Below are 57,671 nucleotides of genomic sequence, written 5' to 3'. Positions count from 1 at the left end.
AAGTGGAGAAATCAATATTTGGGATTTTCGAGACCCTGATCGTTATCCCAAGGATAACCACAAAAAAAGCCAATTGATCGGAGAAGATTTGGCATCCGCAGTCATTGGATCACTGCCTAGCGTGGAGTGGGAGCTTCATCCAAAGTTAACAGTAGTATATGCCGATGTGCCAATAGGCGTGCGTAAACCTTCGGAAGATGAGCTTACGAGAGCAAAGCAACTTGTCTCTGAAACCGACTATGAAGATATTGAATTTGGTGAGCCGCGATTTTTTGAGCAAGTTTATGCCCGCGAACAGGTACTACTGGCTGAGTTTCCGGATGAGAGGTCATTTCCTGTCCAAAGTTTCCAGATAGGATCCGGTGTTATCGGTGCACTTGGAGGAGAGTTTTTTGCTGAAACTGGGCTGAAGTTAAAAGCCGCTTGGCCAAACAAGAAATACTTTACCATTTGCTTGGCGAATGAATACGTGGGCTATGTGCCTCCGGCACATGAGCTCAAAAAGGGCGGTTACGAATGCTGGCGTTGCCGAACCAGTCATCTCGAAGTAGATGCGGAAGCTACAATTATACAGCAACTTACAAAACAATTAAGAAGTTATGGGCAATTGGTATAAGATCAATAACGAAAATGAGGTCGATTCACCTGCGCTTTTGGTCTATCCGGATCGCGTTCAATGTAACATCGAATTAGCTATGTCCATGATTGGAGAGGTCAGTCGATTGCGGCCACACGTCAAAACCCATAAAACCAAGGAAATCTTGCAATTGCAATTGAATGCAGGCATCACGAAGTTTAAGTGCGCAACGATTGCTGAGGCCAAGATGCTAGGCGAGTGCGGGGCTCTAGATGTATTGTTGGCCTATCCGTTGTACGGGCCGAAAACAGGTCGTTTTCTTGCGTTAATCAAGAGCTATCGCGGCACCAAGTTCTCCACTATTATTGACAATGAAGGAGCCGCGAACACATTGTCGGAGATCGCCTTAGCCGCGGGTGAAATCATTAATACGTATATCGATCTGAATGTTGGAATGGGCCGCACCGGTATCAGTTTGGGCGAGGCGGCCTTGTCGCTTTACCGTCATAGCTGCCAATTAGCAGGATTGGTCGTCCAGGGTTTCCATGCATATGATGGTCATGTTAGGGAAGTTAATCTTGAAAAGCGCAAAGCCATTTGCGATCGGAACTTCGAACCTGTTGCTGCTATGATTCGTGAGCTAGATGAAGAGAATTATCCTAAGCCCCAAATCATTATCGGCGGTTCCCCTTCGTTTCCCATCTACGCGCAATACTCCGAAGTAGAGTGCAGCCCCGGTACATTTGTGCTATGGGATAAAGGGTATAGCGATACACTGCCAGAACAACGGTTTTTAGCTGCCGCAGTGCTGCTTTGTCGCATTGTATCCATGCCTGGTCCGGATCTACTTTGTATCGATTTGGGCTACAAAGCCATTGCCTCCGAAAATCTGTTGGAGAGGCGCGTCTATTTTTTAAACGCTGAAGACCTCGAACCTGTCAGCCATAGCGAAGAACATATGGTGTTGAAGGCACCCAGCGGACAAAGTTGGCAGGTGGGTGATGTGCTTTATGCACTACCTATCCATATTTGCCCTACTGTTGCGTTGTATGATCGGCTTACCGTGGTTCAAGGCCAGCGGACTACAGACACATGGAAAGTAGTTGCGCGGAAGCGGTATCCTTGATTTATATACAACAGGTGTTACTTCCGACATCTTAAGTCCTTACAATGATGATATCTTGGCCAGCCCTGAAACATGTAGCGATGTGAAGAGATTCTAAAGTGAGGTTACGAATTCGAATTGGCAGGAAAGCTCAGGTTTGACTTGGGGAGATCTTGAATTGTGAAAGATGTTGTCAATGACGGAATAGATATGGATGTTGAGGACATGTACTTGTCGTGGCCAGTCCCAAATTTTGAACTGAATCTAAATGAATCTTTGAATCCATCGGTTCATAACTCCGAATACTGAGTGTCCTGAATACGCTGAAATATTATATCAGTTATGTAAATAATCGTTGAAGGTATGTCTAATGCAGGGACATACCTTTGCTTTTATAAGACTTTTTAAACTGAAGACCAATTAATTGAATTTAATGAATGATGATAAGTTAGATAAACAGACGCTCTCTATGCGGCGATTGAAAGCCATAGCGGGAGGGTCAATAGGTAATTTGGTAGAATGGTATGATTGGTACACCTATTCGGCATTCGCAATCTACTTTTCTGCCTCATTTTTTCCGAATGATAATCAAACGGTTCAATTACTTCAAACCGCTGGAATTTTTGCGTTGGGGTTTTTAATGAGACCTATTGGCGGCTGGCTATTTGGGGCACTTGCCGATAACATTGGTAGAAAGAAAACGATGTTGATCTCGGTTTGGTTAATGTCTATTGGTTCACTGATTATCGCATTTATTCCCGACTATTCGACAATTGGTATTTTGGCTCCCCTATTATTGACCATCGCGCGCATGTTACAGGGATTAAGCGTAGGCGGTGAATTTGGTGTTTCGGCTACTTACTTGACAGAGATGGCCACACCAAATAGACGGGGGTTTTTTTCAAGTTTTCAATATGCCACACTTATTGGGGGGCAGCTTCTTGCACTTGGCGTACAAATATTATTACAGAAATTCTTGTTGACAGATGAACAGCTCCATGACTGGGGATGGCGTATCCCATTCGTGATCGGCGCGATACTGTCCGTCATTGCATTATACCTCCGTGTACATCTTCATGAAACGCGCGCCTATACCGCAGCAAAGGAAAAAGGGAAAGCGAAGGATGGCTCGATATCCAAATTGTTGAAGCATCCGAAAGCCATCATGATTGTGGTAGGGTTAACGTTGGGAGGTACGCTCGCATTTTATACATTCACAACATATATGCAAAAATTCCTCGTCAATACGGTAGGCATTTCTAAAGGCGATGCGACAATGATATCGTTCGTTTCATTATTTGCTTTTGCTGTTATTCAGCCGCTCTTTGGAGGACTTTCGGATCGAATTGGCAGGAAACCATTATTAATAACCTTTGGTTTGCTAGGCACCATCTGTACAGTACCTTTGATGAATGCAATAAGTTCAGCAAATTCGAACTGGGCTATTTTTGTGTTTATAATGATAGGCCTGCTCATTATCAGTACGTATACGAGTATCGGTGCTGTTGTCAAAGCAGAGTTGTTCCCCGCTGAAGTCCGTGCTATTGGGGTTGGACTACCGCATGCCATCACTGTAGCTATATTCGGTGGTACAGCCGAGTATGTTGCCTTGTGGTTTAAAAGTGTCGATCATGAAAGCTGGTATTATTGGTACGTTACCATAGGGATATTCCTTTCGTTAATTATGTTTGTATTTATGCAGGACACCAAAAAAGGAAGTAAATTAGATGGAGAACCACATGGATAGAATAGTAAGTCTTATTGTTATATTATTGACCCCGTTTCTTGCATTGGCTCAGCCCCGGAAAGGTGAATTCAAAACGGAGTCAACTTTCAGAGCAGGAGCCGCTGTTAGCAATGTGACACCTTTTTTGGGAAATGAGATTGTTGGTAATTTCAACACGCCCCCTGCAACACATATCCATGATGATTTATTTGTCCGATGTCTGGTATTAGATGATGGCTCCGTTCGATTAGCTTTCGGAGTCATAGACAATGTATTTGTCAGAGAGGAGGTGCTCGACGCTGCTAAGGAATTGGTGTACGAAAAAACAGGCATTCCTACGGACAATGTCATGTTGTCTTCCACACATACGCATTCAGCCACTAGTGCGGGGGGAAAGGGGGCTAAGCGCGTTGCATGGGATATGGGGGAGCAATTCGACGAGTATCAAGTGTACCTTATACGTCGAATAGCTGACGGAATGGTTTGTGCGGTCAATAACCTGGCGCCCGCCCAGATAGCGTGGGGCAGTGTGGATATTCCGGAACACGTTTTTAACAGGAGGTGGAAAATGAAGAATCTCATGACTAACCCCTTTGGTGGTAGAGACCAGGTATTGATGAACCCCGGTCGAAGCAACCCAAATTTGGTAGAACCCGCCGGACCTGTCGACCCCGAGCTTTCTTTTTTTGCTGTGCAGTCGTTAGAAGGATGCCCGATAGCGTTGCTCGCAAATTATTCCTTACATTACGTTGGCGGGGTGCCTTCAGGACAGGTATCTGCTGACTATTTTGGTGTATTTGCGAAGAAGATAGATGGGCTCTTAAACAGAGCGGCCGGAGACCTGCCCTTTGTTGGAATAATGACAAACGGGACATCGGGCGATATCAATAACATAGACGTCCAAAGCGAGGCCGTAAGGTACGAGCCATATGAAAAAATGAGTCTAGTAGCAACAGATATTGCGGCCAAGGTCTTTTCTGTGTATCAAAAGCTGAAGTTTCAAGATCGTGTTTCGCTAGACTCGAAATCTGCGATGCTCACGCTTGGTGTGCGCAAGCCTACTCAACAAATGTTGGATCGTGCTCGTAAATTCCCGGAATTAACTAAGGGAGAACGTTATCATCGAAATGAGCATATCTATGTAGAACGAATTATCGATATGCAGGAGAATTGGCCGGATAGCCTAACAATTGATTTGCAAGTGTTTCGTATCGGCGGAGTGGCAATAGGGGCAATTCCATTTGAAGTCTTTGCTGAAACTGGGTTGGAACTGAAGGAAAAATCTCCTTTTGATGCCACATTTATTGTTGGATTAGCCAATGGTGGATTTGGTTACTTGCCGACACCTAAGCAACATGAACTGGGCGGTTACGAGACATGGTTGGGAACTAATAGGGTGGAAATACACGCTTCCGAAAAAATTGTCAAGACGATTGTTGACATGTTTGGAAGCCTACGGGATTGAAACGCGATTCATCATTTGATTAAAGTGTCTGGTTGCTTACCTAATAGTATTGACCAAACACGATTCCCTGAATTTTATGGAAAATAAAAATAATCGGCTTCTTTCTATAGATGCGTTGAGAGGTTTGGATATGTTTTTATTAGTGGGCATAGGGCCAGTTTGCAGAGCTCTACCTGATTTTAAAGACACTGTTATAACTAATTTTCTTGCAAATCAGTTCAGACACCCGCAGTGGGATGGTTTTACGTTATATGATTTAATTTTTCCCTTATTCTTATTTATTGTAGGAATTTCTATGCCTTTTTCCTTCGCTAATAGAGGGATGGATCGTAGCGGGAAACGCTCGCTATTTAGACATGTATTTGTTAGGTTTATTGTACTTTCCATATTGGGAGCATTGGTGTGGCAGCAGCCGGGATTATATCATCCTACCTATGGTTACTATAGTGTGCTATTTCGTATTGGTGCCAGTTACATGTTGGCATCGATAATCATAATTAATTGTTCTTCAAGGTATCAGGCTTTTTGGGCTTTTAGTTTGGTTTTTGGCTATTGGCTGGTTATGAAATTTATGCCAGTACCTGGGTATGGCTACGGCGATTTTACCGAGGAAGGGAATCTCTTAGTTTATACTCGAAAAATAATTGCGGAAACGGTCTCGCCGGGCGTTCAGTATATCCTCAATATTTCAATTGCTGGCAGTGTCTCAAATGTACTATTTGGGGCTTTGGCAGGAAATCTCGTGAAAAGTAAGATTAAAGAAGTGAATAAATTGCGATGGTTAGTTTTTGGGGGGATCCTTTTGGCAGCTCTTGCATGGTTAGTCCATTTAGATTTTCCGGTTAACAAGAAACTGGGTTCCTCTTCGTTTGTTTTTCTGACTTCGGGATTAGGGATGTTGTTGTTTGCTTTATTTTATTGGCTTATTGACGTAAAGGGTTTCAAAAAATGGCCATTTGTTTTTGTGGTGGTCGGAGCTAATTCTATCGCCATATATGTTGCTCATTATTTAGTCTCCTTTAATCGACTGGCAAAGTCGATACTAGGTGGAATTGACTTTGGTACAGCACATTTTTTGGCAGTAGCTGTGACTATGGCAATTCTTCAGTGGTTGTTCTGCTATTATCTGTATAAAAACAAGATTTTTTTCAAGATCTGATTATTCGGGATCGACTTTTTCTTTTCAGGTTGTCTTTTTCGTTGTTTCCGACTGAATTTTACAACGACAGTTATTCAGGGGCGATTAATAGTTAATGCCTTGGTATAGTTAATAAGAGATGGTAAATTATGATATTATTATTGTGGGAGCCGGTTTGGTAGGGTTGGCGACCGCTTATGAAGTAAAGAAGAAATCGCCGAAGAAAAAAGTACTCATATTGGAGAAGACAAAAGGCGTTGCTACTCACCAATCGGGCCACAATAGTGGTGTGATACACAGTGGGATATATTATAACCCCGGTAGCTTAAAGGCCGCTAACTGTATTGCAGGTTATCACAGTTTGATTCAGTTCGTTAAGGAATATGGCGTGCCTTATGATCGCTGTGGAAAGATTATTGTTGCTACATCGAAAGACGAGATTCCGGCCTTGGAAGCAATTTATAACAAAGGTATTGCCAATGGATTAAGTGATTTGGAAATGCTTTCAAAGGAAGGAATAAAGGAAATTGAACCACATTCGTCAGGTGTTTGTGCAATTAAGGTTCCGCAGACTGGCATTGTGGACTATCCTGCGATGGCGCACCAATTATTACGGTTGTTTATCGAAGAACAGGAAGGAGAAATTTCTTTTGGAGAAGAAGTTATTGATATTACGGGGCAACGTACCGGAAATATTGTTGAGACAACCAAGCAAACTTATCACGCGGTCAGCGTAGTCACCTGCGCGGGTCTGCATTCTGATCGGGTTGCAAGTATGACAGAGCGTTACAATGATTTGAAAATTATTCCATTTAGAGGCGAATATTACAAGTTAAAGCCCGAAAAGGAATATCTTGTAAAGCACTTAATTTACCCCGTTCCAAATCCCAGATTTCCTTTTTTAGGAGTTCATTTTACCCGTATGATTAATGGGGGTGTTGAGGCTGGGCCAAATGCAGTGTTGGCATTCAAACGTGAGGGGTATAAGTTCTCCAGTTTTAGTGTGAGGGATTCCGTTGACACGTTGACATGGCCTGGCTTTTGGAAAATCGTCGGAAAATATGGGAAAACCGGTATGGGAGAGATGTATCGTTCGATTTCTAAAGCTGCCTTTACGCGTGCTTTGCAGAAGTTGCTTCCAGAAATACATGAAGATGATTTGATAGCTGGCGCCGCCGGGGTCAGGGCACAGGCTTGCGACCGGGCAGGAAACCTGATCGATGACTTTGATATCATAGCGAAGAACAATGTGATTCATGTTCGAAATGCGCCATCTCCGGCAGCGACGTCTTGTTTAGCCATTGGAAAGACGATTAGTGAAAAGCTAATCATGGATTGATGGAATGATTTTCGGTAAGATAAGTATATTATCACTGAAGTTATTAGTCATAATGCTGTTGTTTGGATTTCGGTCTGATAGAACCAGAACCTTTACTGTAACCAATTGCCTAGAAGAAGAAATTAAAATGTTGCAAAAAAAATGCTTGGAAGATCTTGTGTCGATCTTAAATAATGAAGGGGAGTGGATTAAAGTACATGCCGCTGAATTTTTGATTTGGGAGGGAAATGGAACGTGCGACACTGATATAGAAGAACTGTTCTTAAAAGAGAACGATTTGTTTGGTGATACCTCCTATTATCGTATCGGTATATGGCGCGTCCTGGCACAAGCATCAACGACAGATAGTGGAAAGAATTTTTGGCGAAATAAGATATTAGATGTATTCGTCAACCCAAACGAAGTTGATAGGATCCACGCCATCGAGTCGTTAGCGAAACTCCGTTATACACCGCTTCAATGCTTTACATTGGAATTTCCAAATATTAATGAATCTGACTTATCTCCCTTTGACCTCTATACCCAATGGAGCAGGGCACATATTAGTCAAAATGAAGCCAGCAAAACATGTGATCTCATGATAGATGTGCTTGCTAAATCGGATAGCAAGAACAACGCAGTCAAGAGCATCGCTTCATACATTCTTCGATATATTGGGAAGTTGACTGACAATCAATGGAAATCTCTCAAGTATCTAATATTGACATCTGACAATTTGGAGCTACGGCCGAGCTTGTTATCAACGTTATGGATTACCAAGCCTAAGTCGCTTGAGATGGATGATCTACTGCGATCGGAATTGATGTCGCTGAGAAGCCGAAAAGCAAACGTAATACACTTTCTGGCTGCGATAGGCGAAGTTGGGTGTAAAAGAGATGTCGATCTGGTGAAAGAAGTATACGAACAGTTAAGCGACGTAAGGAGTCAGGATTACAATCCGGATTTGCACGCCAGTGCTGCTTATACGTTACTAAAATTAATAAATAAAACTCTAATGTTGACTACTGAAATATCGTATCAATAAATAGTACGATAGCAGTAGCGGGCTGAATTCCTCCGACCTATCTTTGATTTACAGATTTCAACCAATTATCGTCCTGGTTATTTTGAGGGGCTAATTAGGGCTTAGGACACAGTTTTTTACACATATAAGATGAATTTGGGAAAGACTGGCTGGTTTCTAATGAATGTATTAACTAGGATAAATGTTTTAGCTTTAAAGACCTTTAAAAATGAAAAGAATGTACAAAATTAGAATTGTTTTCCTATTAGCTTGTTTGGTGGCAGTTTCTTCGTGTGTGAAAACGTATTTTCCGATAGAAGAAGCAGAGGAAACGGAACCTCCTTATTCTGGGCCACCTCGTATCAAGGAATTAGTAGTTTCACATGTAGACGAGAACACAACGAATCTAAGACTTGAAGTAGAAGGAGATGACGTCGAGTTAGGATCCTTTGTGCTTCGTATGTACGACTTTACGTCTGCAGAGCATATTGATGATTTTTTTATGCACACCAATAACTATTGGTACCTAAATGGCAGCACATTGCCAAGTAAGTCGTATAATCTGACCGACAACGGAATTAGGGACTTGGATACTACCGTAAATGTGTTTTCCTATTCGTTTGATATTTCAGACTGGCCGGATACGTCTGTTTACCACTTTTCGGCCGGGTGGCATACGAGGCCACAGACAATTAGTTATAAATCGATGTCAAGGCAGTTTACGCTGGTTGGGGGCAAGTTGGATACAGCAAAGTCGGCTAATATTGATGCTGCTGAACATCGAGTTGTTTATTCAAATGATACGGTTTATGCCGCTTTCCCTAACCTATTTAAAATGAATAGCGGTCTACTAGGATTAAGCTTTTCGACCAAAGCTGTGAGAGACCATATTGATAATACCGGAGGAAGCATGGCGCTGGTTTCATCTGATGGAGGGTACGGTTGGAGCACTCCAACATCCCCAATGTATGATATCTCTTGGCTTACCCAAGCTTCGGACTCATTGTTGTTGGCCTCTGCCGAGGGTTATATTTACGTTGATGAATCATTAAGAGATTCACTTATCGCAGAGCAACGTGTTGTTCGGGATGTAAGACCAGGGACGATAGCATATCTAGGAGGCGCCAGGGTATCTCGACGATCTGCGACTGCGACTGCATGGCAACAACATGATCCCATTCCGATACCCATTGAATTGTCCGGATTAATGAACCATACTTCAGCGGCAAGTTATATTACAACAGTCGCGGGCACAAAGTTGCGTGCGGTTTATGGCAGGAGGAAAGTGAACTTAAATAATGAAGGGAAATCTGAAATTTATTTCTTGCGATCTGATGATGACGGGCAGACATGGGATTGTTTTCCGATGTTAACTGCCGGAATTTCAGGTCTTGAAATTACGGGTGTTGACGAGACGGCTCTTGTTCAGGCGGGCAACGGAAACATCATTGCCATCATGCGTTCTAGACCTACAGGGAATTTGTGGTCCTCAACCTCTACTGACGATGGGTTGACGTGGAGTACTCCAAACAAGACGGACATGCGAGGTTTCCCTGCAGATGCAATTAAGCTCAATGACGGAAGATTGCTATGTGTGTATGGATATAGGGAGTATCCGATGGGAATCCGTGCTGCCGTCAGTGACGATAATGGCACGACATGGGATGTCGATAATGAAATGATAATCCGCAAAGATGGTCAAGCCGCACCGGCGGATTTGGGATATCCTATGGTAACTGAATTACCCAATGGCAAGATATTCTGTGTGTACTATCACACCACTGATTATGTGACTACGCACATTGCAAGTACACATTTTAACATCCCAGATTAAGCGACTGAGTAATCAATATTTTTTTAAATTAAAAAAGGATATCTGCATGGTTAAAAACAGATTGGGCCCGCTACATGTAATTGCGCTTCTTATTACTGCACTTACATTTTTTTCCACTCGATCGTTTGCTCAAACAACGATTAAAGGCAATGTGATTGGCAAGGATGGCGCTGCGTTGTCAGGTGTTACGGTGAAATGGAAAAATGCTAACGCTTCAACCCTCTCAGATGCAAATGGCAATTTCTCCATTATAAAGCAGGGTGGTAATCGGTGGTTGGTTTTTTCGTATACCGGAATGGATTCAAAAGAGGTTGATACAGAAGGGAAAGATGACCTACGCGTTGTATTGGATTACCTAGAGCAAAAGCTGGATGAAGTTTTAGTGGTCGGATATAGTACACAGTCACGGGATAAAACCACGACCGCAATCTCCAAAATAGATACCAAGGTTCTGGAGAATGTGCCATTTTCGAACGCTGCTTCTGCATTGCAAGGTGCCGTATCCGGGGTACAAGTGCAGACAACGCACGGGCAGCCGGGGGCGGCACCCAAAGTCATCGTCCGAGGTGGTACATCGATTAATAACCCCGGTGGTGCCCAGCCACTATATATCGTCGATGGCGTTATCCGTTCAAGTTTGACTGATGTTAATGCGCAAGACATTGCCTCTATCAATGTGTTGAAGGATGCGGCATCGACGGCTATATACGGGGCTCGTGGATCCAATGGTGTAGTGATCGTAGAGACGGTCAAAGCGAAAGCGGGTAGTGTAAATGTGAGTTATAATTACAGTCATACGATCTCAAATCCATCCAAATTGTACGAGTTTGCATCTGCGGAAGAGTACATTAGCTTGAATAGAACCGGCTTGATACTCAAGGATAAATATACGCCAAACTCAAGCGCCAAACTGGCATTGCCCAATGGTTATGGTACGGGCAACGACTTAACGAAAAATACAGCATTCACCCCACAGTACCTAACTGACGAAAATCGGCACAAGCTGAATGAGGGTTGGCAAAGCATGGTTGATCCAACCGACCCGTCTAAAACGATCATTTTTAAAGAAACTGACTTCCAGGATGTGTTATACAGGACTGCCCAGACCGCAAACCACCACGTTTCTTTAATGGGCGGAAGTGAATCAGCTAAATTTAACGCCAGTATTGGCTATTTGCAAAATGAGGGCGCGGTAATAACCACCGAATACGATCGGCTTAGCTTGAATTTAGGGGGTGAAATCTCCTTGTCAGATCGGCTTAAGTTTCATGCGAATAGTATGTACACCAATTCATCAGATAATGCTCCTTATAACTACACCGCTATTTTTTACAGGTCTGTTGGGCTACCTCCCACAACCAAGTATACGTTTGAGGATGGTACGTTGGCGCCGGGGCAAGGACGTACTATTGGGAACATGGCTTACTACATGAATAATGATTTCAACCAAAACACCAATGAAAAACTGAGCGTCTCAGCCGGTGCGGATTGGAAGATCATTGACGGCCTCAACTTTAGGCCCCGGCTTTCCTTGTTTCGAACATCGGACGAAGCGTATTCCTTTATCCCAGCTTATTGGGACGGGCCAACAAGGCTCGTAAATACGAGGACTGCTACGGGAATTTATTCAAAATCCACCGTGCGGCAGGCTGATTTGTTGTTGCAGTATAATAAAGGCTTTCTTGCTCATAATTTTGATGTTACCGCAGGGTTTTCCTATTTTAATGAGAATAGAAGTGGGATGAGTGCGACCGGTCGGGATGCGGCTACTGATTTGATACCGACGTTAAATGCTTCCGCCACGCCACAGGCGGTTAGTGGCACCATTACGGAGTTCCTTATGCTCAGTTATTTCGGTAGTTTGAACTATGATTTTGACAATAAATACCTCATCACACTCAACGCAAGGTACGATGGTGCATCAAACTTAGGAACGGACAATCGATGGGGCTTTTTCCCGGGTATCTCTGTGGGGTGGAATATGCACAACGAGGAATTTTGGAAATCCTCATCGTTAGCGGACTTACTCCGGTTGAAATTGCGTGGGAGTTATGGGGTCAATGGCAATATCAGCGGATTGGGCTGGTACCAAGCCCAAGGCGTTTACGCCGTGCAGGGTAGGTACGGAGGTCAGCCCAGCATTCAGAATACGGTATTGGCAAATAATGAGTTACAGTGGGAGCGATCTAAGACGCTCAATGGCGGAATAGATTTAGGTTTGTTTAATGACCGGATCACGTTAATTGCTGATATCTACCGGCGCATCACCGATAACTTAATTACGAACCTCACCCTTCCTCCCTCTACTGGCTTTACAAGCATTGCCACCAATTTTGGGAGTTTAGAAAACAGGGGAATCGAATTAGAACTTTCCGCTGATATTTTACCAGTTAACAGCGAAGTTAAATGGCGGGCATCCTTTTTAGCGTCCAAAACGAAGCACAAGATATTAAAGCTTCCCGAAAACGGCATCGAAAATAACCGGGTTGGGGGCGTGAATATTTGGGATCCTGAGAAAGGTGACTACGGATGGTTTGGGGGGCTTCAGGAGGGAGGGAGGATAGGAGATTTCTATTCACATAAGCAAGTGAGCATATATCCAACAGATGAAGAAGCGGCACTGGGGCCTGTGAATACGTTTATCACAGGCAACGACAAAACAAGTTATGGTGGATATATCGAGCTTTTAGATGTAGACGGCAATGGGCTTATCGATGCATACGATCAAGTATACATGGGCAATCCTTATCCCGTTTGGAATGGCGGATTCTCAAGTACCGTTGCGTATAAAAATTTCGAGTTTTACTTAAGATTAGACTATACCACGGGTCACACGATTTACAATTATCCCCAGCTTTTTTTTGACCGAAACGGGCAGGGCGATGTGAATACGTCTAAGGAAATGGCGGCCCACTCATGGAAGCAACAAGGCGATATAACGCATATGCCCGTTTATATTCCACAGGGACCCTGGTTGGCAATATACTCAAGATATTACGAAAAAGGTGATTTTTTGAACATCAGAGAGGTTACCCTAAATTATAATATTGGAAGAATTGCATTAAACCGTATTAACATCAATAATGTGCGTATTTATGTTACGGGCAACAATCTTCATTATTTCACCAAGTACAAAGGCGTGAATCCGGAAGAGGGCGGCCAGGATAATGGACGCTACCCCATCCCCCGGAATTTTATTATGGGTTTGAAAATAACACTTTAACTAACGGAAAATAGAATCAAAAATGAAAAATAGCTTTTTTAAATATTCGCTTTTGTTAGTTTTCGCTATTTGTTCTTGTGATAAACATTTGAACATTGCCCCAATTAGCAACATTAGTAATGCTTCCTTTTGGCAAACAGAGGATGATGCCACTTCAGCCACAATGGGGATGTATGATCAGTTGAGGGGGTTTGCTGAGTTAGGTTTATTGTTGGTTGGTGAAGCGCGTAGTGAATCTGTTCAATCTGATGGTTTAGTTGGGGATACACATGAGCGGTATCACCGAAACCTCTTAGATGCCTATAGTCTTCCCGGGCCCGGTTGGACAACGTTGTACAAGGTAATTAACACGTGTAACCTCATTTTTGAACACATAGAAAATGTGCAGTTTGTCAATGAGTCAACGAAAAGCAATCTGTTGGCACAGGCATATGCGATGCGTGCATACAGTTATTTCATTATGGTGCGTACTTGGGGTGAGGTTCCATTGCGGATTCTACCAACGGAAAACGCGGATCCGGCTATGATTTATTTGCCGAAGTCTTCTGAGCAAGAGGTATTCTCTTTGATAAAGTCCGATATTGAAACGGCTTTGGGGTTGTTTACCGATAATTCGTTCCCTGACGGACGACACTTGTGGTCTAAACCTGCGGTAAATGCGCTAAAAGCAGATGTGTATTTGTGGACTGCTAAACGCTTGGGAGGAGGAGAAAATGATGCGACACAGGCGTTAGCAGCTGCGACTGAAGCTCGTCAGTCTGATGTTCAGCTCCTTTCGGATTATTCAGATATATTCAAATATGCGAATAAAGGCAACAAGGAAGTCCTGATGGCAATTCGATTTTTTCAAGACGAAGCGTCGAATAACTACTTTAACCAAATGTATATGCCTTCTTTTGCGCTGGCGGGTAATCCAAGTCAGGAGTCTAGAGAAATAATCGGTACGCCAGGCGGTAACTTAATTCTTTCTCCATCAGCGATTTTGCGAGGGCAATTCGAGGCGGATGACCAACGACGGGATGCGACGTTTCATGAGTTATACACTACGGTGGATGGAACGGAGAAGTTCCATGCGAGTTTCCCATTAAAAGGAAAAGGTTTTGAAGAAGGGGGCGTAAGGTACTTTTTGGATGACGTTATATTATACCGTTTATCGGACGTCTTGTTGATGGCTGCTGAGGCCAAAAACCTTCTCAACCAAGATCCATCGGAGGAGATTAATTCGGTTCGCGAACGGGCGTTTGGAGAACATTTCGATGAATATAAATTTGTAACCGGCAGTCAAGCCGAAAATGATGAAGCAATCTTAAAAGAGCGTTTGTTGGAACTTTGTTTTGAAGCTAAGCGTTGGTGGGATTTGGTGCGGTTTGACAAAGCTTTTGAACTGGTTCCTTCACTCCAAGGGAAGGAAAGCCAACGGCATTTGCTTTATTTCCCTATTCCTACCTCCGTATTGAATCTGGAACCATTGGTCACACAGGTGGATGGATATGAGTAGCCATATGGAAGCTAATGCACCAAATATGCGCAATTGTACGGTGGGTAATCAGGCCCATATTGAGCCTAACGTGATGTTGGGGTACAAATATACGAACTGGAAAGAACCATTGCGGCTCGGTGATTATCCACTAATTCACAGTGGTGCCGTTATTTATTCGGATACTGAGATTGGCAACTATTTTACGTGTGGGCACAACGTTACGATTCGTGCTCAATGTATAATTGGCGATCGGGTCGTTATTTTGCATGGATGTACATTGGAAGGGAAGGTGATTATTGGAAAGGGGGTCAAAATTATGGCCAATGTGTACATTCCCAGCCAAACGGTTATCGGAAACATGGTGTTTATTGGGCCCGGAACACATTTTTTAAATGCGTTGTTTCCCATGCGCAAGCTAGGTATTTCTGGTCCAAAAGTTGGAAACAACGTAGTGATCGGAGGTGGAGTTACGATTAACCCTGGTGTCGTGATTGGCGATAATGTATTCGTTGCCTCAGGTACTACGGTTATCAGAGACGTCCCGTCAAATTCCTTGGTATATGGTTGTCCGGGTGTGAATAAGTCCCTGCCCGCTCGGTTTGGCAAACGTAATGACCCCGTCCAGATTTTTTGTGGATTGGATTTATGGAATGGTTATCGGGATGACGATTCTTGGAGAATAGAAGATTTTTTTGGGAAGGAAGACTGGCTTAGTGACTCGGATAATACGAGGGATATAAATACAAAGTAATCGTGATAATCATGTATAGTAAGGGTGTATTTTTTAGTGCCATTCTTCGGGCTATCGTAGTTTTCCTTTTGCTAGGAGGAGGTATCACTCCGGCTCAGGATAATTCTCGCTCGGTACTAACCAAATTAAAAGATTTTGTTATTTATAAGGACACCGCATTTTACTCCAGTTTTCCTTCTGTCATTAGAAAGAAAAATGGGGAGCTGTTTATTGCATTTAGAAGGGCGCCGAATCGGGTTTTATATGGAAGGAAATCCAATATTCATATTGATCCAAACGCTTGTCTGGTCAGTGTACGATCAATAGATGGCGGAGCAACGTGGTCCGAAAAGCCAAAGTTGCTTTTTGCTCATCCCTTTGGTGGCTCCCAAGACCCTTGCTTACTGCCGTTAAGTGATGGAAGTATCTTATGTGCCAGTTTTTTGTGGTCTTATGTGGGGGGAGATACGCTACGTATGCCTTGGTTTGACAAGAATTCCTTTAGGGATGATCATGCACTTTCAGGAGGGTATATTACCAAATCATACGACGGAGGTGATCATTGGGTACAGCTGAATGATCCGCCGACCATTCCCTTAGAACCTCGGTTAACTCCGACAGGTAAGCCGCTGCCTGCCTACAATCGTGGGGCACTATTGGAACATAAAAGCGGGCGTATGTTCTGGGCGGTTACCGGAAAAGTACCCGACATCGACAGCCCAAATTCAGTACATTTATTGGCATCCGATGACGGTGGGGAGACATGGGATTATCAGAGCGAGATTGCTTCGGACGAAAAGATTGTATTTAACGAGACCTCTTTGTATGAAACGCCGACTGGAAGAATCGTGGCGTTTATGAGAACCAGTAATCATGCAGACCAAGCATGTATGGCCGTATCAGAAGATGGTGGAAAATCTTTTGGAAGTTGGACCTCAATGGGGTTTAAGGGGCACCCGCTCCAAGCGCTTAGGCTTCCGGATAACCGGGTTCTGCTCGTTTATGGCTATCGGCACAAACCGTATGGTATCAGGGCAAGGGTCTTGGATGCTGAATGTACCGATTATATGGAATCCGAGGAATTTGTCATCCGCGACGATGGCGGAACTCCAGATTTAGGTTATCCATGGTCTGTTATGTTGGATGGGAATAACGTGCTTGTAGTCTATTATTTTAATAACAAAAACGGGATTAGGTATATCGGTGGTTCCATTTTGGAGGTTCAGTAACGGTTTTTTTAATTGAATGGTAATTAATATTTTTCACAAAACATGAATATTTTTTCAAAATTTTCACTGGGTACGGCATGGTTGTTATGTGCTGCAAATGTCAGTTTTTCCAGTAATAAATCTCCACATTTGAATGTGGCAGCGAGTACCTTTTCCATTCAGCCCGAAGTGGGGGCGCTGAGTGAACATTCAAGGACGGGGGCATTGATTTCCGCAGTTTATGGTGATATTAAGAGCACCATGGTACTTTTAGAAGAGCATGAAAATAAGCTCTGTTTCTTTACTTCACCTTTGGATATTGAACGGGGGCCTTTGCACGATACAATAGTCAGCGTACTTTCAACGATATTAGAAATATCACCTTCGGCAATAGTTACAACAACTTCTCACAGCCATACCAATCCTTATCTCCATTTGGATGGTGACAATGTGCCGACACCCAATGATTCCGCAGCTTATAAATCGATGTTGTTGGCAAACGATTTTTTAATGAAGTTACAGAAATCCGCCAGCGATTTGGTTAGCAGATTGCAGCCGGCTACTATTGAATGGGGAAAGGCCGAGGAAAACAGGATAACATACAACAGGAGGGGGCGTGATTTTGTAACGGGCAAATCTTATTTCATAAGGGAAGAAGATCGATTGGCTTTAGGAGAGGGATATCGCGGTTTAATAGATCCGGATGCAACGGTAGTGCTATTCAGGTCCATTGACGATAACAAGGTGTTTGCAGCATTTACGTTTTTTACCGGACATCCTGTTGCTGCCTACAACCCAGAGAACCTCATTAGTTACGGTCAGTTTCCCCAGGATGCCAATGATATGCTCTCCGCATATTTTGGCGGCATCCCCGTGGCATTCCTGCAAGGACCTGGCGGTGATATTAATTCAAAACATATGTTGACGGGTACCATGGAACAAGCGAAAGAACTGGGTAAATTGTTAGGCGAAACGTTTATCGTGGCTGCAAAAAAAGCAAAACCTTCGGTTAGAAGCGGATTGACCTGGCAGCGGCAGTCTGTTCATATACCCCTGGATCATTTGCCTGATAAGCAAACGTTATTGGCTGATCTTAAGGAGATCGATGATTTTGTGCGTCGAGCAAACAAGGGAGATGAAAACACATTATCATGTGTAGGTATGAATTTTCCAAAGGCGTTGAGTCCAAGTTACCGGGGACGTCTTGTAAGCTTAGTTCGGCCCTGGTATGAATGGGCGTTAACACAATACGAAGAAAATAGATTGCATATGATACCACGCAGTATGCCGATGCAAATAGTCGTGGCACGATTTGGCGACGTAGGTTTTACTGGTTTGCCGTTTGAGCCTTTTGTAAAAACAGGGCTAAAGATCAAAGAAGAAACGGTGCTGCCTTGTGTTTTAGCTTGTGGTTATACCGATGGCAGATTCGGCTATATACCTGATGCTTCAGCTGTAGATGATCGAGAATATATGTCTGGAGCATTTCGGTATATGCATTTAAATAGTAGCGATGATGAGGGTCAAACGGCGGACGAGGAAAGATCTTTTATACCTAAGCGATCCTATTCTGGCCCGGGATTTTTCCCTCCATATCGTGCCCCCGGAGCAGATGAAGCAGCTGCAGTTGCTATACGTGTTTTGAATGAGTTCGCACGTTAATCAAGAGCTTCTCTCGTTCGTCTAATGGAATTGCGAGTAGGCCTCAAATTATGAACGTTAAGAACGGCAAGTATTATCCTTGGTTGTTGGTAGCGCTGCTATGTGTCGTGGGCGCATTGAATTACCTCGATCGCATGATTATCACCACCATGCGCGGCAGCATTGTGGAGGCGATCCCAATGACAGATGCACAATTCGGTTTGCTTACATCAGCGTTTCTGTGGCTATATGGGTTTTTTAGTCCGGTTGCCGGTTATTTAGCAGATCGCTTTAATAGAAGCAGAGTCATTATATTGAGCCTCTTCATTTGGTCGTTGCTTACTTGGCTTACCTCGTTAGCCTCCTCATTTGAAGAGCTGTTGATCATAAGGGCATTGATGGGATTCAGTGAGGCGTGTTACATTCCGGCAGCGCTTGCACTTATTGTTGACTACCATCAAGGGAAAACGAAGTCCACGGCCACCGGCTTGCATATCGGGGGCATCTACGTCGGTCAAAGTTTGGGTTTTATTGGGGGGTGGTTGGCCGAAAGCCACAGTTGGAACTACGCGTTCAGCATTTTTGGAATCATTGGGATTGTTTATGCGTTGGTGTTGATATTCTTGTTGAAAGACCGAGCGGACAAACCCGTACAAAACTCGACGGTTAATAAGCAAGAAAAGCTAGACTTTTGGAAGGGGTTAAAGGTGTTATTCGGCAACCAGTCTTTCATTTTGGTATTAATCGTGTGGGGCTTGGCTGGATCCATTAGTTGGATGATCAATGGCTGGTTGCCTACGTATTATCAAGAGCATTTCGATTTGTCGCAAACGGAAGCGGGGGTATATGCTACCGCATACTTTTTCACGGCGATGCTGTTGGGCGTAATATCAGGCGGCGCCATTGCCGATTGGTGGTCAAGGACGAACAGCAGGGCACGCGTATTGCTGCCTGCTATCGGTTTCCTTATCGCCGTACCGGGGGTTTTTGTAGCCAGTTATACCGATTTCCTGTTGATTACCGTGATGGGATTTACAGTGTATGCGTTTACACGCCCTTTCATCGATGCGAATATGATGCCCATTTTGGATATGATAGCCGATAAGCGTTACCTCGCCACTGGATATGGGATACTGAATCTTTTTAGCTGTGTGATTGGCGGGATAGGTATCTATGCGGCAGGTGCGCTTCGGGATGAACAAGTTAACCTTAGCTTGATTTTTCAGGTCGCTGCTTTTACCATGGTTATTTGTGCGTTGTTATTGTTCTGGTTAAAGCCGAAGAAAAAGGTGGTAAATTATTAATGTTGAAATGAATAGTAGGAAGTGAGAACGAGTAAAGTACTTCAGCGATTGCGCGATGGGCAAATAGCGAGTTGCTTTAAAGTGAATCTCAAGGATGCTCAGGTAGTGGAAATAGCCGCTTTGTCAGGTTTTGACTGTATATGGGTTGACTTGGAACACATTGGGCAGGACTGGTCAATTATCAATGCTCATGTGTGGGCAACGAAAGCCCACGGCGTCGACTTGATGGTGCGGGTGCCTAGGGGGCCATATAGTGATTACATTAAACCGCTGGAAATGGATGCTACCGGTATTTTGGTGCCGCATATCATGGGGCTGGAAGACGCAAAAAAAGTCATTCATATGACCCGGTTCCATCCTATCGGACGTAGGCCGATAGATGGCGGAAATGCCGATGGTTCTTATACCATGCTTGATTTCAATGAATACCTAACGTCGGCAAACCGGGAACGATTCATCGCTTTGCAAATCGAGGACCCCGAACCATTAGCCGAATTGGAAGGAATCGCCCAGTTAGACGGTTTCGATATGCTCTTTTTCGGCCCGGGCGATTTCAGTCAAGGTATCGGTGTGCCAGGCCAGTGGGACCACCCACTATTGATTGAAACGCGAATACGCGTGGCCGAGGTGGCCAACAAATACGGCAAGTTTGCCGCCACGGTAGGGTCTGTCGCTAACCTTCAAGAACTACTGGATATGGGTTATCATTTTGTGAGTGTTGGCGCTGATGTGGTTGGGCTGAAGAACTACTGCCAGGACATTGTAAAGACATTCGGCAAAACAGGCGAGACCGGTAAATCTTATCTGGAGCAATCATAGTATATGCGGTATAAGAAACTTGGAAACACAGGTTTGTCGGTGTCTGAAATCTCCTTCGGCGGTGTGGAGATTGGCATGCCCTATGGTATCGGCGTTAAGGATGAATCCGATATGCTTGTCGAGGAAGATGCGATTCGCCTACTACATCGTGCCATTGACGAGGGGATAAATCTCTTTGACACCGCAAGGCATTATGGCGAAAGCGAGCGGATCATGGGACGGGCGTTCAGGGAAAAACGCCAACAGGTGGTACTCGCCAGTAAATGTCGACACCTTCGAACCTCCGATGGCACGATACCTACTGGTCGTGCCTTGTACGATTTTATACGCAGGTCTCTCGACGAAAGCTTGGTGGCCCTGCAAACCGATTACCTCGACCTGTATATGGTACATTATGCGGATGCCGGTATTTTGGAGAATGAAGAGGTAGCCGCCGTATTTTCAAAATTGAAAGTACTGGGACTGGTAAGGGCCATCGGTGTTTCGGTCTACAAGACAGAAGAAACGCAGCGGGCCATAGCGACTGGACTTTGGGATGCGATACAGCTACCATTTAACCTGATGGATCAAAGGCACGGGCAGTATTTTGATGAGGCTTACCGCCAAGGTGTTGGTGTTATTATCCGTTCGGTACTTATGCGCGGCATGCTAACGGATCGGATGCAGCAATCACACCCTGCTTTGGCAGATGTCGAAGCGCATATCAATCGGTATCGATTGCTCGTCGGGAAGGAGTATCCTGGCTTATCGAAACTGGCCACTCAATTTGCATTGGCCTATGATGCTGTGTCTTCCGCATTAATAGGTATCGATAAGCTGCAGTACCTGAAGGATGCGGTGGTAACAGTCGAAGGTAATTGCATAGGGGAGGCCTTGTTTGCAACATTGCAGGGGATGGCTTATCCGAATCAGGAATTCCTGAATTTAGCGCAGTGGGATAAAAATGGTTGGTTGTAAATATAGACTCAAATGCATTTAGCAAAGGAAATTTTTACTTTAGCGGGCAAAGATATCTGGGTGTTTGGTGGTGCAGGTTACTTAGGTGGAGCGGTAGTCAAGTTGTTGTCTGTGATGGGCGCTAAGGTCATTTGTATTGATCGAGGTACACGTGCTCATAAGTTTGTAAATGAACTGGAAGATGGAGCAGGGGTAGTTCCGTTGTCGTTAGACAAATCCGATACTTCGAAGGTCAAGGAAGTAGTTCAGGAGCAAATCGGACAACAAGGAGTGCCATTTGGCCTGGTTGATTTGACATTTTCTTCGACTAGCAAGATTATGGAAATGCTCGACGAGGCGGATTTATTGTCGGTTCATCAAGACGGTTTGGCCAGTACGTTTTTGTTGACAAGAGAAGTTGGCCGACACATGGCAGAAGTTGGAAAAGGTAGTATTGTGTTGTTTGCGAGCATGTACGGGATAGTGACTCCCTATCCCTCGGTTTATGAAGAACCGATGACTAAGAACCCAATAGAATATGGAATGGAAAAAGCTGCCGTTATCCAAATGGCTCGATACCTTAGCGTTCATTGGGGGCGCGATAACGTTCGATGCAACTGTGTATCGCCCGGTCCTTTCCCTAATCCACAGGTTCAAACACAGCATCCCGATTTTGTTCGGCGATTGGCCGAAAAGAGTCCAATGGGGAGGGTAGGTCAAAGCGGAGAAATAGCGGGTATTGTTGCTTTCTTGATGTCAGAAGCAGCCAGTTACGTGACCGGACAGAATATCCAGGTGGACGGCGGATGGACGTGCTGGTAAGTCAAAAATTCGATTAAAGTATAGTTTTGTGGTCAAAATAGGAATTATCGGGATGAGTGAAGGGAATGCTCATCCTTATTCGTGGTCAAGTATTGTTAACGGTCAATTTGATTCATCCGAAATCTGTAAAGCGGGTTATCCGGCAGTGGCCAATTATTTGGAAATAAACCGTGATACGTTAGGTATTGATGGAGCAACTGTTAGCCATGTATGGTGTCAGGAGAAGGCGATTTCGTTAAGCATCGCACGGTCAGCAGGTATTCCACATGTCGTAAAAGATATCGAAGACCTATTGGAGAAAGTCGATGCTGTTATCCTTGCTAGGGATGATCCAGAGTTCCATGTCGAGATGGCAAAGCCGTTTGTTAAAGCGGGGATTCCGTTATTCATAGATAAGCCGTTAGCTGTTTCGCATGATGATTATGAGTGGTTTGCCCATCAGGTTGAGGCGGGTAAGTTTATCATGTCATGTTCTTCCATGCGGTACGCTCCAGAATGCCGGACGATTAAAGCCGAACTTCCTCAACTGGGAGATATTAAGCTTGTAACAGTGGTGGGTAAGAAAGACTGGACTAAGTATGGGGTACACATGGTAGAGGCCCTTTTTACGATTTTAGACGACCCAGAACCCGAAAGCGTACAATATGTAGGGGAACCCGATAGGGATGTTGTTTTGGTTAAATTTAGAAGCGGCATTGTAGCAAGTGTTCATTTATTTAAGGATATTGCCCCTACTTTCCAATTGACGTTTTTCGGAAAATCGGACTGGCGGATTGTTGATATCCGCAATTCATATGCGATGTTTCGGGACACGATTAGTGAGTTTGTCCGTTCAGTAAATCAGGGAAGTCCACGTATTCCTTTTAATAAGACAGCACAAATAATTCGGGTTGTTATAGGGGCATTGGAGAGCAAGGCACAGTGTGGGATTAAAATCAACTTGTAGTTAAAGTAGTAGAATGTGTTTACAGTGATGAAATCGGCTCGTATGATTTTTTTGTTTGCGATATGGTTTTGCTATTCGGATCTGAACGCTCAGGAATCGAAGGCAGATTTACGGTGGTATAACCCTATCACTGATGGCGCGTTTTTGATTTCTGGACAAGGATGGAATAATGACCAGCTGGCGAACCCTTTTGACCGGCTGCCAGCAAAAGCCCAACGTACTGTAAGACCGGGCGTATGGAACCTCTCTCGTAATTCTTCTGGTGTTTGTATAGAGTTTTATACAGACGCTGCCCAAATCGAAGTTCGGTACCAAGTTGAAGGCAGATTATATATGTATCATATGGCGGCTACCGGCGTGAGTGGCGTAGATTTATACGCTTTTGATGATCTGATGAATCCGATATGGTGTAGATCGAAGTATGCTTTTCAGGATACTATCAGATTTCAGTATTCGAATTTGGAAGGAATACCCACTGTTAAAAATAGGCTCAGACATTACCGGCTTTACCTACCGCTGTATAACACCGTGAAATGGTTGGAGATTGGCTTAAATCAGCACGCACGTGTAGTAGGTGTAGATAAGTCGGCCAGTAAACCTATTGTGGTTTACGGTACATCAAAAACGCAAGGAGCTTGTGTTTCCAGACCTGGTTTAGCTTGGACATCTGTATTGCAACGCGCTATCGATAAGCCGATTATTAATTTAGGGTTTTCCGATAACGGTCGTATAGAATCCGAGCTTATAGATTTGGTGGAGGAAATAGATGCGGACCTTTATGTTGTTGATTGCATGGGGAATATGTTAAATGAGGTTAATTTTCCGGATACAATCATCGAACAGCGTATTAGGAATGCATATAGGAAGCTACGTGAGGCCCATGCCGAAACGCCTATTTTGTTTACGCAGCATCCGGGGCTGGCAGACGAGATCTATAATGTTGAAGAAAAGCGGCGGGTGGATCGAGTGAATAACGTGCTGGAGCGCGTTGTGCACGACCTGGAAAATGAGGGCGCGTCTCGCGTCTATATGCTGACTAAATCTGCACTTGGAATTTGTCAGGAATGTACGGTGGATGGCACCCACCCGACAGATTATGGAATGAGAAATTATGCCACTGGTTACGAGGGTATAATCAGAACAATATTTGAAGAAATTGGAGACACGTACCTTAAGCCAAAATCATAGTAAGTAGAATCATGAGCAAATCGCGTTCTTATTATTATCCACTGGCTGTTATAGCATCATTGTTTTTTGTGTTCGGCTTTTTGACATGGATAAGTGGCATATTGATTCCGTATTTTCAGATTTGTTTGCAACTGAGTAATGTGGAGGCTTCGCTTGTTGCTTTCGCTATTTATATTGCATATTTTACATTTTCGTTACCTTCTGCGAAAATACTTCAATGGGCAGGTTACAAGAAGGGGATGGCGTTAGGGCTTGTTATCATGGCTGTAGGTACGCTGATATTTATACCTGCGGCCTATTTGCGTGCTTTTCCATTATTTCTAATCGGATTATTTGTGACCGGTAGCGGTACCACATTGTTGCAGGCGGCGGTAAACCCGTATGTAGCCGTTATCGGCCCAATCGAAAGTACGGCACAACGTATTGGTTTTATGGGGTTAGCAAATAAATTAGCTGGTATAATTTGCATCACGTTGTTAGGGTCTGTATTTTTATTGGACGCAGACAGTATTATCACACAGATCGAAGGCGCAGATGCTGGGGCCGTAACTGCCATACTAGATGACTATGTGCTAAAGGTGGTGAAGCCATATATAATTATCACGTCGGTGCTCCTATTGCTGGCGGTACTGGTATATTTTTCACGTCTGCCTGAGGTGAACGAGTCAGATAGTGAGCAAACAAAAGAATTGTCGAATATCGGGTCGCAAAAATCAACTGTTTTCCAATATCCTCATTTGTTGTTGGGTGTACTCTGCCTTTTTGTATCTACCGCTTGCGAAGGCTTACCTATTGACGGAATCATTATTTATAGCCGTGCCTTGGGCATACCTATCGAAGAAGGACGAGTCTATATCCAGTATTCATTGTATGCGATGTTACTTGGATATATTGCTAGTGTTGTTTTGATTCCGAAATATTTGACCCAACAAGGAGGAATGTTGCTGTGTGCAGTATTAGGACTTATTCTGAGTTTGGCTTCATTTTATACGGAGGGTGTTGTTTCAATCTACCTACTTATCTTCACTGCTTTTGGTGCAGCCATGCTTTGGGGGTTGATATGGGGCTTATCGTTGCGGGGTCTAGGGAGGTATACCAAAATCGGCTCAGCTATCTTGTTAATGGCAGTGGTAGGCGGGGGCATCTTCCCACTGATTTTTGGCAGATTGATTGATGTGAACACAACTTATCCTCAAGTATCGGTATTGTTATTGGTGCCTTGTTATCTTATTTTATTGTTTTATGCGGTATGGGGCCATAAGTATACCAGTTGGTCACGAAATAGATAGTAGATCGTTAGGTGAAATATATTTCTTATGAAACACGTTAAAAATCGATTTTTAGTATTATTTACCCTATCAGTGCTTTCCGTTGGAAATCAGGCGGTGGCGAGTGATAAGAATCCTATTCTTCCCGTTCCCCAGTATATTCAGTTCGGTGAGGGGACATTGTCAATCTCACAACTGTCGATAGGCTTTGAAAAATCCCCATCGGAGGAAGATATCTTTACAGCTAATGAACTTATTCGCATGATCCGTGAGGAATGCGGTGTTGAAATAGCATTAAATGAAAAGTCAATTTCCTCTGCAAATCTTATCTTCAAAAAGCTCGCGGACGCTCCGTCTACGCCCCAGTTAGACGAGAAAGTAGGGCGAGACTCGAGAGAAGCATACCAAATAGCTATCACGCCAACGGGGATTTTGATAACTGCAAAATCATCAACAGGATTGTATTATGCTGTACAAACACTTCGGCAGATGGTAGTGGGTGAAGACGAATTGGCCTATTTCCCTGTCGCTACCGTTGAAGATTGGCCTATAATGGCGTATCGGGGGTTTATGATGGACATGACACATATGCAGTTTCCAACAGTTGATGAGATAAAGCGGCAGTTGGATTTTTTGGCATTATGGAAAACTAATCAATATTATTTCTATTCTGAAACAAATATTGAACTAGAAGGTTACCCCTTGTTGATTCCGAATGCTCGTTTTTCGACAGAGCAAATGGAGGACATTATTGCTTACGCCGAGGAGCGTCATATCGATATCGTCCCTAATCTGAATTTGTACGGTCATCTTCATGATTTTTTTAAATATGAACACTATGCGGACCTCGCTGCAACCCCTTACGGAAGAGAGTTCAGTGCCACAGACCCTCGCGTTAACGCTATCGTATCGGATTGGGTAAAGCAGTTTGCTGAGCTTTTTCCGAGTCCTTTTTTTCATATTGGGTTTGACGAAACTTGGTTGATCGAGTTGGAAGCAAAAAGGGTAGGAAGTACCGTCGAAGATGTTTATTTGAAGATGTTGGAGCGGACAGCAAGTATGGTTGAAGCGAAAGGTAAAAAGGTAATGCTGTATGCAGATATGCTTCAGAAGTACCCAAATGCAATTTCAAATAAACTTAGTAATAACATCTTGGTGGCTTGGCACTACAGCCCATTAAAAGAAGAAGCGTATCGTGAATTTTTGGAACCATTTAAACAGTTCGAGGTACCCATATTCGTCCAATCAGCCACGTTGAATTGGAAGTTTTTGTATCCCGCGACAAGTGTTTCATTTCGTAATCACCGCTTATTGTTGAATGAAGGGATGAAGTATGGAGCACGAGGATTTATTAATTCTGGTTGGACGGATGATTCGCAGGTATTGATGCGCTCTTCTCGGCCAGATATGGCATACGGTTCATCGGTTGCTTGGAATAATGTGGAGATAGGTGAAAGTGATTTTTTTAATAGGTATACAACTATTTTATACCCTGCTGTTTTATCCGATATTGTCAAGCAAGCTCATTTGGAGTTGTCGAAAGCAGATAGATTAACAAGAAGCGCACTGGGATCAACCACAAATGCGCTATGGGATAATCCATTTTCGGAAAAGTCACTTGAAATAGTACGAAACCATAAAGATAAACTCAAATCGGCAAGACTGGCTAGTGAAGAAGCACAAATTCTTTTGAGACAAGCGCTGCCACATCAAGTAGATTCTACAACGCTATTTGCTATGCTCACGGGAGCAAGAGAACTGGATATGCTAACGATGAGGTATCTTTTTGCTGGGAGGATTAGTGACATCCACGAAAAGTATCAAGAAAAAAGAGATCCTACAGAATTCAGGAGGGTGCTGGCAGAAGCAACCGCATTTTTCTCATCACTGACAGTAGATATGTTTGATGTCATTGTCGAGACGAAAGAAATGTTCCGGGAGGCTTGGTTAAACGAATATACCACCTATCGGTTGGGAATTCCGATGTCCAAATTTGACCGAGAGCTTGATTTTTGGTTCCGGATTCAAAATCGTTTAAAGACATTGGTGGAGATTCCCGGCGATGAAAGGCTTCCCCCTTTGTCTGAATTGCTTGATATGGACTAGCGGATAAGATTATGAACGTAAAGGAACTACTCAGCTTAAAAGATAAGGTCATTCTCGTTACCGGTGGTTCGGGGAAGTATGGTCAATGCATTTTGGAAGGTTTGGGGGAAGCCGATGCTACGGTAATCACGACGTCGCGACGGTTGGAGAGCGCTGAAGCAACAGCCGAAACATTTCGATCCAGAGGTTTTGACGTCCATGCGATTACCGTAGATCAAGCTCGACCAGTTACAGTGTATGCCTTAAAAATGGAAATCACTGAGCGATTCGGCAAGCTCGACGGTTTTATTAATAATGCGGTTTCACGTCCTATGGTTGGGTACGACGCTCCATTGGAACAGTTCGCCGAATCCATGCAGGACAATGCCACAGGGATGTTCCACTTGCTTCGCGAAATGACCAGTTTAATTGCTAGATCAGGGGGGGGGAGTGTTATCAACATCGCCTCAATGATGGGGATGAAAGGCCCGGATTTGTCCAATTATGAAGGTACCGAAATGGGCGATCCACCCCCGGATTATTTCTTTCACAATGCAGGCCTCATCAACCTGACACGTTACATGGCAAGGATACATGCGGGAAAAAATGTTCGCTTCAACTGCATCAGCCCGGGCGGTCTATTCAATAATCAACCCGAACAATTTCTAAAAAACTATTGTAAGAAAGTTCCCATGGGTCGGATGGCCAACCCTGATGATATCAAAGGGCTGGTTGTGCTACTCGCCTCGGAAGCGGGTGCTTACATCAACGGAGAGAATATTTTAATGGACGGTGGGTTGAATGCTTGATCACCGCGGTGATTAATGAAAAAAATCCCATGTTTATCCCTATGAATAGATATACTGTTGCCTCAAGCGGCTTTTTTTTGTTGTTTTCTTCCTTGTTTTATTTTTCTCCAAAGCGCTACCGACCATGGTAAAATACTAACACAATCCCGAAACCAGCCACTAAAAACCGTTTCTACGGGTGCGGCATTTACCACCCATCCAAAAACCCCGGAGTTAATCGGGGTTTAATGCTTGTTGACTTATGCCGATTGCAACTCCAGGGTTTTTCGGTATTCACTCGGTGACATCCCCTTCAGCCGCTTGAACTGCCTATTGAAATTAGCCAAATTGTTAAACCCACATTCATAAGCGATGTTCACCACGTTTTCATCGCTATCAGCCAATAATTTGCATACATGGCCAATACGGATAGTGTTGAGGTATTCCACAAACGTCATCCGGTAGTGTTCTTTGAAAAAGTTGCAGAACGTGGTCGTGGCCATGTTAGCCTCGGATGCGACTTCATTGAGTGATATTTCGTGTTGGAAATTCCGTAGAATATAATCGGTGATCTTGCTGAACCGATCCGAATAATAGCCTTGTGTATGTTGCATATAACTAGGGCTGGCCAGTGGCTGGTATTCCGAACTATGGGTGAGGATGTCAAATATGGTAAAAAGCGAAGAAAGTCGCCTCAATCCGCTTTCGCCGATCATGCCATTGATCCGTCGATTGATCTCTTTCTTGGTTTTTCCGGTAATGACCAACCCTCGTTTTGACAAATCAAGTACTTTTTTTAACGGTTCCAATTCCGGAAGGCTGAGAAAGTTCTTGCCCAGGAAATCTTCTACGAAATGGACGACCACCGCACTGGCTTCTTCCTTGGCTTGGCCTTGTACATAAGCCGCATCGTTGACCCATACGTGAGGAAGCGCCGGACCCATAAACACCAGGTCGCCTTCATCAAAATAACCGATATGGTCACCCACCATGCGCCTGCCGGTACTCCTATTTACCAATACAAATTCGTATTCTGGATGGTAATGCCAAGGACAGGGAAAATAGGTGCCACGCTCTGTAAATACAATAAACGATTTGTCAAACTCCTTGGGCAGACGGTATTCTACAGCTTTCATAATGCGGATCAATAAAGTTAGTGGTGCTAAATTACACCTAAGGGGGCGATAATCCAAATGAAAAGCGCATACGCCGTAAAATCGTATCAACAATGCATAAAATTGTAATAGCTATAGTGATTGTCGCTACCATGAGTAGCCAATCAGGCATGTCCCTACCCAAAGAGCCAATTTTATCATCGAGACAATGAAAATAGAAACAACTGTGATTTCAGCCGTGTGAATCTTGAAGCACGTAATTCTTGACACTGGAGCCACTGTTGTATATTGAAGATTTGGTGCTGGAGCTTGAATAACATCAGTGCCGCGAGAGAAAGTTTCAATCGAACCATATTTTTTTTACTTTTGAATCATTGATTAAATAACCAAGATGCCTTTTAGAATTATATTACCGTATATTGTTTTCATTGTTTTCTTTTTCAAAGGCATCGTAGTTTTTGGTCAACTGGGCAATGCAAACGGAAGTCATGCAGCTGGAATCCGCAAAGTAAAGGACATCGTTATCTATGAAGATCCAAAATTCTATGCCACATTTCCTTCTGTAGTTCAAATGCGGAACGGCACGTTTTTACTGGCTTTTCGCCGTGCTCCCGAACGTAGAAACTACGGCGAGCCGGGGTACAACCACATCGATCCGAACAGCTACTTGGTTGCGGTTCGTTCAGAAGACGGGATAACCTGGACAGCCGAGCCGGAACTGATTTACGCGCATCCCTTTGGTGGGTCACAAGATCCTTGTTTACTGAAATTAAGCGACGGTACACTGCTCTGCACGAGCTACGGTTGGGCACCCGTTAGGGAGGAAGCGTTGGATTCCTTAAAGAAGCCCTTCTTTTATGCTGGCGGAGCCGTTTTTTTGGGTGGCTATGTCCTTCGATCAGAAGATGATGGAAAAAGCTGGCAAGGCCCCATTGATCCCCCGCATATCCCGAATGAAATCAATCATGATGTGTTTAGAAACCCCCTGCCGGCATACAACCGGGGAGCGCTTTTTGAAGGGAAAGATGGTCGCGTCTTCTGGGTAGTGGCGGCAACAGACTCCAATTCTCCATGGAAGACATCTAATTACTTGTTGATGTCTGACGATAAAGGGCTTACCTGGTCTTATGCGGCTACCGTTGCCAGGGATGATAAAGTGGCCTTCAATGAAGCTTCCATATATGAAACACCAAAAGGTGACTTGGTCGTTTTTCACCGAACGGCTAACCTTGATGACTATACGTGCATTACGCGCTCATCGGATGGAGGTAGGACGTTTGGAAAATGGGAAAACATGGGTTTTAAGGGGCATCCGCTGCAAGCATTGAAGCTGCCGGATGATCGGGTTTTGTTGGTTTACGGTTATCGGCATAAGCCTTATGGCATACGTGCCCGCGTGCTCAATGCCGAATGCACAGACTTTATGACGGCACCTGAGATCATATTAAGGGAAGATGGTGGGAGTGTAGATATTGGCTATCCTTGGTCTGTACAAATTGACAACAAACATGTTCTGGTCACGTACTACCTCAATCACAACAATGGTACGAGGTTTATTGCCGGCACCCTGCTGGAAATAGACTAGGCTACCTAAAGGATGGGAATATGAAGATTATCGAACAGCGATTTAAGGTTATGATAAATCTTTCATTGTTTTTCAAGAAAGGGAACGATTTTTTCATTACCAAGGGCACTATCATCCCGAGTATGAACTGGTACTTATAACCCAGAGTACAGGCAGACGCATGGTAGGCAATCACATTGGCTATTTTGACGAAGGAGATCTGGTATTTATGGGGCCATCGCTGCCTCAGGTATGGGTAACGATGAAACGTATATCAACGGCGAGAACATCCTGATGGATGGTGGATTAGATGCGTAATTAAAGCCAAGGAGAATGAAAGGTAAAGTTGCAATAATCACAGGCGGAGCCAGCGGGATTGGATTAGCGATCAGCAATGCACTAGCCGAAGCTGGAGCTACCGTATGTCTGGCCGACCTCAATGGCGCACAGGCCGCTGCGGAAGCTGCCCGATTGAATGATCGGGGTTTCAATGCACTCGGTATAGCGTGCGACGTGACCGCCGAAACGAATCTCTCGGCTACGATCCAAGAGACGACCGATCGATTCGGCCGATTGGATATTTTGGTGAATAATGCCGGTATGCAGCATGTATCGGCGATCGAAGCCTTTCCTTCAGAAAAGTTCGAACTGCTGATTAAGATCATGTTGACGGCGCCATTTTATGCGATTAAACATGCATTTCCAATCATGAAAGCACAAGGTTTTGGTCGGATTATTAATATGGCATCTATTAATGGGCTGGTAGGGTTTGCCGGAAAGGCGGCGTACAATAGCGCCAAGCATGGTGTCATCGGGCTTACAAAAGTTACGGCGTTGGAAGGCGCATCCCACGGTATAACCGCAAACGCAGTTTGCCCGGGATATGTAGACACCCCTTTAGTTCGAAATCAATTAGGCGATATCGCCAAGCAGCGGAATGTCGATCTCGAACGTGTCTTGGAAGAAGTTATCTACCCGATGGTCCCGCAACGGCGTTTGCTTGATGTTCGTGAAGTTGCAGATTATGTGGTCTTTTTAGCCGGTGATCAGGCGAAGGGAATCACCGGTCAGGCCGTAGTGATTGACGGCGGATATACAGCCCAGTAAAATAGGTTGCGTATTTTCGTGGGTGATTCGTCAGAAAAGTAGTAGTATTGTGCTACCTGTTTAAACTTAACGATCTTATGAATACGAGCGAAATAGAAGTTGGAGTCGTTGGATTGGGCCTAATGGGTACAAGCATCTCGGCGTGCCTTCTGATGGCGGGACATCCCGTAAACGCGGTAGCCCCCATTCCCTTAGATTTGAAAAATGCTGCAGAACGAATCAGAAAACATTTGGAACGCTCCTATCAGGAAGGTATTTGCAAGGAAAAGGCTGAAGTGTACTTAAAAAGCCTGATGATCACGGAAGACTATGGGTGTTTGGCGAGTTGCCGATTGGTAATCGAATGTACCCTGGAAAATGAAGCTATTAAACGAAGTGTGTATGAAAAAGTTGAACGGTATATTGCTAAGGACGCTATCCTTGCCAGTAATACATCGGCCATTCCCATCAGCGATTTGCAAAAGCTGACGAGTGTGCCACAGCGTTTTTTAGGTTTGCATTGGGCTGAACCATCACATACGACCCGTTTTCTCGAAATTATTTGTGGCGACGAGAGTGATGTCTCCCGAGGTGAATACCTCTACGAGCTGGCACACTGTTGGAACAAGGAGCCAACCTTGGTTCGGAAAGACATCCGTGGATTCATCACGAATCGACTGATGTACGCGATGTATCGCGAGGCTTTTTTTCTCGTGGAAAACGGCTATGCTACCATCGAGGATGTAGACCGTGCCTGCCGCAATAATCCGGGGTATTGGATGACCTTGGTGGGTGTATTTCGATGGATGGATCTCACCGGCGTTGACGCCTATGGCAACGTCATGAAGGATTTGTTTCCGACACTTAGCAATCTCACAGAGGTGCCAGAACTGATGAAAGATCTCATGGAAAAAGGTAGCAGAGGCGTCGCCAACGAGAAAGGTTTTTATGACTATACGCCGGAAGAAGCCCGGATGTGGGAAGAAACATTCGCCGCCTTCAGCTACGAAATACGGGAACTGGCATTGAAATACCCGGCTGACGTCGTCAAAAAGAAATTAGAATCGGCAAAAAAATAAACAGTCATGTTACTGGTCGACGCCCACCTGGATCTAGCAATGAATGCCCTGGAATGGAATAGGGATTTGAGGAAACCTGTGCAGGTTATACGGCAACGCGAAGCGGGGCTTAATGACAAGCCCGATCGCGGCAAGGGGACCGTGTCGCTGCCGGAACTCAGAAAAGGGGAAATCGGGCTGGTGGTTGCTACTCAAATTGCGCGATACGTAGCACCGAGGAGCCCATTGAGTGGTTGGAATTCACCTGAGCAAGCTTGGGCTCAAACACAGGGGCAGTTAGCCTGGTATCGAGCCATGGAAGCAGCTGGCGAAATGGTGCAGATCGCGAATGTTGCTGCACTTGAAACGCATATGTCGTTATGGAGCGACAAATCCATGGCTAACGAAGATAAACCTATTGGATATATTCTTAGCTTAGAAGGGGCTGATTCGCTAATCGATCTCTCGTATTTGGAAAGGGCTTATGCCTATGGCCTACGGGCCGTTGGGCCTGCGCATTATGGTGACGGGCGATACGCACCCGGAACAGGCGCGTCTGGACCGCTTAAGGCGGCCGGTAAGGAATTACTTCGCGAAATGGATCAGCTAAACATGATCCTGGACGTTACTCATCTCACTGATGAGGGGTTTCGACAAGCCCTCGATATTTTTCAGGGCCCCGTCTGGGCGAGCCACCATAATTGCCGGACGCTCGTTAGGCATCAACGACAGCTCACAGACGATCAAATCCGAGAACTCATTCGCCGAGATGCGGTCATTGGAGGCGTTTTTGATGCGTGGATGCTATATAATCATTGGGAAAGGGGAATTTCGGATCCCGTGACAACAGGCGTCCGCTTGGCCCATATTGTCGATCATTTCGACCACATCTGTGACTTGGCAGGGAACGCTCATCACATTGCAATTGGCAGTGACTTGGATGGTGGGTATGGCACGGAGCAATCTCCATATGACCTCGACGACATTACGGGGTTGCAACGGCTAACCGATATATTGGCGACACGTGGTTACTCCGAGGCTGATATTCAGCGGATTTTTCACGGAAACTGGCTGAGGTTCCTACGTAAGAACCTGCCAGCATAGCATACCTGGGGGGTAGCACGTAGCCGTCGCGCTCGAATGTTTCTTTGATCGTTTTTCTGTCTATACCGGATGTTATTCTAAATACAATAAACGATTTGTCAAACTCCTTGGGCAGACGGTATTCTACAGCTTTCATAATGCCGATCAATAAGTTAGTGATGCTAATTTACTGTTTTCTGTTGGTCAAAGCAATGGCTGTTATGTATAACCGAAAAATAGTACTACAATTCGAAAATATAGTAATGTAACAATTGTGGATTCCCCGCGATTATTTTTCTTTACGGTTCTTTGCGGCTCTCGCTTTCAATCCAAACAGCGGTCTCAAGAATCGTGTCCGCCGGATAACCAGTTCATACAGTAGGAAACTACCGGCTATGGTAAATAACAAGACCAACCCAAATTGAATCGGCGCTGCAATATCGAGCGGAAAGATGAGCATGGATCCCCAATACAGAAATGCCATGTGTAAAATATAAACGGGGTACGCAGCCTGACTTAAGTAATGCAATGCCCGACTGGCGCGATTGAGGTATCGGTAACCAAGTGCGAAGATGGCCATTATCCAGCAATTGGACTCGACGGATAACAAATAATTGGGTGCCATCGGCTGGAAAAGCAGAAGCCGCAAAATGAAAAGACCCGCGGCAGTCACGAGAAACAACCAACGCCAACGAACCAATAGGTTCCAGAACGAGCTGCCACACCACACAAAGAGAAAGCCAAAGAAAAAAGCTAGTAAACCCAGGAAAAAGCCATGCCACGTCGTCGCATATAGTTCAAATGGCACTGGTTTTAAAATAACCACTTCCACGATGAATAACGCGAACATGGGCAACAAGCCCAGCGGCGTACGCAATACCCTGGCAACCCAGTGGGCGAGTTGCCGACCCTCCTGACGTTTTAAATAGTAGAAAATAGGTGATAGGATAACCACATAACAAAATAGGTTGCCCAGAAACCAGAGATGTCCCGGCCCTGGAACGTAGCTCATGTCTATTTGATAGTACCGCTGCCAAAGGGATATGTGGATGGGTACAATAGCCACCATGCCGAACGCGAAGGGGAGTAGGATACGCTGGGCTCGCTCCTTTACGAGTTGCACCCAGCTCCTACGTTGGAGGGCGAAGTAAACTCCCATACCGGATACGAAGAATAGCAGGGGTATACGCCAAACGTTTAGCATGGTCATGGGTATCCATAGCGATTGCCAGGGCTGGTCATTGCCGATAAACCCAATCATAACGCCCCATGGTTGAAAGCCGATGGCCACGTGATACACTAAGAGCAGACCTATGGCAATAACCCTGATCCAATCGATATCGTATCGGCGCTCCATTATTGCAACATGTTGGCGATTTCGGGCCGGACAGCTTCGAGATAGACGTAGTCGAGTTTTAGCCCCATCGGTGCCAATGCTTTGCCCATCATGTCATACGTGCTTTTTACCTCATTAAATGGCAGGATAACTGTATCGTAAGCCGTTGCACCGTATTTGTTTTTGATGGTCTTGTCTGCACCTGCATCGAGTAACAACTGGACGATTTCTGGCCGCCCAAAGAAAGCTGCACTGATGAGTGCTGTGGAGCCGTCGTTGTTACGGAAGTTGAGATCGGCGCCGGCCTCGATGAGGATCTTTGCAAGGTCTGCCTTGCCGAATACGGCTGCCGTAATTAATGGACTCGACCCGCCGAAGGGATCCTTGGCGTTGATATCCGTGCCGGCGGCGATGTGTTGGCGAATGGCGTCCACGTTGCCGGTGACTACGGCGGTATGGATGTCTACTTGCGGCACTTCTGCTGTACCGTTGCTTGGTTGGTCGGCCTGCCGCGACGAATTTCCCTCGCCGGCGCAGGATGTAGTGATGGCAATACAAACCACCAGTAGCCATCTGGCGATTTGGTAAAACGGATTGATGTGTTGGACGTTCATCATGTTAATGATTTTAAATGATACAATAAGTGTTTGATCTTGATATAGCAAAGGTCTGTAACCTTCGAAGACCTGGAAATGAGTTATGCGGAAAAATGTGTCAAGTTTGGTGGAGTGAATGAAAATTATGACGCGTTAATATAAATTATGATGCAAATACGTATGCAACAGCTATCTTTGCTTATCTAGAATCCAATTAAATGTCCGTGTCTGATGCTAATTCCATAAACAGTGATTTCCTTTCCCAGGTTACCGCTGTAATCATGGAAAATGTGTCGGACGAAAGGTTTGGCGTATCCGAACTTGCCGGAAAGATGCACATGAGCCGGTCCAATCTGCTCCGCCGGATTAGACAAGCCACCCGTCAATCCGCGAGCCAGTTCATCCGCGAAATCCGATTAAAACGAGGTATGGAGTTACTGGGTGGTGCCGGATATACAGTTTCCGAAGTGGCCCATCAGGTGGGATTCAGCAGCACATCCTATTTTATCAAGTGTTTCCGTGAATACTACGGGTATCCGCCAGGTGGAGTAGGGAAAAGGGTGGGAAAGGAAGAGCTGCCGTCGGCCGAGATACCTGCCAAGCGGAGGATCAATCGTTGGCTTTTGGTTGCCTTGGCCGCGGCGATGATCATCGCGCTCGGAATTACCATTTATTGGACTGCTCGCTCCGTCTCGCCTACACCGATCGAAAAATCCATCGCCGTACTGCCTTTCAAGAACGATAGCAGTGACTCGGCCAACGTTTATTTGATCAACGGGTTGATGGAATCGACCTTAAACCACTTGCAGCAGATTAAAGACCTTCGGGTGGTAAGCCGTACTTCTGCCGAAAAATATCGGCACGCAACCCTGTCTATTCCGGAAATGGCTGACGAGCTCCAGGTGAACTATGTTGTGGAGGGAAGTGGCCAAAAGGTCGGCAACCGCATATTACTCAACATCCAATTGATAGATGCACAGCACGACAGCCATTTATGGGCGCGGCAGTATGAACGGGAAATAACGGACATCTTTCAACTGCAACAGGAGATCGCCAAGGATATTGCCAAAGAGGTGCAAGCGATCGTAACATGGGAAGAGCAAAAACGAATAGAACAGATACCGACAACCGACTTAGCCGCTTATGACCTGTTTCTGCAGGCAACGGAATTGATGCGACAGGGCGGGCGGACAAATTTGGAAGCCGCTATCGTGCTTCTAGGAAAAGCGATAGCGCGCGATGACGAGTTTGCACTCGCATACGCAGTGACAGCGATAGCCTATTATTACCTTGACGCCTTTCAACAGGAGCGCCAATACGGAGATTCTATTGGCGCATATGCTGACAAGTCGGTGCTTTACGGTCCTTCGTCAGCGGAATGCTTGTTTGCCAAGGGACTATATTATGTCAACCAAAAAGCATATGAATCGGCCATTCCGTATTTGGAAAAAGCACTGGAGTACAAGCCGAACTCACCGCTGATCATTCATTTCCTCTCGGATTTTTACAATTGGTATGTTCCCAATACGGCCAAGTACCTGGAATATGCACTTCAGGGAGTCCGTTTAGATCCGGCAGCGCACGATAGTGCCACCGCTAGTATGAACTACCTGCACTTGAGTAATGCGTTGGTCCAAACCGGCTTCATAGACGAGTCTCTCCAGTATATTGAGCAATCAATTGCTTATAATCCGCACAATCCGTACGCATCGTGGCTGAAAGCCGTCGTGGTTTACGCTAAATACCGAGAATCCGCTAAGGCAGAAAAATTACTGTTGGCCGAATTTGCGAAGGATTCGACCCAATTACATATCCTACAGGAGCTCGGGAAACTTTATTTCCATACGGGAGATGATAAGGCTGCTTTTCGTTATTACGAACGATTTTTTCAATTGCGTGATGCACAGCAGTTGGATCTTTTTCATACGGTCGACCTGGACATGGCGATACTGTGGTCCAAGCAGGGCAATCGAGAGAAATCCGAATACCATTTTGCACGTTTCAAGACCTTTGCGGATAATGATCAATCCATTTACAGACATATGCATCTGGCGTTGTATGATGCCTACCAGGGTAATGCCTCCAGCATGATCGGCCACCTTCGCTTATTTTCAAAAGAAGACAATTACCAGTATTGGATTCTGTTGTTTAAAGATGATATTATGGTGGCACGATTCAAGGATAACCCCGCGTTCAAAGCCGTGTTCGATGTCATCGAAACTAAATTTTGGAACAAGAACAAGCAGGTCAGGAAGACACTGGAAGAGAAAGGGTTGCTGTAATTGCAACCAGCTAATGATCGTATACAAAGAACGTATGGAGATAAAGGAAATAAAATGGGGCATTATCGGTGTCGGCGATGTAACTGAAGTAAAAAGCGGCCCAGCTTTCCAAAAAGTGGAACATTCGCAGTTGGTGGCCGTTATGCGTAGAGATGCAGCCAAAGCGAGAGACTACGCGGAAAGGCACCGTGTACCCACCTGGTATTCCGATGCGCAGCAGCTCATTGACGATCCGCGGGTAAACGCCATCTATGTTGCTACACCGCCGGATACCCATGCCTATTATGCTGCCGCAGCCCTAAAGGCAGGAAAACCTGTTTATCTTGAGAAGCCGATGACATTGGGTCGGTTGCAGGCAAAAGAACTCCTGCATACGCAGCAAGCATGCAGTGGAAAGCTTACTGTGGCACACTACCGTAGGGAGCAGCCGTATTTCAAAAAGGTAAAGGAATTGATCGACGAGCATATCGGCACGCCTCGGGTTGTCAATCTGAGGTTTTATCAGCAGCCACTGTCGGCCGAAACCCTGCAATCGCCTGGTATGCTATGGCGGCTCAATCCGGAACAATCCGGCGGCGGCTTATTTCACGATTTAGCCCCGCACCAGATTGACCTGATGCGTCATTTTTTTGGTAATGTCGTATGGAGCAAAGGCATTGCGCACAACCAAGCAAAATTGTATGCGGCTGCTGACGCCGTGTCTGGACAGATCTTATTTGAGAACGATGTGCTTTTTAGCGGTCAGTGGGCATTTAATGTCGCTGAAAATCGTGATGTATGCGAGATAATCGGTTCGGCAGGACGGATCTCATTCTCCGTATTCACCTACCAGCCGATAGAACTGGTAAACGAACACGGCGTTCAGCATTTTGACTTCGAACCCTTACCACACGTGCAGCAACCCATGATTGAAGCCGTTGTTTCTTACTTCCGTGGTTTGGGGCCAAATCCTTGTAGCGCTCAGGAAGGGTACGAGGTCATGACCATATTAGATAATTTTGTGACCCCGAGCTGCCCATAGGATAAACTGTTTAAAGAAATAGCAAAGGTAAACAGATTTGCGAATGTTATCAAACTTAACGACATTCGCCCAACAGCTAGTTAAACGATTTATATATGCCAAATCCATGGACAGGGGTAGGTAACCCCTATACGAAGCAAGAAGTCAGGGAGCGTCTGAAAAAGACTATCACGAATAAGAAAGCCATCATCGCTGCCGGAGCGGGGACGGGTATCAGTGCCAAATTTATTGAGCGGGGCGGTGCCGACCTCATCATCATCTACAACTCCGGGCGTTTCCGTATGGCGGGGCATGGTTCTACCGCCGGGATGATGGCCTATGGTGATGCAAATGCAGAAGCGCTTGAAATAGGCGAATTTGAGGTATTGCCCGTGGTCCAGGAAGTGCCGGTTATCTGCGGTGTGCACGGGTCCGATCCCCGGCGCCGGATGTGGCATCACCTGTTGAAAATAAAGGATATGGGCTTTTCTGGTGTGAATAACTTTCCTACCCACTCCATTGTCGACGGGCATTTCCGGCAGGTATTGGAAGAAACAGGAATGGGCTTTGCGAAAGAAGTGGAAATGATCCGGTTGGCTACCAAAATGGATCTATTTTCCATTGTCTATGTTGCTACTCCGGAAGAAGCCAAGCAGATGGCGGATGCGGGAGCGGACGCCATTATTTCGCACGTAGGCACCACGGTAGGTGGTTCCATCGGCGTGGTGAATGCATCACGTAGTATGGATTTTTCGATTGAGCGGACCCAGGAAATCATCGAAGCCGGTCGGTCCGTTAATCCCGATATTTTCTTCCTCGCTCACGGCGGGCCGATCAATACACCGGAAGATGTCCGTCAGATACTGGATCAGACCGATGCACATGGCTTTGTCGGCGCGTCTTCGTTAGAAAGAATGGGCGTCGAAGAATCGTTGACCGAATTGACCCGTGCGTTTAAGGCCTTGCCACTGAGGTAGTACATTTTTTCAAGGAGATTCATTCACCGTTCCGATAGCGGCCTCGGTATCCGGTTGACGTCCGTTGTTGAAGACAAGTACATCGACCAATACCATGCCGATGCCTACCATGATGGATACATCGGCCATATTGAATATCCCGGTTTGTAACATCCCGGCCTTCAGATGAAGGAAATCGGTGACCGATCCGTGGATGATCCTATCGATTAAGTTGCCGGTACCGCCCCCAATGGCGAAGGCTAAGCCCCAAGTAAACCAGCGGCTGGGGCGCGATCTTTTGATCATAATGTGAAGGGCAAATCCGAGCGCGAAGATGGGCAATACGATAAGTAGGGCAACTTTCAGGGGCGGCCACCACGATTGCCCCATACTCAAGAAAGCGCCGGTATTTTCCACTTTGGTGAGTGTCAAATGGTTGGTAATAACCGTAATCTGTTCATTGGGGAGTATGGCGTTTCGCACAATAGATTTTGTGAACTGGTCGCAACCGATATTTGCGGATATTAATAACACACCAATGATAATGCTAAGCCGCCTGTGTTTTTTCATGTAATGGTTCATATGTCCGTCGTTGCAAGATACGGATTTTCCCATTCTTACTAGCATATGCGTATTTTATACAATCATCGGAGAATAGGCTCATCTGTTGATAAAATACGTGAGCATAAACTTATGCAGGCAGCGAAACAATGAAACTGGTGCCTGTTTTCCCGTCGCTCTCCATATCGATTGTGCCTCCGTGCGATTCAATGATGGTTTTGGTAAGGTATAATCCCAATCCGGTTGTAGGTTCCCCGGCTGTACCCTGTCGTTTGGCTTTTGTAAATTTATCAAATATATTCTCTCGCATCGATTCGGGTATGCCGATGCCCGTATCCCGTATAGTGATACACACCCGATTGTTGGCCGCTTCACTTGTAGATAGCATAATCATGCCTCCGGGATGGGTAAATTTGATACTATTCCAAAGTATATTGCCGATTGCCCGTTTTAATTTCAGCCGGTCAACCTTTACAGCTCGGTTGCTGCACAATTGTTTAGACAACACGAGTTGCTTATCTTTTAATTTGTCGGATAGCGAAGTCGTGCACTCATCCACCAGCTCGTCCAAATTTTCATCGAGAAGTGTAAGCTCTTCACTATGAGATTTCTCGGTGATGATGATGTCCTCTATGAGCACTTGTGCATAATCACAGGTCTCACTAAGTTTGTCGATGAGGTGTAGATGCTTATTTAATACAGGGTCGGCTCGCAATATTGTTCCAAGCATATCAATGGCAGCTATCGGACTTCGCAGATCATGCGCCGCCGCTAATAAGGCCAATTTTTGCTTTTCATGGTTCGTATGTAAATAAGAAAGGATGTCCGCTTGGTAAATTAAGCCATAGAAATTATCGTTGTAAATAACAGGAAGTACGATCTTGCCTGTCGTTTTCATCAGGCTCATCACTGCCGCGGTAGATTCCGTGCAAGATACGGTTGGACTGCCATGTAAACAATCGATCACCAGTTGATGTGGTTTCAAAGCCAAGTCTGAAGCGGTCAAAACATCGATAGGCCTATTTTCTTCTAAGACAACCACTGCAGGAGTAAGACGCAATAATTCCCTCGCGACGCATGCTCCTGCGTAGGCATCGATCGTCTCATAGTGCTTGGTTACCAGTGGTTTTATAGTCATAGCAAAGGCGTATATTCCGTTAACTATTGATGTTATTTATCGAAATCCGCACCTTCATGTCAACCTTTATTAATTCACCTTCGGATACATGTTCAAAAACGTGCCGTTGTAAGACCTGTATAAGGTGTTCAGCGGAAATTTTGGTAAGGAGCTTTCGATTGACAAAAATAGCCTCTACGTGTTCATGTTCTAGATTCGTATCCATCGTTTGAAATGTTCCGGGAGCAAGTAGATCCAACGACTTACCCAAACCACGTTTCCCCTGTGCTGATTTTTTTGCTAGGATCAACACATCATGGGATAACGGCAGCCGAAGCTCCTCAAAGCTGACGTCAATTCCATATGTTTTACCTGCATTCAAAGTGATATTCCTTTTTTAAAAGAACACGGCCAACGGTTCTCTGCCCATTAACTCGCGTAGTATTTCCCTTTTAAGCGGCTTTTTATTATAAGCAATTACTTGGGTGTATGATCTTGATTTTATTTCGTCGGCTACTTCTTCAGACGACGTATTCAAGATTACCCAGACATGCTCACCGTAAGATTTCTCGCACAGAAAATCCAGCACACCCCAACCATCCATTTCGGGCATATTGATATCAAGTAGTATCAATATTTTTTTGCCGGATGCAGCTTCTAGTTCTATGCGCTCAAGTGCGCTAGGACCGTCATAGCATATAATTGGTTCGTCCAATGGCCACACCGATTTAACCAGCGCCTTCTGTATCTTGCCTAGCATGACATCGTCGTCAACAATAAATACACTTAAATCCATATACCTTTTTGAAAAGTAAGCGCCGCCAGTATTTAAAGGCGGATTCATTCCATAAGCGAGGACAAAGGTATAAACGTGTAGTTATTAGGCAAACATAAACTGGTTGATAATCAGATATTGTAGCGAATTTCCGACAGGGGGCAATTTATAGGAATACCAGTCTAAGCTTGATGAGTGCTGGCGCCAAGTATGATAAGAAAGTGGCTTTTCTGGGTGTTTATTGTCGGTTTGGCAATGCCTTCAGTCTTATTTTGGCATTAAAACCATCTTACAATAGTTTAATGCGCAACACATACCCATCGTTTGTTACGTATAATGTTTTTTCATCGTCGGATAAAGCCACATTCGAGGTAGCCTCGTCCAGTTTTATCTTTCCCAGTACCTTTCCATTGCGATTGAATATCCATATGCCGCCGGGGCCGCTGGCGAATACAGTCCCGTTTTTATTGATTTTCAAGCCGTCGGGGAGGCCCTTCAATCCATCGCGTTCATTCGTGGCGCTGTAGAATAAAGTTGGGGTCGTCTGTGTATCACCGACTTCGAGCAGGTACCAATTGGCGGCATTTGGATCGGAACTGGCAACCAACATCTTTTGCTCGCCAGGGAAGAGCGCGATACCGTTGGGCCTTGTGATGCTGTCGGTCAATAATACGACCTTACCGTCCGTGTCGATTTTATAAACGCCGTTATAAGCGATCTCTTTAGTAGGATCTTCATCGTTTTGCAATGGTAGCCCATATGGCGGGTCGGTAAAAAACAGCTCACCTGCGCCGTTGTATACGGCGTCATTCGGGCTATTGAAACGCTTTCCGTCATAGTTGTCAGCCAAAGCGACGAATGTCGCTTCGGGTTGATTCAATGGAGCATCCATTCTCGCTAACTGCCGGTTGCCGTGCTGACAAAGTACCAAGTTTCCCTGGCCATCCAGTAACAAGCCATTGCTGCCCGGCTCTTTGCTATTGCTGGGAGCCGAGCCTGTATAACCGCTTGGTCGGAGGTAAATTTTGGCGCCATTTTTTTCGGTCCATTTGTAAACCGTGTTGGTCGGTACATCCGAAAACAATAGCATCTGTTCGCTTTCCACCCATAGTGGCCCTTCGCTCCACTCATAACCTTCGGCAATGATTTCGGCGGTTGTGCCGATGTCAATAATGGCATCCAGTGCCGGGTCGATACGCTCGATACTGCCCGTGGTTTTGTAGGTCATCTGTTGCGTTTGCTGGGTATTATTGCAGGCCAATGCCATGGTCAATACAATTGGGCTAAAAATCAGTTTCATGTTTGTTGTGTTGAGTATACCGCTTGACGGCCTATCAGCATTGGCCGATAGTCAAACGTACGTAAAATATGTCGGATAATGAGTACCGTCTCAAAAAGCAAATCCGTTTCAGCCGGACTTTAGAGCAAATCCCTCCGCACCGCATCGGAGTGACCCGACTCAAGCCTCTAACCCAAAAGGCATAGCATACGCTTGGCAGTAGAATGCAACTATTACTTTGTATTACTAAAAAAATACCCGATATTTGGGGTAGTCGAGCCGATGCCTCCATACCTGCCCAATCTCCACTTCACGTTTGTCTCTGCTTCGTGCCAGCCGGGTACCTCGTTTGTGCCTGCTTCGGAGTGAGTCCAAGGTGAGTCCGAGGTGAGTCCGAGATGAGTCCACCTTTTTACAGAAAAAACATGGACTCACCTTGGACTCAGGATAGACTTAACCTAATCTCATAGCGAAGCATATACGAAGTTGGTACGGACGAAAGATAGAGGAAGTACGGAAGGATATGACGGCCTGCGCCGGGGTAGACCGAGTGGCCACTGCAGTTTTACGAAGGACCGGAAAAGAAATTGATTTTCCAAATTTGGCACAAGCTTTTATAAATAGCTTCGCAACTGTTTGGAATGCACCCTTTTGCACCCATGGAATAGGGTATCGATCGATTTTGGTATCTTTACAGCAATTTGTATATCCTGTGCTTTGGATGGAATGGCTGTTAGGACAGCGATTCTGAGCTCGACCGCGAAAGTGAACTTGTGGTGTATAGATTGTCGTAAATGGCAAAAAGTTCATGGGGCGTGGGTACGGGACAGATTTTGAAAATAGCTAGTGAATATTGTGGATACAATAGAACAGAAGAGAGCAGTGCTGTTTGACTTGGATGGCACCCTCATAGATTCGGAATGGTTTTATTACAAGGCTTGGAAGGCAGTGTTGGCAACTTACGGCTTTACGCTTGGTAGTGATTTGTGGCTGAGTGAGTTGGCTGGTAAAACTGATAGCCAGGCATTTGAAGTACTGCGTAGCAGATACGGTTTTCAAGCTGATAAGAGCGAGGTTTTTGAGCGGGCACGCAAGCGTATTGCTCAGCAGCTCGATGAGGAAGCCGTACCGTTAATGCCGGGGAGCGCCGATCTGATCAATTTTTTGCATCAGCGGAAAGTTACCATGGCGGTAGTAACATCCAGTAAACGGGAAGTGGCGACTTATCATCTGGAGCGTAATGGGTTGCGGCACTTTTTTGACGTGTTAGTTTCCCGTACGGAAGTCGTGCATCCAAAGCCAGACCCCGAGCCATATCGTCGGTGTGTGCAGCAGCTCGGCCTGCCACCCAAGGATTGCCTCGTATTGGAAGACTCGTTTACCGGTGCCACGGCAGCAAAGGCTGCTGGCTTAACCTGTTTTGGGGTGCAACCCCATGAATCAATACGGCAGGTGCTTGTGGTGGATCGGTCTTTTGATAATTTGCATGAAGTACGTGAATTTTTGGAAAATCAATGGACGGAACTGAATTAGTCATTCACTCCGGGGGTCGGGCTTGAGTGGCATTTTGCCGCAACGGATGATTTCCAGTGATGCGTAGCCGAATTCTACCACCACGCTGCCCTCCAAGAGGTATAGGCCCGCGCCGCGAAGTGGATACTGTTTCAGCGTCTGTGGAAAGTGTACGGTGTCGATAAAGTCGCCGCGGGCATCGAGAAATGTACCCAGTTTCATGAGATCTCCACGTTTGGTCCTCAAGGTTTTGTCAAGCACAAAGTCGCCTACCATACGCACCATCCGGCCTTCATATTGCGATAGCTCCGAGGCTATTACATCACCCCGGTAAGCGCTCCGGGCCAGATCAAATAGTGTGCCCGATACGACAAAGCCTATAAGCTCTAGCTCATCATAACGGTCTTCCTCAACTGAAGTCTCCAGCTTGGGTAGCACGGGCTTGCGGATTGCACTTTCGAACAGTGCCGGACCGGATAGCGATGTTTTGTTGCCCGATAGCAATAGATGAGCTTCCCACAGTAACTCTTTCTTACCCACGCCGGTAAAGCGCAACGCACCAACGCGGATTAATAGGACAAGCTGTTCCAACTTTGCATTTGTGCGCAGCACGAAATCTTCCAGCCCTTTGTAATTGCCGTTGAATTGCCGCTCCTGGGAAATCCGCCGGGCCAGCTTTTCCTCAAGATTTAATAAGCAGTCAAACCCCAGGAAAATATCCTTGGCGTAGATGGCTGTTTTGAACACGCTGCGGTTTACACACGGCAGGTTAATAGTCGCTCCTGCCCGCCGAGCTTCATTTACGTACACCTTGCGGTCGTAAAAACCACCGTAATTATTGAGCACCGCTACCATAAACTCGTGAGGGAAATAGGTTTTCAGGTATAGGCTCTGGTAGCTTTCCACGGCGAAGGAAGCGGAATGTGCTTTGTTGAATGAAAACCCTGCAAAGCTCTCCAGCTGTCGCCAGATTTCTCGACTCACCCGCTCGTCATAGCCCTTGGCCCGGCAATTGGCGAAATATTTATGCTCAATTTCCACGAGTTGGTCCCTGTTGCGGGATCGACCACTCATCATCCGACGCAGCACATCTGCATCGGCCATGTCCAGTCCGCCATACGCATTGGCGATTTTCATCACATCCTCCTGGTAAACCATTACGCCGTGGGTTTCCTCCAATTGCGCGCGGAATATTGGGTGGAGATATTCTACCGAAGCCGGGTTGTGATGGCGCTTGATGTATTCGGCCATCATGCCCGAAGAAGCCACACCTGGCCGGATTACGGACGATGCTGCCACCAACGTTAGGTAATCGTCGCATCGTAATTTGGTGATCAGTTGGCGCATACCCGGAGACTCGATGTAAAAACATCCAATGGTGTCTGCGTTCCTGAGTGCTGTAGCGATCTTCGGATCGGTGAAAAATCGCCGTGGGTCAGTGGTAGCGATCACTTGTCCGGTATTGCGTTTTACGATTTCCCGACATTCCTTGATGTGGCCGATGCCGCGTTGGGAGAGGATGTCGAATTTCTCAAAACCGATTTCTTCTGCTGTATACATATCGAATTGTACGGTGGGCCGTCCCTTCGGTGGGTAGTCCATAGCCGAATAATAGGTGAGTGGCAGTTCCGAAATCAGTACGCCGCTGGCATGGATGGTACGCTGATTGGGGAAATCCGCCATGCGGTTGTATACACCGAGGATGGTATCCGTCACCTCATTCTTGTTGAGCATGTGCTCCGGCTCATTCACCAAGCGGTCGATATCGCCTTTTGGTAGCCCGTATACCTTGCCGAGCTCGCGCAGGATACTGCGGCTACGGAATGTGCTCATCGCTCCCATCAGCGCCGTGCAGCCCGTTTGGTGATGATCAAAGATGTAGTCATATACAGCATCCCGCTCGTCCCACGAAAAGTCGATGTCGAAATCAGGCGGAGATTTTCGCTTCGGGTTGAGAAACCGCTCAAATGGCAGTCGCAGTGCGATGGGATCGACATCAGTAATGCCCAGGCAATAGGCTACCGCACTGTTGGCACCGCTTCCGCGACCGACGTAGTGGAAGTTACAACCCCGTGCATAGCGGCAGATGTCATTTGTGATGAGGAAGTAGCTGGAGAATTGTTGTTTTTCGATGACTTCCAATTCCCGTGCTATACGTTCCCGTGCTGCATGATCCCGCTTGCCATAACGCTTATCTAAACCTTCGATGGCATATTGATGCAGCAGTAGCCGGTCGTCATGACGGCTTTCCGTGAATGTTTGTTTGTTCTTGACCGTCGTAAAATCGAAATCAAATATACAGCCGCCCAGCAATCGTTCGGTATTTTGAATCAGGATCGGGAAGTCACGGTAGCACTCCATCAATTTCAACTTGGACACGAAGACTTCATCTCTTTGAGCCACCATATACGGTTCCAGTTGTGAGAAGAGGATGTTGCGGTCTATGGCCCTAAGCTGGCAGTGTAATTTGTAGTCATCCGGACCAAAGGTCACCGGTGCAAGGATGACATACCGCCCGAAGTTTGCCGTAGGCTCCATACGGATCAGGTTTCGTTCGGTCGGGCGGATGCCCACGTATTCAAAATCCCGCAGCACGCCCAGTGGAACCGCCTTGTACGGATACACAATGTACACATCGGCTAATTCTGGTGCTCGGTCAGGTAATGGCCTGCCGTCGCGGTTGTAGGCTGTGCGCAGCTCGTTCAGTGCACGGAACCCCGCGTTATTGCGTGCGATACCGATATAAAGTAGCCGGTCGTCATTGCGAAACTCCATGCCCATCAGGATATGTAACCCCGCATTGCGGCCGCGGCGCATGAAATCGAGCGAACCGCTCGAATTGTTGATGTCTGTAAGTAAAGCTGTGTCATAACCTCCCTGCAACATCCCGGTTATAAGATCTTCGGGCGATAATGTACCATAGCGGAGGCTATAATAGCTATGCACGTTCAGCAGCACGATACCCTCCTTGCTTTCCGGCTACGTCAGGTAAGCAGATCCCTTTCAGGATATATTGTTCACCATAACGAATCCTTATCTTGTCCATCGCCTGCATCAAGCTGATCTCTTCCAGCGTGTCGTTAAACAGATCGACCTGGTAGGCACCATAGATCAGGCTGGAGAACTTCACACCAATAAGCCTGATGAGCATCCGTCTGCTGTACAGTTTTTTGAAAAGCACCGTCACATGCTCAGCAACCACCCGGTCGGAATTGGTATACGGAATCCGTAGTTGTTGGGTATGCGTGTCGAAATTCGAGTACCGGATTTTCAGGGTGATGCAGCCAGTCAGTTTTTTCTCCTTGCGTAGCTCAAAAGCCAGTGTATCCACCATACCTACCAGTATGCGGCGCAATACTCCTACATCAATGGTGTCGTGTTGAAAGGTGGTTTCCTTGCTCATCGATTTCTGTTCACGGAATGGTACCACCGGGCTATCATCCAGTCCGTTGGCTTTTCGCCAGATGGTCACGCCGTTTTCGCCGAGCACCCTACGCATGGTAAAGGATTCCATCTCCTGCACGGTACGGATGCGATGGATGCCCATATTGCGTAGCAGTGTATACGACTTCTCGCCTACCATTGGTATTCTACGGACCGATAGCGGAGCCAAAAATGGTTTCTCGGTGCCGCCCTCCACCAAACGTTCTCCACAGGGTTTTGCCTCGCCCGTGGCGATTTTCGATACCGTCTTATTCGCTGATAACCCAAAGGAAATGGGTAATCCGGTTTCCCGCATGATCTGTTGACGCAATTCCTGCGTCCATCTCCAGCAGCCGAAGAAGCGATCCATGCCCGATAGGTCTAAGTAATGTTCGTCTATGGACGCTTTCTCCACCACAGGCGTCGACGCTTCAATGATTTCGGTCACGGTGTTGGAGTATCTCGAATACAGATCGTGGTCACCGCGCACCACCACCGCTTCGGGGCAAAGCCGAAGAGCCAGCCGCATAGGCATAGCAGAATGGACACCGTATCGCCGTGCCTCGTAACTGCAAGATGCAACAACGCCGCGGTCACTGCTACCTCCGATGAGTACGGGTTTGCCCGCCAACTTATTGTTTAGGAGCCGCTCTACCGAGACGAAGAAAGTATCCAAATCACAATGTACTACGTGTCGTTCCATATTTTTAACGAAGGTATCGTAATCAATATACAAGAATACGAATTGCTAATTATATTAGCAAATAAAAATCTTGGCGATATGCAAAGTGTTTCATTTTCAACAGTAGAAAATTGTCATGCCACTTGTTCAAATGGGTATTGAATGCCTATTATTGCATGATGATACCTGATTATATTAGAAGTAGCGATGCGGACTCTTTTGGACGCTATACGATTTGCAGCCGTTTCCCGAAAATTGTTAATGATATTATTGAAAATAATAAAGGGGCCGACGTCCGGCACCTAACGATATTGGACGAAGGGATTTCCGGCTTGAAAATTAAGACATTGGTCCCGGTAGACGATAACGTTGCATTATTTAATGCCAGTATTGAGCCATTTTTGAATCAAGGCATTTTCGATGTGCCATTTTTTACGGCGGAGCTGTTTTTTTATCAGCTTCTTGCTGAGCAACTGAACTACCGCGTTAACGGATTGGACTATTTTTCAACGCTGAAAAATAGAAGTTTGTCGGATGCGATCGAGCTCATCTCCGGTAGACTAGCCCCATTTCCTATGGATTGGGGTGCCATTACACCGGAGCACGTTGTCCAATCGTTGCATTTTGCCTTGTGGGGCAATTTAGCGGACCTCAGTTTATTTACGCTGGCAAAGCAATCTCCAAAGGGTTCGTTTTCTCCGGAAAGGATTTTAATCGACGATTCCATAGCATTCATCGAGTTTTTTCGATCGTACAGGGGAACCGTACATGTTTTTTTAGACAATGCGGGATATGAACTTGTAAGTGATCTATATTTAATTGCCGTATTATTGCTTGCCAATCCCTATTGCAAAATCAAGGCACATGTCAAACCGATACCGATGTTTGTGTCGGATACAACCATTAACGATTGGCAGTTGACGCTAGCCGCTATTAGCGACCGGAAGGAGATGCCACCCCATAATTGGCGTTTTGTACTGGAGTCTGCACTAACGGAACGTCGGATTTCACTCACAACAGATCCTTTTTGGTCGTCGGCGTACCATTTTTCTGATCACTGGCTTAACGTATTGAACGTTGATCCCGGAGAGCTGATCATTTGCAAAGGCGACCTGAACTACCGGCGATTTTTTGAAGACAGAGCCTGGCCTGCCGATACACCAACCGAAGCGGCAGTAACGACAACAACTGCTCCGATTCTATTTTTGAGAACGCTGAAGTCCGAGATCATGACTGGATTGCAACCAACCACGGTTCAAGGACTCCATATAACCGAACCTGACTGGCTGATTGCGGGCAAATATGGGATCATCCAATTCTCAATGCGATAACGTAAGCGCTCACTCCTCACGCTTCGCACCTGACGGCTTGCCGTTTACCATGAAATAATAAAGCAAAAATCCCAGTGCTATAAATGTGCCTTCGATACCGTAAGGCAGCGGAGAATCGTATTCATAGGGCACATATTCCAACACGATAAGGCCAATGCCGGCGAATAGGAGGATAAGACCCCATTTCAAGGTGCTGTACCGATTATCTACCTTGCTGGCAAATAATCCTCTGATCAATTTTTCATCAGTAAGTCCGGATGATACAATCCGAGAGCGAAGTCGGTATTTTAGAATGATTTCAATAATGTAAGCGACAGTGAAAAACACTGTTCCGACGATCAATACGGGTTCCAAATGATTCATATCTTTATGCTTTGATGTTCAATGCCCATGTGACTGTTTCGGCGCCGAAAAAGTTGCATAAAATTTAATTTTCTTTTTTGAAACCCGTACCCTGCTGTGATCGTCTAATAGCGTAATGATGTATCCGGACTACGAACTGATAGCAAAAATAACGGCAGGAAATCTCCATGCATTTAGGTTATTGGTAAATAGATACGAAAGGCTCGTACAGCATATGGTGCAGCGAATCATAAAGGATGAGGAAGATGTAAAGGATATATGCCAAGACGTCTTCATTAAAGTATATAGAAATCTCGGTCGCTTCAAGCAGGAGAGTAAGCTTTCCACTTGGATAGCTCAAATCGCCTACACGACGAGTCTGGATTACTTGAAAAGTACCCAACAGAAATACAAACAGAACGGCGAGGTAAATAATAGCCATTACCAGATCGAAGGAGGTTCGGACCCCGAACAGGAGTTAAATAAAAAAGAATTACGTACCTTTATTGTGCATGAGATTAATCAATTGCCCGATAATTATCGATTGGTGGTTAATCTCTTTCATATCGATGATTATTCTTATCAGGAAATTGCGGAAATCACGGGGCTATCGGAAGGTACCATAAAAAGTCACCTTTTCAGAGCAAGGAAAATACTTAAAGACAAATTAGTAAAGCTGGCAAATTAGGAGGGATAAATGAGACTAACAGACGAACAGCTGAAAAAGCTATTGCAGGAACAGGCAGAAACGGAAGAACGACAATTGGCCCCAGACGAAATTGATGCGTACACGTTGCTTTTTGAATCTCTTAGGAGCGAAAAGGAGAATCAATCCGCGGCGACTTCGGTTGACGTGGCGAATGCAGTGATGGCTGAAATCGCCCTGCTTGAAGAGCGAAGAGACCGCAATAGAGACCTCGTTACCGTCATATTGGCCCTCTGTCTTGGTGTTTTGGCTACCTCGATTAGCTATTATTTTGTAGACTATCCGCTATTAAAAGCCGGCCTATTCTGGTTGAAGGCCAATTTTTCGGTCGTTTTGTTTGTCATCATTGCAGTCTGCCTCATCCAGTTTGCCGACAAGAAGTTGGTTTTGCGGCGTTAGTATGAGGTTAGAACTTGCGCGTGTCCTTTGCCGATTGTATATTTGGTGAATGAAACAATTCATAGCCATTTACATGCTCGTTGGCATGTGTCTTATTGGATGCACAGTCAACAGCTATGCTCAAGAGACTAAGACAGTGTTCAACCATGTTGCATTGTCTGTTTACGATCTACAGAAAAGTACATCGTTTTATCAGGATGTACTGTTACTTGATACTATACCCGAGCCTTTTAAAATAGGCAAGCACAAATGGTTCAAGATTGCTCCTGGTTTTTCACTACATCTGATCATGGATGCTACGGAAATCAAGGAGCACAACAGGAATACACACATTTGTTTTAGCGTAGTCGATATTGACGAGTTTATCGCCCGGCTCGGAGCGTCCGGCATTACTTATTATAGTGCGGGGAATGAGCCCGGCAAGGTGGGTACGCGCGTGGATGGAGTTAAACAGCTTTATATCAAAGATCCCGATGGCTATTGGATAGAGATTAACAACGAACAGCGCTGATTTTTTGGTGAGCGTATTTTGCCGGTGAGGCAATTCGGTGCTTTAGCGTGTTTTACGGCCAATAAACGGACCGTTGCCCAATATAAAATCAATTGCCTTTGCCACATTGCGATCAATGCTTGATTCCGTTTTGAGAAACGAAATATACCGGATGATTTCTTTTTGCATAGATGGCACTAAAGCAGCAAACTCTTCCTTTGCCTTCTTATTCTGATCCAATGCTGCGATCAATTTGGGATGGGGACGGATGGTACGATCCGCAGGATCGAATGAAACAGTCAGCTCAACGGTTTCGCCAATACGTTTCGGTGAATTTTTAAGCATCTCCGTATTTACATACAATCGCCATGCGCCGCGGTATCTAACCAGTGTTTGCTGAAAGGCAACGCCATTGATGGTGCCGGTTATCGGAATAGGCCCCTTTTCTTTGCCAGCTTGTTGCCGTACCGAGTTCAAAACGTGTTCAGGTACAAAAACGAAAGGGTTGATTCCGATGATCGCTAGTATAGCGGTGAATTCATACATTGGCATTTTTTCAAACAAGTGACGAATTTATAAAATACAATGTTTTCACTAGAATTGTTTAGGTTTTTTATTTTGACTTGCCAATACTGCAATTTCATCGATGCGTCTTTGACGCGTTTCAGGACGCTTCGCGAGTACAAGCCATTGCAATATTGCTTTTCGGGTAGATTTGCTCAGCTTATCAAAATAACTTTTTGACCCTTCATAAAGCTCGAATGCGATAGCCAAATCGGGGGGAGTGTTTAATTTTTCAACCTCGTCTAAAAGTGCCCAAGATCCGTTCTGTTTGGCGGTTTCAATACTTTTAAAGCCCGCTTGCATCATTAGGCCTTTTTCGATTAGCCGATTCACTTTTTCTTTGTTAATCTTCGACCAGGTACTCGTCGGCTTTCGTCTGCCGAAAAATTGTGCAGTGCTTTCGTTATTCAATTTCTTTTTTATGCTGTCTATCCAGCCAAAGCATAAGGCTTCATCTACCGCTTCGCTCCAACTCAGGGTTGGTTTACCTGTATTTTTCTTGTATTGAATCAACCATACGCCTTGCTTGTCGGCATGGTTGTCCGCTAACCATTTCCTCCATTCTCGTCCGGTGGTTGCATATACTTTATCGTTATCCATCATTGCCATGCTTATAGTTTTAATCTGACCTTCCTTTTCCTTCTGTGCTAAGGGTTCAGCAAAATTAAAACGGGTTGTGACAACCCTATGTCAGGGCTTGGAAAATAGCTTTCCGAGAAAGAACCTGCTGTTAAGCAACAGTCATTTCTCTGTCGGCGTTGTGCTGGGTATCCGTTGTAGTATAATTATATCATACCGGTATGATAATTCGCTATTTATATTTATATAGTTCTTTTATTCAGTAAATTAATTTGATTATTTTAAGTTTAAGATTAACATGTAATGGTCGTCATATTGGCTAAAACAAGCGGATACTGATCAGATATACTCCCGGAAAATCTTTGAACATTTGGCTGGCTGCTCGTATTGTTAATCCCGGTCTTTTGATGTAGCTTTGTTTGTAGTCAATTAAGTCAACAATTGTTTTAATGAAAGTCAGCCTTATATCTTGAAGCAGAAATTACTATATATTGAAGACGATCAAGGCATATCGGAATTGATAGCTGAGATCATGGAGTATGAGCACTACCAGGTGATCACCGATGACGGCAAGTCGATGTTCCGGATTCTTGGAGAAAATCAAATCGGACTCATTCTGATGGATCAGCGGCTCTTTTGGTCTACCGGCAGCCAACTCTGTATGGAGCTGAAGGCAAAGCCGGAAACAAAAGATATTCCTGTAATCATGATGTCTTCCTCTCCGGATATTGAACGGATTGCGTTGTCTTGCGGTGCGAGCGGTTTTATCAAGAAACCATTTGATTTATATGACGTAATAGATACGGTGGCTAAGTACTTGCCCAAAGTATAAACGGTCGTCGCACGCCGCTGATGCACTACCCAACGCCAGTGCTGACTGAAATGGAAAATTAGCTGGTATATTATTGTATTGAAACACTAACTTTGCTGGATATGGTCCCAGTACGCCGTCCCATACCGATTTTGCCCGCGCAGTCTTTCGCGGTGAAGCACCTTAGGGGGCTGGATTGCAGTATTCCCTATCATGTACATGATGCGCATGAGCTGATACTCATCCGTTCGGGCTCGGGCAGTTTTTATGTAGGCAACGCCATTCGGCAGTTTCAGACGGGGGATGTTTTCCTGTTGGCGCCCGGGGTACCACATTGGTTCAGGTGCGACCGAGCTGCGGTTCGGGATTCGGATGAATATGAATTCGTCGTCCTTCAGTTCTATAAATCATTCCTCGGTGAGGAATATTTTGACCTCCCGGAACATGGTATGCTGAAGCGTCTATTCGGTGCGGAGGGCCTCGCCCTGTCTTTTGAGGGGCTCACGCGTGATTCGCTCGCTGAATTGCTCCTCTCCTTGCCACAGGCAATCGGACAACGGCGACTAATGCTGGTGTTGTGGATACTCGCCGCATTGGGTGATAATCCGCAGTGTGCGCCGTTGCACCAAGCAATATCAACGGATATCGAGCTTGGCGGCAAAACATCATTGGATCATATACAGACGTATGTCGCGGATCGCCTGCGAGATCGGATTTACCTCGAAGATGTAGCTGAACTGCTGAACATGAGTGTAGCTACATTTTGCCGCTATTTTAAGCAAAGCACAGGGCGAACCTTTGTCGATTTCGTACAGGAAATGCGGATTGAGCATGCGTGCGCGTTGCTAAGAGCCACGTCATTGCCTATCCGAGAAGTGAGCGAAGATAGTGGTTTCCATTCCATGGCTCATTTCATCCGGCTGTTTAAGCGGCTGAAGGGATTGACACCGCAAGCGTTTAGGAAAATGTTTGCCTGAATAGACGATACGATAATAGCCGGAGTACACTAATGCTTTATAATCGGAGTTTGGGTATGGGTGTTGATGTAGTGCATTTTGATATTAGCCGCGCGCTGGATGTTCATGTTGGCCATTACACATTCAATACCTTTTTGCATGTCATACTCGGTAACATACTCCGGCACCCGAATCAGCAGGCGGGACCTCCAATCGCCGGCATTTTTTCCATCGCGATAGCGTAAGACTTCCAACTTTGGAACGATGAAATCCCTGCCAGCTTGTTTCCACTTAAATTTGATCGCATAGGCTGTAGCATACAGTGCTCTGATTTTTTGGAGGAAAACATCGCTCGAAAGATCCCCCTCATCAGTTAACGATAAGAACCGAGTTGGTTTCGAATCTACAATTTCCGGTGTTGCCGTTATGCTTATGTAAGTTTTGTACAACCCTGTCAAATCCAGTTTTTCCATGATTTTATTTTTGGTGATTCATCCAGCACCGGTTGCTGATTTTCTGTGGCCGCATCAGCAAGGAGCCGAGCTAGTGGCAGTCGCCGGCGCAATTATCGCATCATGAAACAAAGGTAGTTGGATTTGGGGGCACACACAATACCTAAAAAAAGGTATATTCACGCAGGCTGGTTACATTGCGCGCGGGCTCCGTGTGGCGATGTAAAGAACCTTGTCGCCCGTGCTCAGTTCCACGTTAGGCCGGGGATCTGAAGGGGTAAGTGTTTTCACTTCGCAAATTTCTTGGTGCCTGCCACGCACAGGATTACGCCAACCGTAACGGCTAGCATGCCCATGCTCACTTTTTCATGAAGTAAAGAAGCGGCTAATGCCAACCCGAAAAACGGTTGCAACAACTGTAATTGACCGATGGTTGCGGTACCACCTTGTGCCAACCCGCGGTACCAAAAGATAAATCCAATAAACATACTGAATAGCGACACATAAGCCAAGCCCATCCAGGCCCCTGTGCCGATGCGCTCAATCGATGAAGGCATATAAAACAAGCTCAGCGGCAACATCACGGGTAGAGAAAGCACCAACGCCCAAGAAATAACCTGCCAACCGCCCATTTTTTTTGAAAGCTTTGCACCTTCAGCATAACCCAATCCACAAAGTATGATTGCCGCGAGCATTAGCATATCGCCAATGGGCGACGCCGAAAACCCTTGTGCAGCGGCATAACCCACCACCAAAAGACTGCCTAAAATTGAGAAGAGCCAAAATATCGGGCGTGGACGCTCACCCCCGCGAATGATACCAAAGACCGCGGTAGCAACCGGCAATATGCCAACGAAGATAATGGAATGAGCGGAAGTAACGTATTGTAATGCCAGCGCACTTAATAACGGAAAACCTACCACCACACCAAGAGCAACAAAGGCCAAAGGCGAAAGTTGTTTTTGTGTGGGTCGGTTTTCTTTAAAAACCA

51 protein-coding genes (2 of these 51 cut by a window edge) are annotated in these 57,671 nt (G+C 45.5%); 36 read left to right on the top strand and 15 right to left on the bottom strand.

Going from position 1 to position 57,671, the window contains the following annotated elements:
* The 22 genes from IEV98_RS00475 to IEV98_RS00370 form a co-directional block, all read left to right on the top strand.
* On the top strand, positions 1-616 hold the 3' end of the coding sequence (locus tag IEV98_RS00475) for a hypothetical protein (RefSeq protein ID WP_188503985.1). The gene continues 761 nt to the left of window position 1, outside the view; the window shows 616 of its 1,377 coding nt (coding positions 762-1,377); its start codon lies beyond the left edge, outside the window; it ends in the stop codon at positions 614-616.
* Positions 600-1,703 (top strand): D-TA family PLP-dependent enzyme, encoded by a 1,104-nt coding sequence (locus tag IEV98_RS00470; RefSeq protein WP_188503984.1) that lies wholly within the window; start codon positions 600-602, stop codon positions 1,701-1,703. Before IEV98_RS00475 ends, IEV98_RS00470 begins: the two co-directional genes overlap by 17 nt.
* 412 nt (positions 1,704-2,115) lie before the next feature.
* Positions 2,116-3,429 (top strand): MFS transporter, encoded by a 1,314-nt coding sequence (locus IEV98_RS00465; RefSeq protein ID WP_188503983.1) that lies wholly within the window; start codon positions 2,116-2,118, stop codon positions 3,427-3,429.
* Positions 3,422-4,873: a neutral/alkaline non-lysosomal ceramidase N-terminal domain-containing protein gene (locus tag IEV98_RS00460; protein ID WP_229738489.1), complete on the top strand. Its 1,452-nt coding sequence runs from the start codon at positions 3,422-3,424 to the stop codon at positions 4,871-4,873. Before IEV98_RS00465 ends, IEV98_RS00460 begins: the two co-directional genes overlap by 8 nt.
* Before the next feature lie 76 nt (positions 4,874-4,949).
* Positions 4,950-6,032, top strand: coding sequence for an acyltransferase family protein (locus IEV98_RS00455; protein ID WP_188503982.1), 1,083 nt, complete (start codon positions 4,950-4,952; stop codon positions 6,030-6,032).
* 118 nt (positions 6,033-6,150) lie between these two features.
* Complete coding sequence (lhgD, locus tag IEV98_RS00450) at positions 6,151-7,350, top strand: L-2-hydroxyglutarate dehydrogenase (protein WP_188503981.1); 1,200 nt, start codon at positions 6,151-6,153, stop codon at positions 7,348-7,350.
* Positions 7,351-7,354: 4 nt separating this feature from the next.
* A complete protein-coding gene (locus IEV98_RS00445; protein WP_188503980.1) occupies positions 7,355-8,374 on the top strand; it encodes a hypothetical protein in 1,020 nt (339 codons plus the stop codon).
* A gap of 208 nt (positions 8,375-8,582) precedes the next feature.
* A complete protein-coding gene (locus IEV98_RS00440; protein WP_188503979.1) occupies positions 8,583-10,187 on the top strand; it encodes an exo-alpha-sialidase in 1,605 nt (534 codons plus the stop codon).
* A 46-nt stretch (positions 10,188-10,233) separates the two neighbouring features.
* Complete coding sequence (locus IEV98_RS00435) at positions 10,234-13,410, top strand: SusC/RagA family TonB-linked outer membrane protein (RefSeq protein WP_188503978.1); 3,177 nt, start codon at positions 10,234-10,236, stop codon at positions 13,408-13,410.
* A gap of 22 nt (positions 13,411-13,432) precedes the next feature.
* On the top strand, positions 13,433-14,908 hold the full coding sequence (locus IEV98_RS00430; protein ID WP_188503977.1) for a RagB/SusD family nutrient uptake outer membrane protein: 1,476 nt from the start codon (positions 13,433-13,435) through the stop codon (positions 14,906-14,908).
* 4 nt (positions 14,909-14,912) lie between these two features.
* Entirely contained in the window at positions 14,913-15,641 is a 729-nt protein-coding gene (locus IEV98_RS24620) for an LbetaH domain-containing protein (RefSeq protein ID WP_188503976.1), read from the top strand.
* A gap of 11 nt (positions 15,642-15,652) precedes the next feature.
* Positions 15,653-16,849 carry a sialidase family protein gene (locus tag IEV98_RS00420; RefSeq protein ID WP_188503975.1) on the top strand — a complete coding sequence of 399 codons (1,197 nt, stop codon included), beginning with the start codon at positions 15,653-15,655 and terminating at the stop codon, positions 16,847-16,849.
* A 42-nt stretch (positions 16,850-16,891) separates the two neighbouring features.
* Positions 16,892-18,490, top strand: a complete 1,599-nt coding sequence (locus IEV98_RS00415) for a hypothetical protein (protein WP_188503974.1) — start codon at positions 16,892-16,894, stop codon at positions 18,488-18,490.
* A gap of 50 nt (positions 18,491-18,540) precedes the next feature.
* Positions 18,541-19,773 carry an MFS transporter gene (locus IEV98_RS00410; RefSeq protein WP_188503973.1) on the top strand — a complete coding sequence of 411 codons (1,233 nt, stop codon included), beginning with the start codon at positions 18,541-18,543 and terminating at the stop codon, positions 19,771-19,773.
* Between the two features lie 21 nt (positions 19,774-19,794).
* The gene (locus IEV98_RS00405) at positions 19,795-20,592 is read left to right on the top strand and encodes an HpcH/HpaI aldolase family protein (protein WP_229738488.1); all 798 of its coding nucleotides are present in this window, start codon (positions 19,795-19,797) and stop codon (positions 20,590-20,592) included.
* A gap of 3 nt (positions 20,593-20,595) precedes the next feature.
* Positions 20,596-21,549: an aldo/keto reductase gene (locus IEV98_RS00400; RefSeq protein ID WP_229738487.1), complete on the top strand. Its 954-nt coding sequence runs from the start codon at positions 20,596-20,598 to the stop codon at positions 21,547-21,549.
* Between the two features lie 12 nt (positions 21,550-21,561).
* Positions 21,562-22,350: an SDR family oxidoreductase gene (locus IEV98_RS00395; RefSeq protein WP_188503972.1), complete on the top strand. Its 789-nt coding sequence runs from the start codon at positions 21,562-21,564 to the stop codon at positions 22,348-22,350.
* A gap of 28 nt (positions 22,351-22,378) precedes the next feature.
* Entirely contained in the window at positions 22,379-23,296 is a 918-nt protein-coding gene (locus IEV98_RS00390) for a Gfo/Idh/MocA family protein (protein ID WP_188503971.1), read from the top strand.
* Positions 23,297-23,323: 27 nt separating this feature from the next.
* Positions 23,324-24,484 (top strand): SGNH/GDSL hydrolase family protein, encoded by a 1,161-nt coding sequence (locus IEV98_RS00385; protein WP_229738486.1) that lies wholly within the window; start codon positions 23,324-23,326, stop codon positions 24,482-24,484.
* Positions 24,485-24,495: 11 nt separating this feature from the next.
* Positions 24,496-25,773: a glucose/galactose MFS transporter gene (gene gluP, locus IEV98_RS00380; protein WP_188503969.1), complete on the top strand. Its 1,278-nt coding sequence runs from the start codon at positions 24,496-24,498 to the stop codon at positions 25,771-25,773.
* Between the two features lie 27 nt (positions 25,774-25,800).
* The gene (locus IEV98_RS00375; RefSeq protein WP_188503968.1) at positions 25,801-27,858 is read left to right on the top strand and encodes a family 20 glycosylhydrolase; all 2,058 of its coding nucleotides are present in this window, start codon (positions 25,801-25,803) and stop codon (positions 27,856-27,858) included.
* Positions 27,859-27,869: 11 nt separating this feature from the next.
* Complete coding sequence (locus tag IEV98_RS00370; RefSeq protein WP_188503967.1) at positions 27,870-28,646, top strand: SDR family oxidoreductase; 777 nt, start codon at positions 27,870-27,872, stop codon at positions 28,644-28,646.
* A gap of 239 nt (positions 28,647-28,885) precedes the next feature.
* On the opposite strand, the gene IEV98_RS00365 is transcribed toward IEV98_RS00370, so the two are convergent.
* Complete coding sequence (locus IEV98_RS00365) at positions 28,886-29,761, bottom strand: AraC family transcriptional regulator (RefSeq protein ID WP_188503966.1); 876 nt, start codon at positions 29,759-29,761, stop codon at positions 28,886-28,888.
* A 370-nt stretch (positions 29,762-30,131) separates the two neighbouring features.
* On the opposite strand from IEV98_RS00365, the gene IEV98_RS00360 reads away from it, so the two are divergent.
* The 4 genes from IEV98_RS00360 to IEV98_RS00345 all read left to right on the top strand — a co-directional run bounded on the left by IEV98_RS00360 (position 30,132) and on the right by IEV98_RS00345 (position 34,552).
* Positions 30,132-31,325, top strand: coding sequence for a sialidase family protein (locus tag IEV98_RS00360; protein WP_188503965.1), 1,194 nt, complete (start codon positions 30,132-30,134; stop codon positions 31,323-31,325).
* 312 nt (positions 31,326-31,637) lie between these two features.
* On the top strand, positions 31,638-32,411 hold the full coding sequence (locus tag IEV98_RS00355) for a 3-hydroxybutyrate dehydrogenase (RefSeq protein WP_188503964.1): 774 nt from the start codon (positions 31,638-31,640) through the stop codon (positions 32,409-32,411).
* Between the two features lie 77 nt (positions 32,412-32,488).
* Entirely contained in the window at positions 32,489-33,469 is a 981-nt protein-coding gene (locus IEV98_RS00350; RefSeq protein WP_188503963.1) for a 3-hydroxyacyl-CoA dehydrogenase family protein, read from the top strand.
* Positions 33,470-33,475: 6 nt separating this feature from the next.
* A complete protein-coding gene (locus IEV98_RS00345; RefSeq protein ID WP_188503962.1) occupies positions 33,476-34,552 on the top strand; it encodes a dipeptidase in 1,077 nt (358 codons plus the stop codon).
* 268 nt (positions 34,553-34,820) lie between these two features.
* On the opposite strand, the gene IEV98_RS00340 is transcribed toward IEV98_RS00345, so the two are convergent.
* Together IEV98_RS00340 and IEV98_RS00335 are read right to left on the bottom strand one after the other, a co-directional pair.
* The gene (locus IEV98_RS00340; protein ID WP_188503961.1) at positions 34,821-35,888 is read right to left on the bottom strand and encodes an acyltransferase family protein; all 1,068 of its coding nucleotides are present in this window, start codon (positions 35,886-35,888) and stop codon (positions 34,821-34,823) included.
* Positions 35,888-36,484, bottom strand: a complete 597-nt coding sequence (locus IEV98_RS00335) for an ankyrin repeat domain-containing protein (RefSeq protein ID WP_188503960.1) — start codon at positions 36,482-36,484, stop codon at positions 35,888-35,890. The genes IEV98_RS00340 and IEV98_RS00335 overlap by 1 nt, the downstream gene beginning before the upstream one ends.
* A gap of 197 nt (positions 36,485-36,681) precedes the next feature.
* Here IEV98_RS00335 and IEV98_RS00330 point away from each other — a divergent pair, with 197 nt between their 5' ends.
* The 3 genes from IEV98_RS00330 to IEV98_RS00320 all read left to right on the top strand — a co-directional run bounded on the left by IEV98_RS00330 (position 36,682) and on the right by IEV98_RS00320 (position 40,722).
* On the top strand, positions 36,682-38,745 hold the full coding sequence (locus tag IEV98_RS00330; protein ID WP_188503959.1) for a helix-turn-helix domain-containing protein: 2,064 nt from the start codon (positions 36,682-36,684) through the stop codon (positions 38,743-38,745).
* A 13-nt stretch (positions 38,746-38,758) separates the two neighbouring features.
* Complete coding sequence (locus IEV98_RS00325) at positions 38,759-39,766, top strand: Gfo/Idh/MocA family protein (protein ID WP_229738484.1); 1,008 nt, start codon at positions 38,759-38,761, stop codon at positions 39,764-39,766.
* Between the two features lie 95 nt (positions 39,767-39,861).
* Positions 39,862-40,722 (top strand): phosphoenolpyruvate hydrolase family protein, encoded by an 861-nt coding sequence (locus IEV98_RS00320; RefSeq protein WP_188503958.1) that lies wholly within the window; start codon positions 39,862-39,864, stop codon positions 40,720-40,722.
* A gap of 9 nt (positions 40,723-40,731) precedes the next feature.
* On the opposite strand, the gene lspA is transcribed toward IEV98_RS00320, so the two are convergent.
* The 5 genes from lspA to IEV98_RS00295 all read right to left on the bottom strand — a co-directional run bounded on the left by lspA (position 40,732) and on the right by IEV98_RS00295 (position 44,454).
* Positions 40,732-41,271: a signal peptidase II gene (lspA, locus tag IEV98_RS00315; RefSeq protein ID WP_188503957.1), complete on the bottom strand. Its 540-nt coding sequence runs from the start codon at positions 41,269-41,271 to the stop codon at positions 40,732-40,734.
* Between the two features lie 121 nt (positions 41,272-41,392).
* Positions 41,393-42,400, bottom strand: a complete 1,008-nt coding sequence (locus IEV98_RS00310; protein ID WP_188503956.1) for a sensor histidine kinase — start codon at positions 42,398-42,400, stop codon at positions 41,393-41,395.
* A gap of 19 nt (positions 42,401-42,419) precedes the next feature.
* A complete protein-coding gene (locus IEV98_RS00305) occupies positions 42,420-42,761 on the bottom strand; it encodes a hypothetical protein (RefSeq protein WP_188503955.1) in 342 nt (113 codons plus the stop codon).
* A gap of 15 nt (positions 42,762-42,776) precedes the next feature.
* The gene (locus tag IEV98_RS00300; RefSeq protein WP_229738483.1) at positions 42,777-43,175 is read right to left on the bottom strand and encodes a response regulator; all 399 of its coding nucleotides are present in this window, start codon (positions 43,173-43,175) and stop codon (positions 42,777-42,779) included.
* Between the two features lie 268 nt (positions 43,176-43,443).
* On the bottom strand, positions 43,444-44,454 hold the full coding sequence (locus tag IEV98_RS00295; RefSeq protein ID WP_229738482.1) for an SMP-30/gluconolactonase/LRE family protein: 1,011 nt from the start codon (positions 44,452-44,454) through the stop codon (positions 43,444-43,446).
* A gap of 834 nt (positions 44,455-45,288) precedes the next feature.
* Here IEV98_RS00295 and IEV98_RS00290 point away from each other — a divergent pair.
* Positions 45,289-45,966, top strand: a complete 678-nt coding sequence (locus IEV98_RS00290) for an HAD family hydrolase (RefSeq protein WP_188503953.1) — start codon at positions 45,289-45,291, stop codon at positions 45,964-45,966.
* On the opposite strand, the gene IEV98_RS00285 is transcribed toward IEV98_RS00290, so the two are convergent.
* Positions 45,967-48,903 (bottom strand): helix-hairpin-helix domain-containing protein, encoded by a 2,937-nt coding sequence (locus tag IEV98_RS00285; RefSeq protein WP_229738481.1) that lies wholly within the window; start codon positions 48,901-48,903, stop codon positions 45,967-45,969.
* The gene (gene dinB / locus IEV98_RS00280) at positions 48,884-50,071 is read right to left on the bottom strand and encodes a DNA polymerase IV (RefSeq protein WP_188503952.1); all 1,188 of its coding nucleotides are present in this window, start codon (positions 50,069-50,071) and stop codon (positions 48,884-48,886) included. Before dinB ends, IEV98_RS00285 begins: the two co-directional genes overlap by 20 nt.
* Before the next feature lie 155 nt (positions 50,072-50,226).
* Between dinB and IEV98_RS00275 the strand changes: the two genes are divergently transcribed.
* Entirely contained in the window at positions 50,227-51,381 is a 1,155-nt protein-coding gene (locus tag IEV98_RS00275; RefSeq protein ID WP_188503951.1) for an ARMT1-like domain-containing protein, read from the top strand.
* A 9-nt stretch (positions 51,382-51,390) separates the two neighbouring features.
* On the opposite strand, the gene IEV98_RS00270 is transcribed toward IEV98_RS00275, so the two are convergent.
* A complete protein-coding gene (locus tag IEV98_RS00270) occupies positions 51,391-51,744 on the bottom strand; it encodes a DUF6249 domain-containing protein (RefSeq protein WP_188503950.1) in 354 nt (117 codons plus the stop codon).
* 115 nt (positions 51,745-51,859) lie between these two features.
* Here IEV98_RS00270 and IEV98_RS00265 point away from each other — a divergent pair, with 115 nt between their 5' ends.
* The 3 genes from IEV98_RS00265 to IEV98_RS00255 are packed head-to-tail and all read left to right on the top strand — an operon-like array spanning position 51,860 to position 53,339.
* Complete coding sequence (locus IEV98_RS00265; protein WP_188503949.1) at positions 51,860-52,411, top strand: RNA polymerase sigma factor; 552 nt, start codon at positions 51,860-51,862, stop codon at positions 52,409-52,411.
* Between the two features lie 9 nt (positions 52,412-52,420).
* The gene (locus IEV98_RS00260) at positions 52,421-52,828 is read left to right on the top strand and encodes a hypothetical protein (RefSeq protein WP_188503948.1); all 408 of its coding nucleotides are present in this window, start codon (positions 52,421-52,423) and stop codon (positions 52,826-52,828) included.
* Between the two features lie 49 nt (positions 52,829-52,877).
* The gene (locus IEV98_RS00255; RefSeq protein ID WP_229738480.1) at positions 52,878-53,339 is read left to right on the top strand and encodes a VOC family protein; all 462 of its coding nucleotides are present in this window, start codon (positions 52,878-52,880) and stop codon (positions 53,337-53,339) included.
* Positions 53,340-53,381: 42 nt separating this feature from the next.
* On the opposite strand, the gene IEV98_RS00250 is transcribed toward IEV98_RS00255, so the two are convergent.
* A complete protein-coding gene (locus IEV98_RS00250; RefSeq protein ID WP_188503947.1) occupies positions 53,382-53,864 on the bottom strand; it encodes a YdeI/OmpD-associated family protein in 483 nt (160 codons plus the stop codon).
* A 48-nt stretch (positions 53,865-53,912) separates the two neighbouring features.
* Positions 53,913-54,491, bottom strand: coding sequence for a YdeI/OmpD-associated family protein (locus tag IEV98_RS00245; protein ID WP_229738479.1), 579 nt, complete (start codon positions 54,489-54,491; stop codon positions 53,913-53,915).
* 439 nt (positions 54,492-54,930) lie between these two features.
* Here IEV98_RS00245 and IEV98_RS00240 point away from each other — a divergent pair, with 439 nt between their 5' ends.
* Positions 54,931-55,293, top strand: coding sequence for a response regulator (locus IEV98_RS00240; protein ID WP_188503946.1), 363 nt, complete (start codon positions 54,931-54,933; stop codon positions 55,291-55,293).
* Positions 55,294-55,394: 101 nt separating this feature from the next.
* The gene (locus tag IEV98_RS00235) at positions 55,395-56,249 is read left to right on the top strand and encodes an AraC family transcriptional regulator (protein WP_188503945.1); all 855 of its coding nucleotides are present in this window, start codon (positions 55,395-55,397) and stop codon (positions 56,247-56,249) included.
* Positions 56,250-56,278: 29 nt separating this feature from the next.
* On the opposite strand, the gene IEV98_RS00230 is transcribed toward IEV98_RS00235, so the two are convergent.
* Together IEV98_RS00230 and IEV98_RS00225 are read right to left on the bottom strand one after the other, a co-directional pair.
* Entirely contained in the window at positions 56,279-56,701 is a 423-nt protein-coding gene (locus IEV98_RS00230) for a hypothetical protein (RefSeq protein WP_188503944.1), read from the bottom strand.
* A gap of 266 nt (positions 56,702-56,967) precedes the next feature.
* Positions 56,968-57,671: the 3' portion of a DMT family transporter gene (locus IEV98_RS00225; RefSeq protein WP_188503943.1), read on the bottom strand. The gene runs 187 nt beyond the window's last position; the window shows 704 of its 891 coding nt (coding positions 188-891); its start codon lies beyond the right edge, outside the window; the stop codon is at positions 56,968-56,970.

This window comes from Parapedobacter pyrenivorans, from assembly GCF_014636865.1.
Classification (GTDB): Bacteria; Bacteroidota; Bacteroidia; order Sphingobacteriales; family Sphingobacteriaceae; genus Parapedobacter; species Parapedobacter pyrenivorans.
Note: the sequence above shows the minus strand (reverse complement) of the source record. Positions and strands in the feature narration are given on the sequence as shown.

Bases quoted from the DNA above. Each gene is read 5' to 3' on its own strand.
- IEV98_RS00300 (WP_229738483.1), bottom strand. From the start codon at position 43,175: ATGGATTTAAGTGTATTTATTGTTGACGACGATGTCATGCTAGGCAAG.
- IEV98_RS00260 (WP_188503948.1), top strand. From the start codon at position 52,421: ATGAGACTAACAGACGAACAGCTGAAAAAGCTATTGCAGGAACAGGCA.
- IEV98_RS00445 (WP_188503980.1), top strand. From the start codon at position 7,355: ATGATTTTCGGTAAGATAAGTATATTATCACTGAAGTTATTAGTCATA.
- IEV98_RS00375 (WP_188503968.1), top strand. From the start codon at position 25,801: ATGAAACACGTTAAAAATCGATTTTTAGTATTATTTACCCTATCAGTG.
- IEV98_RS00385 (WP_229738486.1), top strand. From the start codon at position 23,324: ATGAAATCGGCTCGTATGATTTTTTTGTTTGCGATATGGTTTTGCTAT.
- IEV98_RS00370 (WP_188503967.1), top strand. From the start codon at position 27,870: ATGAACGTAAAGGAACTACTCAGCTTAAAAGATAAGGTCATTCTCGTT.
- gluP (WP_188503969.1), top strand. From the start codon at position 24,496: ATGAGCAAATCGCGTTCTTATTATTATCCACTGGCTGTTATAGCATCA.
- IEV98_RS00275 (WP_188503951.1), top strand. From the start codon at position 50,227: ATGATGATACCTGATTATATTAGAAGTAGCGATGCGGACTCTTTTGGA.
- IEV98_RS00250 (WP_188503947.1), bottom strand. From the start codon at position 53,864: ATGTATGAATTCACCGCTATACTAGCGATCATCGGAATCAACCCTTTC.
- IEV98_RS24620 (WP_188503976.1), top strand. From the start codon at position 14,913: ATGGAAGCTAATGCACCAAATATGCGCAATTGTACGGTGGGTAATCAG.
- IEV98_RS00295 (WP_229738482.1), bottom strand. From the start codon at position 44,454: ATGAAACTGATTTTTAGCCCAATTGTATTGACCATGGCATTGGCCTGC.
- IEV98_RS00255 (WP_229738480.1), top strand. From the start codon at position 52,878: ATGAAACAATTCATAGCCATTTACATGCTCGTTGGCATGTGTCTTATT.
- IEV98_RS00245 (WP_229738479.1), bottom strand. From the start codon at position 54,491: ATGGCAATGATGGATAACGATAAAGTATATGCAACCACCGGACGAGAA.
- IEV98_RS00310 (WP_188503956.1), bottom strand. From the start codon at position 42,400: ATGACTATAAAACCACTGGTAACCAAGCACTATGAGACGATCGATGCC.
- IEV98_RS00395 (WP_188503972.1), top strand. From the start codon at position 21,562: ATGCATTTAGCAAAGGAAATTTTTACTTTAGCGGGCAAAGATATCTGG.
- IEV98_RS00455 (WP_188503982.1), top strand. From the start codon at position 4,950: ATGGAAAATAAAAATAATCGGCTTCTTTCTATAGATGCGTTGAGAGGT.
- IEV98_RS00330 (WP_188503959.1), top strand. From the start codon at position 36,682: ATGTCCGTGTCTGATGCTAATTCCATAAACAGTGATTTCCTTTCCCAG.
- IEV98_RS00440 (WP_188503979.1), top strand. From the start codon at position 8,583: ATGAAAAGAATGTACAAAATTAGAATTGTTTTCCTATTAGCTTGTTTG.
- IEV98_RS00415 (WP_188503974.1), top strand. From the start codon at position 16,892: ATGAATATTTTTTCAAAATTTTCACTGGGTACGGCATGGTTGTTATGT.
- IEV98_RS00360 (WP_188503965.1), top strand. From the start codon at position 30,132: ATGCCTTTTAGAATTATATTACCGTATATTGTTTTCATTGTTTTCTTT.
- IEV98_RS00345 (WP_188503962.1), top strand. From the start codon at position 33,476: ATGTTACTGGTCGACGCCCACCTGGATCTAGCAATGAATGCCCTGGAA.
- IEV98_RS00410 (WP_188503973.1), top strand. From the start codon at position 18,541: ATGAACGTTAAGAACGGCAAGTATTATCCTTGGTTGTTGGTAGCGCTG.
- lspA (WP_188503957.1), bottom strand. From the start codon at position 41,271: ATGAAAAAACACAGGCGGCTTAGCATTATCATTGGTGTGTTATTAATA.
- IEV98_RS00350 (WP_188503963.1), top strand. From the start codon at position 32,489: ATGAATACGAGCGAAATAGAAGTTGGAGTCGTTGGATTGGGCCTAATG.
- IEV98_RS00435 (WP_188503978.1), top strand. From the start codon at position 10,234: ATGGTTAAAAACAGATTGGGCCCGCTACATGTAATTGCGCTTCTTATT.
- IEV98_RS00325 (WP_229738484.1), top strand. From the start codon at position 38,759: ATGATCGTATACAAAGAACGTATGGAGATAAAGGAAATAAAATGGGGC.
- IEV98_RS00460 (WP_229738489.1), top strand. From the start codon at position 3,422: ATGGATAGAATAGTAAGTCTTATTGTTATATTATTGACCCCGTTTCTT.
- IEV98_RS00320 (WP_188503958.1), top strand. From the start codon at position 39,862: ATGCCAAATCCATGGACAGGGGTAGGTAACCCCTATACGAAGCAAGAA.
- dinB (WP_188503952.1), bottom strand. From the start codon at position 50,071: ATGGAACGACACGTAGTACATTGTGATTTGGATACTTTCTTCGTCTCG.
- lhgD (WP_188503981.1), top strand. From the start codon at position 6,151: ATGGTAAATTATGATATTATTATTGTGGGAGCCGGTTTGGTAGGGTTG.
- IEV98_RS00335 (WP_188503960.1), bottom strand. From the start codon at position 36,484: ATGATGAACGTCCAACACATCAATCCGTTTTACCAAATCGCCAGATGG.
- IEV98_RS00400 (WP_229738487.1), top strand. From the start codon at position 20,596: ATGCGGTATAAGAAACTTGGAAACACAGGTTTGTCGGTGTCTGAAATC.
- IEV98_RS00420 (WP_188503975.1), top strand. From the start codon at position 15,653: ATGTATAGTAAGGGTGTATTTTTTAGTGCCATTCTTCGGGCTATCGTA.
- IEV98_RS00230 (WP_188503944.1), bottom strand. From the start codon at position 56,701: ATGGAAAAACTGGATTTGACAGGGTTGTACAAAACTTACATAAGCATA.
- IEV98_RS00355 (WP_188503964.1), top strand. From the start codon at position 31,638: ATGAAAGGTAAAGTTGCAATAATCACAGGCGGAGCCAGCGGGATTGGA.
- IEV98_RS00265 (WP_188503949.1), top strand. From the start codon at position 51,860: ATGATGTATCCGGACTACGAACTGATAGCAAAAATAACGGCAGGAAAT.
- IEV98_RS00340 (WP_188503961.1), bottom strand. From the start codon at position 35,888: ATGGAGCGCCGATACGATATCGATTGGATCAGGGTTATTGCCATAGGT.
- IEV98_RS00465 (WP_188503983.1), top strand. From the start codon at position 2,116: ATGAATGATGATAAGTTAGATAAACAGACGCTCTCTATGCGGCGATTG.
- IEV98_RS00235 (WP_188503945.1), top strand. From the start codon at position 55,395: ATGGTCCCAGTACGCCGTCCCATACCGATTTTGCCCGCGCAGTCTTTC.
- IEV98_RS00270 (WP_188503950.1), bottom strand. From the start codon at position 51,744: ATGAATCATTTGGAACCCGTATTGATCGTCGGAACAGTGTTTTTCACT.
- IEV98_RS00470 (WP_188503984.1), top strand. From the start codon at position 600: ATGGGCAATTGGTATAAGATCAATAACGAAAATGAGGTCGATTCACCT.
- IEV98_RS00430 (WP_188503977.1), top strand. From the start codon at position 13,433: ATGAAAAATAGCTTTTTTAAATATTCGCTTTTGTTAGTTTTCGCTATT.
- IEV98_RS00365 (WP_188503966.1), bottom strand. From the start codon at position 29,761: ATGAAAGCTGTAGAATACCGTCTGCCCAAGGAGTTTGACAAATCGTTT.